Source organism: Flavobacterium selenitireducens, assembly GCF_014748335.1.
Lineage (GTDB): Bacteria > Bacteroidota > Bacteroidia > Flavobacteriales > Flavobacteriaceae > Flavobacterium > Flavobacterium selenitireducens.
Window position 1 is genome coordinate 1 of the sequence record NZ_JAAVIY010000015.1, and the last position, 41,332, is coordinate 41,332.

At 42.9% G+C, this 41,332-nt stretch carries 45 protein-coding genes; 36 read left to right on the top strand and 9 right to left on the bottom strand.

Annotated elements, in window-relative coordinates:
- Positions 1–282 precede the first annotated feature (282 nt).
- The 5 genes from HC229_RS15425 to HC229_RS15445 all read left to right on the top strand — a co-directional run bounded on the left by HC229_RS15425 (position 283) and on the right by HC229_RS15445 (position 3,910).
- Positions 283–654, top strand: coding sequence for a hypothetical protein (locus HC229_RS15425; protein ID WP_191021404.1), 372 nt, complete (start codon positions 283–285; stop codon positions 652–654).
- Positions 655–916: 262 nt separating this feature from the next.
- Positions 917–1,933, top strand: coding sequence for an IS30 family transposase (locus HC229_RS15430; RefSeq protein WP_191021405.1), 1,017 nt, complete (start codon positions 917–919; stop codon positions 1,931–1,933).
- 70 nt (positions 1,934–2,003) lie between these two features.
- A complete protein-coding gene (locus HC229_RS15435) occupies positions 2,004–2,396 on the top strand; it encodes a hypothetical protein (RefSeq protein WP_191021406.1) in 393 nt (130 codons plus the stop codon).
- Positions 2,397–3,263: 867 nt separating this feature from the next.
- Positions 3,264–3,503 carry a DUF6364 family protein gene (locus tag HC229_RS15440; RefSeq protein ID WP_191021407.1) on the top strand — a complete coding sequence of 80 codons (240 nt, stop codon included), beginning with the start codon at positions 3,264–3,266 and terminating at the stop codon, positions 3,501–3,503.
- Positions 3,503–3,910: a type II toxin-antitoxin system VapC family toxin gene (locus HC229_RS15445; protein ID WP_191021408.1), complete on the top strand. Its 408-nt coding sequence runs from the start codon at positions 3,503–3,505 to the stop codon at positions 3,908–3,910. The genes HC229_RS15440 and HC229_RS15445 overlap by 1 nt, the downstream gene beginning before the upstream one ends.
- Positions 3,911–4,055: 145 nt before the next feature.
- On the opposite strand, the gene HC229_RS15450 is transcribed toward HC229_RS15445, so the two are convergent.
- Together HC229_RS15450 and HC229_RS15455 are read right to left on the bottom strand one after the other, a co-directional pair.
- Positions 4,056–4,505, bottom strand: a complete 450-nt coding sequence (locus HC229_RS15450; protein WP_191021409.1) for a hypothetical protein — start codon at positions 4,503–4,505, stop codon at positions 4,056–4,058.
- A gap of 61 nt (positions 4,506–4,566) precedes the next feature.
- The gene (locus tag HC229_RS15455; RefSeq protein WP_191021410.1) at positions 4,567–5,874 is read right to left on the bottom strand and encodes an AAA family ATPase; all 1,308 of its coding nucleotides are present in this window, start codon (positions 5,872–5,874) and stop codon (positions 4,567–4,569) included.
- A gap of 250 nt (positions 5,875–6,124) precedes the next feature.
- On the opposite strand from HC229_RS15455, the gene HC229_RS15460 reads away from it, so the two are divergent.
- The 19 genes from HC229_RS15460 (at position 6,125) to HC229_RS15550 (ending at position 22,021) form a co-directional block, all read left to right on the top strand.
- The gene (locus HC229_RS15460; protein ID WP_191021411.1) at positions 6,125–6,562 is read left to right on the top strand and encodes a helix-turn-helix domain-containing protein; all 438 of its coding nucleotides are present in this window, start codon (positions 6,125–6,127) and stop codon (positions 6,560–6,562) included.
- Positions 6,532–7,347, top strand: coding sequence for an IS3 family transposase (locus tag HC229_RS15465; protein WP_332871664.1), 816 nt, complete (start codon positions 6,532–6,534; stop codon positions 7,345–7,347). Before HC229_RS15460 ends, HC229_RS15465 begins: the two co-directional genes overlap by 31 nt.
- Before the next feature lie 76 nt (positions 7,348–7,423).
- On the top strand, positions 7,424–7,837 hold the full coding sequence (locus HC229_RS15470) for a hypothetical protein (RefSeq protein ID WP_191021413.1): 414 nt from the start codon (positions 7,424–7,426) through the stop codon (positions 7,835–7,837).
- A 223-nt stretch (positions 7,838–8,060) separates the two neighbouring features.
- A complete protein-coding gene (locus HC229_RS15475) occupies positions 8,061–8,294 on the top strand; it encodes a hypothetical protein (protein WP_191021414.1) in 234 nt (77 codons plus the stop codon).
- Positions 8,282–8,608, top strand: coding sequence for a type II toxin-antitoxin system RelE/ParE family toxin (locus HC229_RS15480; RefSeq protein ID WP_191021415.1), 327 nt, complete (start codon positions 8,282–8,284; stop codon positions 8,606–8,608). Before HC229_RS15475 ends, HC229_RS15480 begins: the two co-directional genes overlap by 13 nt.
- 226 nt (positions 8,609–8,834) lie before the next feature.
- On the top strand, positions 8,835–9,275 hold the full coding sequence (locus HC229_RS15485; RefSeq protein ID WP_191021416.1) for an ankyrin repeat domain-containing protein: 441 nt from the start codon (positions 8,835–8,837) through the stop codon (positions 9,273–9,275).
- A 345-nt stretch (positions 9,276–9,620) separates the two neighbouring features.
- A complete protein-coding gene (locus HC229_RS15490) occupies positions 9,621–12,173 on the top strand; it encodes an N-6 DNA methylase (RefSeq protein ID WP_191021417.1) in 2,553 nt (850 codons plus the stop codon).
- A 3-nt stretch (positions 12,174–12,176) separates the two neighbouring features.
- On the top strand, positions 12,177–13,328 hold the full coding sequence (locus HC229_RS15495; RefSeq protein WP_191021418.1) for a hypothetical protein: 1,152 nt from the start codon (positions 12,177–12,179) through the stop codon (positions 13,326–13,328).
- Positions 13,329–13,642: 314 nt separating this feature from the next.
- Positions 13,643–15,214: a choice-of-anchor Q domain-containing protein gene (locus HC229_RS15500; RefSeq protein WP_191021419.1), complete on the top strand. Its 1,572-nt coding sequence runs from the start codon at positions 13,643–13,645 to the stop codon at positions 15,212–15,214.
- A gap of 225 nt (positions 15,215–15,439) precedes the next feature.
- Entirely contained in the window at positions 15,440–15,682 is a 243-nt protein-coding gene (locus tag HC229_RS15505) for a DUF6364 family protein (RefSeq protein WP_191021420.1), read from the top strand.
- A complete protein-coding gene (locus HC229_RS15510; RefSeq protein ID WP_191021421.1) occupies positions 15,679–16,092 on the top strand; it encodes a type II toxin-antitoxin system VapC family toxin in 414 nt (137 codons plus the stop codon). Before HC229_RS15505 ends, HC229_RS15510 begins: the two co-directional genes overlap by 4 nt.
- Positions 16,093–16,352: 260 nt before the next feature.
- The gene (locus HC229_RS15515) at positions 16,353–16,634 is read left to right on the top strand and encodes a helix-turn-helix domain-containing protein (protein ID WP_191021422.1); all 282 of its coding nucleotides are present in this window, start codon (positions 16,353–16,355) and stop codon (positions 16,632–16,634) included.
- Between the two features lie 124 nt (positions 16,635–16,758).
- Positions 16,759–17,577 carry an IS3 family transposase gene (locus HC229_RS15520; protein ID WP_332871665.1) on the top strand — a complete coding sequence of 273 codons (819 nt, stop codon included), beginning with the start codon at positions 16,759–16,761 and terminating at the stop codon, positions 17,575–17,577.
- Between the two features lie 326 nt (positions 17,578–17,903).
- Complete coding sequence (locus tag HC229_RS15525) at positions 17,904–18,509, top strand: hypothetical protein (protein ID WP_191021423.1); 606 nt, start codon at positions 17,904–17,906, stop codon at positions 18,507–18,509.
- A 72-nt stretch (positions 18,510–18,581) separates the two neighbouring features.
- Positions 18,582–19,523: a tetratricopeptide repeat protein gene (locus HC229_RS15530; RefSeq protein ID WP_191021424.1), complete on the top strand. Its 942-nt coding sequence runs from the start codon at positions 18,582–18,584 to the stop codon at positions 19,521–19,523.
- A gap of 133 nt (positions 19,524–19,656) precedes the next feature.
- Complete coding sequence (locus tag HC229_RS15535) at positions 19,657–20,202, top strand: DUF4256 domain-containing protein (protein WP_191021425.1); 546 nt, start codon at positions 19,657–19,659, stop codon at positions 20,200–20,202.
- Positions 20,203–20,227: 25 nt separating this feature from the next.
- Positions 20,228–20,605 carry a hypothetical protein gene (locus HC229_RS15540; protein ID WP_191021426.1) on the top strand — a complete coding sequence of 126 codons (378 nt, stop codon included), beginning with the start codon at positions 20,228–20,230 and terminating at the stop codon, positions 20,603–20,605.
- A gap of 84 nt (positions 20,606–20,689) precedes the next feature.
- Positions 20,690–21,622, top strand: a complete 933-nt coding sequence (locus HC229_RS15545; protein WP_191021427.1) for a peptidylprolyl isomerase — start codon at positions 20,690–20,692, stop codon at positions 21,620–21,622.
- Positions 21,623–21,703: 81 nt separating this feature from the next.
- Entirely contained in the window at positions 21,704–22,021 is a 318-nt protein-coding gene (locus HC229_RS15550; RefSeq protein WP_191021428.1) for a cytochrome c, read from the top strand.
- Positions 22,022–22,053: 32 nt separating this feature from the next.
- Here the strand turns inward: HC229_RS15550 and HC229_RS15555 are convergent, their stop codons facing one another.
- Positions 22,054–23,331 carry a glucose-1-phosphate adenylyltransferase gene (locus tag HC229_RS15555; RefSeq protein ID WP_191021429.1) on the bottom strand — a complete coding sequence of 426 codons (1,278 nt, stop codon included), beginning with the start codon at positions 23,329–23,331 and terminating at the stop codon, positions 22,054–22,056.
- Between the two features lie 4 nt (positions 23,332–23,335).
- Complete coding sequence (locus tag HC229_RS15560; protein ID WP_191021430.1) at positions 23,336–24,751, bottom strand: glycogen synthase; 1,416 nt, start codon at positions 24,749–24,751, stop codon at positions 23,336–23,338.
- Between the two features lie 175 nt (positions 24,752–24,926).
- Here HC229_RS15560 and HC229_RS15565 point away from each other — a divergent pair, with 175 nt between their 5' ends.
- Entirely contained in the window at positions 24,927–25,271 is a 345-nt protein-coding gene (locus HC229_RS15565; protein WP_223845642.1) for a tRNA-binding protein, read from the top strand.
- Positions 25,272–25,336: 65 nt separating this feature from the next.
- Here the strand turns inward: HC229_RS15565 and HC229_RS15570 are convergent, their stop codons facing one another.
- Both HC229_RS15570 and HC229_RS15575 read right to left on the bottom strand, forming a co-directional pair.
- The gene (locus HC229_RS15570; RefSeq protein ID WP_191021431.1) at positions 25,337–25,711 is read right to left on the bottom strand and encodes a PUR family DNA/RNA-binding protein; all 375 of its coding nucleotides are present in this window, start codon (positions 25,709–25,711) and stop codon (positions 25,337–25,339) included.
- Between the two features lie 68 nt (positions 25,712–25,779).
- Positions 25,780–27,546, bottom strand: coding sequence for an ABC transporter ATP-binding protein (locus tag HC229_RS15575; RefSeq protein WP_191021432.1), 1,767 nt, complete (start codon positions 27,544–27,546; stop codon positions 25,780–25,782).
- 196 nt (positions 27,547–27,742) lie between these two features.
- Between HC229_RS15575 and HC229_RS15580 the strand changes: the two genes are divergently transcribed.
- From HC229_RS15580 to yajC, 4 genes are all read left to right on the top strand, one after another.
- A complete protein-coding gene (locus HC229_RS15580; RefSeq protein ID WP_191021433.1) occupies positions 27,743–28,846 on the top strand; it encodes a Glu/Leu/Phe/Val dehydrogenase in 1,104 nt (367 codons plus the stop codon).
- Positions 28,847–28,962: 116 nt separating this feature from the next.
- A complete protein-coding gene (gene nusB, locus HC229_RS15585; RefSeq protein ID WP_191021446.1) occupies positions 28,963–29,868 on the top strand; it encodes a transcription antitermination factor NusB in 906 nt (301 codons plus the stop codon).
- Between the two features lie 11 nt (positions 29,869–29,879).
- Entirely contained in the window at positions 29,880–30,395 is a 516-nt protein-coding gene (locus HC229_RS15590; protein ID WP_191021434.1) for a DUF1573 domain-containing protein, read from the top strand.
- A 1-nt stretch (position 30,396) separates the two neighbouring features.
- Positions 30,397–30,681, top strand: a complete 285-nt coding sequence (yajC, locus tag HC229_RS15595) for a preprotein translocase subunit YajC (RefSeq protein WP_191021435.1) — start codon at positions 30,397–30,399, stop codon at positions 30,679–30,681.
- A gap of 46 nt (positions 30,682–30,727) precedes the next feature.
- On the opposite strand, the gene HC229_RS15600 is transcribed toward yajC, so the two are convergent.
- The 3 genes from HC229_RS15600 to HC229_RS15610 form a co-directional block, all read right to left on the bottom strand.
- On the bottom strand, positions 30,728–31,318 hold the full coding sequence (locus HC229_RS15600) for a YdeI/OmpD-associated family protein (RefSeq protein ID WP_223845643.1): 591 nt from the start codon (positions 31,316–31,318) through the stop codon (positions 30,728–30,730).
- An 85-nt stretch (positions 31,319–31,403) separates the two neighbouring features.
- On the bottom strand, positions 31,404–32,735 hold the full coding sequence (pepT, locus tag HC229_RS15605; protein WP_191021436.1) for a peptidase T: 1,332 nt from the start codon (positions 32,733–32,735) through the stop codon (positions 31,404–31,406).
- Between the two features lie 118 nt (positions 32,736–32,853).
- Positions 32,854–33,576, bottom strand: coding sequence for a hypothetical protein (locus tag HC229_RS15610; protein WP_223845644.1), 723 nt, complete (start codon positions 33,574–33,576; stop codon positions 32,854–32,856).
- A gap of 71 nt (positions 33,577–33,647) precedes the next feature.
- On the opposite strand from HC229_RS15610, the gene HC229_RS15615 reads away from it, so the two are divergent.
- From HC229_RS15615 to HC229_RS15645, 7 genes are all read left to right on the top strand, one after another.
- Positions 33,648–35,174, top strand: coding sequence for a glycosyltransferase family 39 protein (locus HC229_RS15615; protein ID WP_191021437.1), 1,527 nt, complete (start codon positions 33,648–33,650; stop codon positions 35,172–35,174).
- Between the two features lie 61 nt (positions 35,175–35,235).
- Positions 35,236–37,698 (top strand): beta-glucosidase, encoded by a 2,463-nt coding sequence (locus HC229_RS15620; RefSeq protein WP_191021438.1) that lies wholly within the window; start codon positions 35,236–35,238, stop codon positions 37,696–37,698.
- 283 nt (positions 37,699–37,981) lie between these two features.
- Positions 37,982–38,665: a tRNA (guanosine(37)-N1)-methyltransferase TrmD gene (gene trmD, locus HC229_RS15625; protein WP_191021439.1), complete on the top strand. Its 684-nt coding sequence runs from the start codon at positions 37,982–37,984 to the stop codon at positions 38,663–38,665.
- A 5-nt stretch (positions 38,666–38,670) separates the two neighbouring features.
- Positions 38,671–39,042, top strand: coding sequence for a hypothetical protein (locus tag HC229_RS15630; RefSeq protein ID WP_191021440.1), 372 nt, complete (start codon positions 38,671–38,673; stop codon positions 39,040–39,042).
- A 66-nt stretch (positions 39,043–39,108) separates the two neighbouring features.
- Complete coding sequence (locus HC229_RS15635; protein WP_191021441.1) at positions 39,109–39,966, top strand: HAEPLYID family protein; 858 nt, start codon at positions 39,109–39,111, stop codon at positions 39,964–39,966.
- Positions 39,967–40,206: 240 nt separating this feature from the next.
- A complete protein-coding gene (gene rplS, locus HC229_RS15640; RefSeq protein WP_191021442.1) occupies positions 40,207–40,566 on the top strand; it encodes a 50S ribosomal protein L19 in 360 nt (119 codons plus the stop codon).
- Between the two features lie 275 nt (positions 40,567–40,841).
- A complete protein-coding gene (locus tag HC229_RS15645) occupies positions 40,842–41,219 on the top strand; it encodes a DUF1508 domain-containing protein (RefSeq protein WP_191021443.1) in 378 nt (125 codons plus the stop codon).
- Positions 41,220–41,332 lie beyond the last annotated feature (113 nt).

Sequence of the window (41,332 nt, forward strand, 5' to 3'; positions counted from 1 at the left end):
TTTTCAAAAACGACCGTTTTTCAAATCGGGCGCCGTGGCAATTTTAGAACCAACCTCGTAACAGAGAGTACAAGGTAAATTGCCACGCCAATCTTTGTGTTTTCGGCCTGCAAGTAACCGCCGCTAACCGCCATCGCTGCTTTACCGTTAATTGAACCAACTTTTTCCATAACTTCGCTTCGTTCGGCAGAGAATATTCTCTCCGGAAGGCCGCGACGGCGTTTAGCGGCCTCACGTTAGCTGCCATTACCGAAAACCGGACTAAATCAAAATGTGATTATCATGAAAAACATAACTTTGCTCGTAATTACATTTACAATATTCGGCTGCAAAAGTGAGCAAAACTGTGCGTATATAAAGACCGGAACTTTCAAATATACAAATCCTATATTCTCAGATTGGAAAGTGATCAGAAATGACACTTTACAAATTGAAAAAAGTCTTTCAAAAAAATTTGAAGTACAAGCGAAAATTAATTGGCTTTCGGAATGTGAATATGAAATGACCTATGTAAATACAAATACCGATTTATTAAAAAAGATGATCGGAAAAAAAGTATATGTCAAAATAAATAAAGTCGCCAATGACACTATATTTTATTACAAAAAAAGGGACACAGTCGAAATAAGCTCAAAAATGTTTAAAATAAAGTAACGGCAGCTAACCGCCGCTAATCGCCATTGCCGCAACACGTTAGCATGAACGTCCAGTTTCCAAAAGCCACAAAACTTAGATTTTTTCCACTTTGCAAGTTAGAAAAAATCGTAAGTTTTGTTACCTTTCCGTTCGGCAGAGAGAACTCTCTCCGGAAGGCGGCAACGCGCGGTTAGCGGCCTAACGTTACCTGCAATTGTTTTAAAAATTGGTAAATTCAAGAACTTAACGCAACAAAATCTTATCAATAGATTTGTTGTAAATGAAGAGAACATTCAACCATTTAAGTCATAAGGAAAGGATCGTAATCGAGACGTTGCTCGCCGAAAAAAAATCCGTTTCATATATCGCAAGACAACTGGGCAGGAACCGGTCCACGATAGGTCGTGAGGTCAAACAATGGGTCGTAAACCCCAAAGATGTCTATAAGGCCGACCTGGCCCATTTCTGCGCCGAACAGGTCCATATAACCAAACGGGGAAAGGACAAGATAAATTCCCATTCAAGGCTCAAGGCCGCCGTCTATCGTGGACTGCTCAGGGATCTGTCACCGGAACAGATTTCGGGCGAACTCCGGGATCGGTATCCGGCTGATCCGGTAATGTCCATCTCCTACGAGGCGATTTACCAACACATTTACAGGCACAGGCAATCCAGGCTTGGCAAAAAACTCATTGCGCTACTGCCCTATAAGCACAGCCGCAGAAGGAACCGAACCAGAAAGGGCTTTACCAAACACAGTCGCATACCCGAGGCGGTAAGCATGGATGAAAGACCGGCTGAAGTCCTCTTAAGACAAGAAATCGGGCATACCGAAGGAGATCTGATCATCGGCCTGGGTCAGAAAAGCGCCATAGGAACGATCGTGGAAAGAAAATCCAGATTTACGATAATGGTCAAGCTGGAAAACAGAAAATCCGAAACCGTCACCAAGGCCTTTGCACGCGAGCTCAATAAATATGATAAAATATTCAGAAAATCAATGACCTACGACAACGGAATGGAAATGGCAAATCATAAATGGCTTACCCGCCAAACAGGAATGAAAATCTATTTTGCACACCCCTACTCATCATGGGAACGTGGGACAAACGAGAATACAAATGGCCTCATAAGGCGCTATTTCCCAAAAGGAACAGACTTCAATGAAGTGACAGAGGAACAACTAAAGATCGTCCAGGACAAGCTAAACAACAGGCCAAGGAAATGCCTAAATTATAAAACACCGAAATATATTTTGGAAAGAGAGATTGCCGCCTCAAAACATCGATTAAATTAGCAATAATATTAAACATCAAAAGACCTGTTGCAATTAGGTCTTGAATCCACCCGGAATAAACATCCACAATATGATTAGAGTAATTATAAGTCTTCTTATTTGTCTAATTAGTACGGTATGTGTTGCACAAAATTGCTCATTGCTCAAAGACGGCAAGTATGAAATGTTTTATGATTCTGCGGAAGAAAATGTCTCAGCTTTCGAAATAAAAGACAATAAATATTTTTCAGTAGAAGATAATAATGAAGAAGGTTACATAATTAATGAACTTGATAAATGTTGTTTTCAAATACTAAAACCAGAATTAAAAAATGATTCCAACCTAACCGAATTTCAAAAAATAATAAATAGACAAAAAAGATATTTTGAAATTACTGGAGTCGAAGGAAACGTTTTTTATTTTATTTGTAGAGTCAATTTACATGTTAATTGCGGAACAGGAAAATTTGTAAAAAAGAGCTGATTTTGAAGTTCAACCCTCACATAACCGCCGCTAACCGCCATCGCGGGCTGACGGTTAATTGAACCCACAGTTTCAAAAGTCGCAAAAACAAGATTTTTTCTGCTTGACAAGCTTGAAAAAATCGTTGATTTTGCTACCTTTCGTCTCAGCAGAGAATATTCTCTCCGGAAGCCGCGACGATCGGTTAGCGGCCTCACGTTACTGGAAATGGCGGCGAGCGCGAAACCTGAAAAAACGTCACTCCAAAAAAAATCCGAACTGCTCTCAATTCTTTTATACCATTCAAGGAAGGAAAAATATTGGTCGGCTGATCGCGATTAAAAACGAGGGACATCATTATATTTAGATCTAAGCGAGCAGCAAAGATTAGTTTTTGATCAGCATGGCGTTTTTAGCAAGCAGTCATTGGTCGGCTTTAGGCATTTTCGATAATTATCAATCAAACTTCAAAAGTTTTGGTTGGTACAAGGTTCCAAAACAAACTATTTTCGTCGATGGATATTGAACCGTTCGTTGATTCAACTTGGCTGGCCTGCTAAAAGAAAAAAATAACGAAGAAAACAACGTCGTCACTTGACTTGCCAATAGGACGTGCCGCCACTTCCAGTAACCGCCGCTAACCGCCATCGCTGATTTACGTTAAATTGAGCCACTTTTTTCCAAAAGTCGCGAAAGCAAGATTTTTTCTGCTTTGTCAAGCTAGAAAAAATCGTTGACTTCGCTACCTTTATTCCAAAGCAGAGAAAATTCTCTCCGAAAGGCCGCGACGGCGTTTAGCGGCCTCACGTTACTTGAAATCGCAAAAAAATTCGGTTACTGATTAACTTACGTAATAATTTATTATTTTTACACGTAAATTAATTCATTATGAATACGAAGCTCACTTTAAATCTTGACAAGGAAATAATTGACGAGGCAAAAACTTATGCAAAAAGTCACAGGGTAAGCCTTTCCAAGCTCATCGAGAATTATCTCAATTCGATAACTCGCGAATCAAAGAAAAAATCGTCCGTAAGTCCTTTGGTTGAAAGTCTGACCGGTATTATCCCAAATGATTACGACGAGAAAAAAGATTACAGAAACTATATAGATAGAAAATATTCGTAATGGAAAAAGTTTTTGTAGACACGAACATTGTCATTGATCTCCTGGCCAAACGAGAACCTTTTTATAAAGAAGCCCAAGACTTGTTTACCTTAAGCGATAGAAAGGAAATTCAGCTTTGCATCTCGTCATTATCATTCGCAAATGCCTACTACTCTATCGCAAAACATCATAAGGACGTTGACGCAAGGAAGTATCTGTCAAAGTTCAAAGTGTTAGTCACAGTTTTCTCACTTGAAGACAAAGCGATTGAGTTGGCACTTGCTTCTGACTTTGATGATTTTAAAGATGGCTTGCAATATTTTGTCGCGATGGACAATGATGCTGACGTAATCATTACGCGAAATAAAAAAGATTTTAAAAGTTCAAAAATACCTGTATTGACAGCAGGGGAATATTTGAATAAATAAGCGACTTCAAGTAACCGCCGCTAACCGCCATCGCTGGTTCGCGGTAAATAGAACCAAATTTTTCCATAACTTCGCTCTCATTCGGCAGAGAATATTCTCTCCGAAAGGCCGCGACGGCGTTTAGCGGCCTCACGTTAGCAGCAATTTAGAAAAAAAGAGCGTGTAAACCTTCGGGATCAATCGCTTTGAAATCGTTATTAAGTTTTGGATTAATCCTAAACAAAAATCGTTCAGCTTGATTTAAAATCTCCTTTTTAAAAACGATGTAATATTTCGATGAAATTTTTTCGCTAGTCCCTAAAGCTATTGTGCTTGAATTCACTTTATCTCTGAAACTAAACTTGTCGAGATGAAAAAAATTTTTTGTCCGTAATTTTAGCTCAACAAATTGAAATTCCTTGACATTACCATCTACGCTTTCTACGCCAAAAATCAGATCGACCGATTTACTTTTTTGAAAGACAGTTTTTCCAGCGGCTAAAGTAGATTCTGCTTCCAATTGATCTCCATTTATTACTATATAGTCAGATAAGCTAAATGGTGATGCAATCAAAGCACATCCTTCGCCTTGAAAAAGATCCAATGCTTTTGACAAAACGTTGGGATACAACTGACACTTCTCATGGCTTTTTGTTAGATTTTCACAGTACTTCATATTATTCGCCGCCGTAAAGATGCATTCTATCAAAAGCAATATTGAACGATGCAAAAATTGGATCAATCTCTTTACCTAAGTTCTTAAAGGTGTAATGATGCTTTGAAGATTTTTCTGCTAGATAAAAATTCGTCTCATTCAAAACTTCTTCTTTTTCCGCAATAATTTTTATCGCACTAACCATATCAGGATTGTGGCTTGCAATGAAAAATTTGACTCCAATGAACTTATTCAAAAGAATAATTAATCTAGCATATTCTATAATCCATTGCGGGTGCAAATGTGATTCAGGTTCATCAATTATAAATAAGGTTTTATCATTTAAAGAACCGTTTTTTAATAACAGTTGAATAATGCTAAATGATTTTACACCAGTTGCGCAGTCCAATAGATTAAAAATAGAACCATCAGATCTTTTATAAACAAATTCGTTAATCGATAAAAATCCATCATCAAAAGTTGCTTCGCCGTCAATAATTTCGTTACTAATAATTTTCGAAAACTCAGAAAATGAATTTAAACTTTTTCTTTTTAAAAGAAGATTTAAATCTTCCCAATGATTTTCATCATAAGTTTCTATACCAAGCATCATTGGAGTGTCAATATAAATGACATTCTGAATGGTATAAGGAATTGATAAATAATTTTTATTCAAACTAATGATTTGCTGCCCAAATTCGTAAACTTCAAATCTTTTAGGAAGATAGCTGTCATGAAAGACGTTGATTAGCTCATTCCGAAATATATTAGTGGATCTGGAATCCAGTATTCCAAAAGATTCCTTAAACAAAGATTCGATGTGCAGTTTCACTAAAGTAAAAGGATTTTCTGACTGCTCTTTTTGGTTCATGCGACGAATAACGTCCTTTGCAATGTAATGCAATCGCTGTCGAGCCTCTGCGTTCATCAAGCCTTCTAATGAAATAGAAATTTCGATTTTTTCAACAAAGTTCAACCACTCAACCATGATTTGCTCATTCGGCGAATATGCCAATAAATTGTTTCTCAGAGCATTAAACTCTTTTTGAAATTCTTGTCGTCTTGGCCTATCGTATTTTTTGTTAAAAAGTTCCGTTTGCGCTATTTCGAGAAATCGTGCCACATTACCAAGATCCTCATTAAGTTTCTCAGAAACTAATTGGTCATAGTTAGCAATAGTTTTGTATAAATAATATAGTAGTTTTGAAAGCGTGCTTTTCCCCGCACCATTTTCGCCGGCAACGAGCGTTATTCCCTCAATCGTGATATCGGCAAGTTTAATTGATCTAAAATCCTCAGTAAGAAACCTCAAATGAGTAGGATTTTCCATATAAAATTCTAATTTTACTGTAAAGGTAGTATTTTTGAAACAATTTTAAACTGCTGCTAACAGCGGCTCACGGCCATGGCTGGTTATCGGTGAAAGTACGAATTATTTCCATAACTTCCTTAACGTTCGGCAGAGAAAATAATCTCCGAATGTCCGCCACGATCCGTGAGCCGCGAAGCGTTACTGGCAATTTTACCCAATCTCTCGTCCTAAAATAGGTTGACTAAAAATTAAACACTTTTAGCAATCTATGAACTTACCGAAGAAAGGACCCTGTCCAAAAAAAGAGTACCAGAAGATCTCCTACGATCTTAAACTGTCCATCATTGACAAAATCTCCAATGGTCAGATTTCCGCCAATCATGCCGCCAAGACGTATAACGTTTCGAGAAGCTCGATCGACTATTGGATGAAAAAAATGCTTTCCTTTGAACAAAGAAGCAAAGCCATGTCGAGCAAAGACGAGATAAAAAAATTGAAACAGCGTATCGAGGAACTGGAATTTATAAAGAATTTCCAGCAGGAGATCATCGCGGAAGTCGAACTGGAAAGCGGCATCGACATCGCAAAAAAGTCATTACCCGGGGCATTGGCAAAGGAAGTGGAGAAAAAGAAGCAAGACCTTATAAAACAAGGCTTCTCTACGAATGCCTCGGGATATCAAAACAAGCCTTCTACCAAAAAATAGCAGCCTATCGGCAAAAGGATGAACAGGCCGAGATCATTAAAGATCTGATACAAAACATCCGCAAAAGGCAAAGCCGGGCCGGGACCAGGAAGATCTACCTCGACATCGTTGATGAACTCCGGGCACATGGGATCAAGATGGGAAGGGACCCCCTGTTCGATTTTATGAGAAAGCATCGGCTATTGGTCCGCAAAACCAAACGATATCACATCACCACCGATTCAAAACATGGATTCTACAAATCCCCGAATCGGATAAAAGACCTCACTCCTACCCGTGCCGAGCAGGCATTGGTGGCCGATATAACCTATATTAAAATACAAAACGACCATGCCTATCTGGCTCTGGTAACCGACCTCTATTCGAAGAAAATCATGGGATACAAACTCGATACCAACATGCGCGCCACACTGGTCATAGACGCCCTTAAAATGGCGCTGGATGCACGATCGTACCAAAATCAGCAGATCATCCATCACAGCGATCGTGGAATACAATACTGTTGCCCGCAATTTGCGGAGTTTGCCGCCGCCAACAATATTCTGCTGACCACACAACAATACGATCCCTACGAAAACGCAGTGGCCGAAAGGGTAAACGGAATCCTGAAATATGAGTTCGGACTCATCAAAACTTTACCTAATTTAGTAACGGCGCAGAAAATGGTAAAACAAGCCATCAAGATCTATAACTCCGAGAGACGGCATTACAGCCTGGACATGCAGACACCGGATTTTGCCCATCGGAACCAACAACATATTTATAAAAAATATAGCCTGAATTAATAACCAAAATGGTCAACGTATTTCAGGACAAGACAAAACGTCGTAAATTTAAGAGGTTATTAAAATTATTCATTGCATGAAAAACAAAATTTACGCAATTTTAATAAGCGCTTTCGTGGTATGGCTTTCATCCTTAATTTTCAAAACTTACAAACGTAAATTTGAAATTGAAGATAGCGGCGAAACAATAATAGGAAAATATGTCCTTTGTAAAAGTTATCCGAAAACTGGACGACACTACTTCATAATAAATATAAATTACAAGTATTATAAGCTCTATTCTAGCAAAAACCTGCCAGCCGATTTTAAGAATAATATTGGCAAATTCTATAGAATTAAATATCTAAGAAAATATCCCGATATTATCTTCCCGATTTTTGAAAGTGCTGTAATCGACACTTCTGTAATATTAAACTCAGGATTTACAGATAAAATGTTAGATAAGAATTTTAGATGGAAAAAGGTAAGGACTTCTGCTAACCGCCGCTAACCGCCATCGCGGGTTTACGGTGAATTGAACCATCAGTTTTTCAAAAGTCGCAAAAACAAGATTTTTTCTGCTTTGGCAAGCTTGAAAAAATCGTTGATTTTGCTACCTTTCGTCCCGGCAGAGAATAATCTCTCTGGAAGCCGCGACGATCGGTTAGCGGCCTCACGTTATGAGCCATTTGGAAATCCGTTTCCAAATCACGACCTTTACAAAAAGAGAAATCATGAATGCCTTAGACCACATTAAAAATAGCCTGATTGATCGCATTTTAGTAACACAAAATGAAAAGTTACTTGAGGCAATAAGCAATATTTTCGAATCAACTCAGACAGAGGATGTTGTAAATTTAACATCCGAACAAATTGAAATGTTGGAGATGAGCGAACAGGATATTGCTCAGGGAAAATATATATCAGAGGATGATCTTTACAAATCTGATAATGAATGGCTGGGTTGAAATTATTTTGGACTGAAACGGCTATTCGTCAAAGAAATTTAATTTTTGAATATTGGATCGAAAGGAACCAGAGTTTCGACTATTCAAGAAAATTAAATTCAAAAATCAAAGAGCGAACTGATACTCTAAAACAAAATCCAGAGTTAGGAAAGAAAACGGAATTCAAAAACACCAGAGTTGTATCACTTGGACATTATAGTATATTTTATCAATTTGACAGTAACACAATAATTGTTACTGGATTTTGGGATAATCGGCAGGAACCGGGCAAACTCTTGAAATTTTTCAAACTTCTAAAATCAAACGGCTCATAACCGCCGCTATCCGCCATCGCTGGTTTAGAGTGATTAGAACCAGAAATTTCCAAAAGTCGCGAAAACAAGATTTTTTCTGCTTTGGCAAGCTTGAAAAAATCGTTGGTTTCGCTACCTTTATTTCAAAGCAGAGAAAGTTCTCTCCGGAAGGCCGCGACGGCGTTTAGCGGCCTCACGTTAGTGGTCATTGCCGAGCGACTATCAGAATCGACCAAATATATAGAATGTGAGTTTATTTAATTTGTTCAAAAAACACAACCATCCCTCGTTGAATGAAGTGGATGAGCTAAATTTATTTGAAAATGATTTACAGAACGATATCTTTCTTGCAGAGGTGGAAAAGCTGAATGACATAAATAAAAAGTTTCAAAAAGGATTTAATCTTCTCCATTTTGCCTGCGAGTATGACTGCAAAAAATTGGCGAACAAATTAATCGAGCGAAATATTAACATCGAAGAAAGAAATATTTTTGGGAATACTCCCTTATGGATAGCTGTATTCAATTCAAAGGGAAATTATGATTTGGTTGATTTACTCCTTTTTCACAATGCAGATCCGAATTCTATCAATAAAGCCGGTAACTCGCCATTGAAATTTGCTGAAACAATTGGTGATGAAATTTTAATACAGAAACTAAAAAATGCAACGACCACTAACCGCCGCTAACCGCCATCGCGGGTTTACGGTGAATTGAACCAACGGTTTCCAAAAGCCGCAAAAACAAGATTTTTTCTGCTTTGTCAAGCTAGAAAAAATCGTTGATTTCGCTACCTTTCGTCCAAAGCAGACACAATTCTCTCCGAAAGGCCGCGACGGCGTTTAGCGGCCTCACGTTACAGGCAAGCGTTCGCCGGTACAAGAATCAGAATGAAGGTAAACAATAAATGAACAATTGCCAACGCTTTGCCAAATTCAAAGCCCACCCACCACCCTACAAGTGAATTTAAGTTGACAGCATACAAGACATCCAAATTTTAAAAACTTAATTTCATTAAATTTGACAAAAAATAAATGAACAATACTTCACAAATTTCACAGAATATTGAAAATGGAGACAAAAGTGGAATAATTTCATTCAACGAAGATAAAAGCCGTATTACTTACCATTGTAATAGAGATTATCAAACAAGTTTCAAAAATCCAGAAGAGAAAGTTAGAGCATCTTATTTTGTAGAACTAGTTCAAACTTATCAATATCCTGCAAAACGTATTGACATTGAAATTACGGTTCCCAGAAGAACACCAGAAGACAGAGCAGACATTGTTGTTTATTCAGACGATGAATGTAAAGAACCATTTTTAGTTGTAGAGTGCAAGAAAGAAGGTATCACAGATGCTGAATTTAAACAGGCAATAGAACAAGCATTTGGAAATGCAAATAGTATTCGTTCACAATATGCTTCAGTAGTTGCAGGAAATACCAAGACAGCTTTTGATGTTTCAGGATTTAAGCCAAACGAAAGAGAAAGAAATGTAATTGCTGATATTCCTGTAAAATATGGCAAGGCACCTAAGTATAAGTTTATCAAAGGCGACAAAGCTAAAGATTTAAAAGTTGTAACGAGAGAAGATTTAATAAGTGCGTTAGAAAAATGCCACGACACAGTTTGGCAAGGTGGTAAACTTGCACCTACAACAGCATTTGATGAAGTTTCAAAATTATTGTTCTGTAAAATGAAAGACGAAAAAGACGGAACTAAAAACAAAGACTTTTATCGTTTTCAAATAGGAACTCATGAGACTGCAGAAGAAGTTGCAGTACGAATTGACGAAATCTATCAAGAAGCTAAAAAGCAAGACGAAGAAGTTTTTAAAGAAGATATACGACTTGAATCAAAGGTAATTTATAGCGTTGTAGAACACTTGCAGGGTCTGGCTTTAAACAAAACAGACCTTGACACCAAGGGCGTTGCCTTTGAAAAATTTATGGTGGATTACTTCAAGGGTAAAATGGGACAATTTTTTACACCTCGCCCTATTATTGAATTTGCAGTCAAATTATTACAACCCAAACATACCGATTTAGTAATTGACCCAAGTTGCGGTAGTGGTGGTTTCTTGCTTTCTGTTTTAGACTCAGTAAGAAAAGATAGTGAAAGTGACTATGAAGAAAAAGAAGCAGACAAAATTTGGCACAAATTTGCAGAAAAAAATTTGTATGGTATTGAGATAAACGACCAAATTGCCCGTATATGCAAAATGAATATGATTATTCACGATGACGGGCACACCAACGTAATTAGCACAGATAGCTTAACATTTCTAAAAAATATAAAAAAGCTACATAAAGGTTTCCAAGAAAATCATTTTGATTTATTATTGGCAAATCCACCATTTGGAGCAACCGTTAGAAAAGTAGAAAAAGAAGAAAAATATCTTGACCAATATAAATTAGGGGAAGGCAGACAGAATCAAAAAACAGAAATTTTATTTATAGAAAGATGTATTGATTTTTTAAAAGAAGGAACAGGGAGAATGGGTTTAGTTTTACCTGACGGTATTCTTACAAACTCTACTTTAAGCTATGTAAGAGATTTATTGTTGGAACGATGCCAAATCACAGCAATAGTATCTTTACCACAATTTGCCTTTAGCCATTTTGGTGCAGGTGTAAAAAGTAGTTTGATCTTTGCTCGTAAAAAAGCACCTAGTGAAGTTTTGGAAGATTATACAATTTTTATGGCAATAGCCGAACAAATTGGCTATGACACAACAGGAAGAGATACTAAAGACAAAAATGACTTATTCTCTAGAGAAAGAATAATTAATGAAGAAGGGAGAGAAAGAGAAATAATTCAAGACAATTCCAGAATTCTTGGTTTATTTAGAGATTTTGAAAATAATAATTTGAATGAAATTCCGGAAGATTGGCAATCAAATGTAATTATAACAAGATTAAGTGAGCTTGAAAATAAGTTAGATGTTGAAAGCAACATAAAACGAAAAAAAAATAAAAAATTAGTTTCAAAATTCCCTATTAAAACATTAGGAGAAATTGCTAATTTAAAAAGAGGGCCATTTGGTGGTAGTATAAAAAAAGAAATATTTGTAGAAGATATACCTCAAAACTATCAAGTTTATGAACAATATAATGCCATTAATAACGACCCGTACAGAAGTAGATATTTCATTAGGCCTGATGATTTTAAAAGGTTAGAAATGTTTTCTGTTCAAGAAAACGACATACTAATGAGTTGTTCAGGAACTATAGGCAAACTTACTATAATACCAAACGACTTTAGAAAAGGCGTAATTAATCAAGCATTGTTAAGAATTCGTCTAACTGATACGGATGTAGATTTTAGATATTTTAAATTGATATTTTCAAAAGTAATTGAAGAACTTATTAGTGGTAATGAATTATCGTATGGAGGAGTTATTAAAAACATAGCTTCAGTTCAAGAATTAAAGGAAATTAAAATCCCAATTCCGCCTATTGACGTTCAACTACAAATTGCCGAAAATTACGAAAATGCGATAATTGAACGAGAAAGAAAAATTGCAGAAGCAAATAAAGAATTAGAGGAAATTAAAAGAAATATTGAAAACCTAATTATTGAGTAAACGATGAAGATCAGTTTTCAAATAGTTCATAATTATCAAGCTGAACCTCTTAAAGTAATTGGCAATGCTTTGCATTTAACATTACAAGATGACTTGTATATTGAAATTGATTTAAGAACTACATTATATTTTCTCAAAATTAATCTTAATAGAATTCTTACTTCAAATGAAAGGCTATTATACTTTGATATTGAAATTGACACTTCTGCATATGATTTAACAAAATACGATGAATTTATAGAAGGATTTATTTCAAGATTAAAAAGTGAAGTTGGCTTTATTAGAGCTGTAAAGTTTATTGATGAGATTCGCTCATTAGATTATCTTTCTTATTACAAAGAAATTGCAGAAATTGAAATGAAAATTAGAGAGATTTTTTCTTTTATTTTCTATAATAAATATAAAGCTATTGAAGTTGACAGCTTAGAAGAATACGAGGTAAAGTATCCAGCTGAAAAGCCAACTAATAAAGAGTTTGAAGATAGAAATGAAAATCCGTTTTTTTATTTCACTTTTACAGGTTATTACCAATTTGACAAACCGAAAGAAGTCCCAATAAAAGACATTATTCCTTTAATTCAAACAAACGAACAATATGAAGAATTGAGAAACTATCTTAATTTAAGAGGCATTTTAGAAGAAAGACATATCGATTTTTTGAAGAAGATTAGAGAAAAATTAAGTTCAATTGAAAGTGTGAGAAATTGTATTGCACACAATAGAGCAATCCCGAATAGAGCTGTTGCAAATTATGACAAAACCAAACCTGAAATTTTAAACTTTATTGAAGATTTTTGGATTGAAGAAACAAGAATAGAACAAGAACTAATAGAAATAGAAAATGAAATCAATTTTGCAGAACAATATTCATACGACAAAATAAATGATTTATTATCAGTCGCTGAATGGAATGAATATAATAATGAAGTTGTACTACACGACTTTTGGCAGGCAGATACACCTTCTGCCGCTTTTAATACCTTAACAGACTTAAAAACTCATTTGCTTGACATTTCAGATGATACGGCAGCGGCAAACTTTCCGAGTAATGAAGAAGATAGAGGAACATACGAACAACTTTACAACGGAAAACGATTAGTTGACAAAGCTTTGAACGAATATAAAAAGGAGTTGATTATTTTAGGGTGGATTTAAACTGACAATAGTAAATACGCCAGCCTGTAACCGCCGCTAACCGCCATCGCTGGTTCAGAGTAATTAGAACCTAAAATTTCCAAAAGTCGCGAAAACAAGATTTTTTCCGCTTTGGCAAGCTAGAAAAAATCGTTGATTTCGCTACCTTTATTCCAAAGCAGAGAAAATCCTCTCCGGAAGGCCGCGACGGCGTTTAGCGGCCTCACGTTGGCAGAAATCGCCGAGCTACACCAAACTAACCAAGCTCTCCATAACTTAAGAGAAACAGACGAAAAATTAATTATAAAGTCATAAATTTCGATAATAAAATAATTATGAAAAAATTACTATTCCTTGCCATTTTTTTTTCTACTACATATTACAGTCACGCGACCCGATTCTATGTAAACTCTGCCGCCACCGGTAGCAATAATGGGCTGAGTTGGACAAATGCTTATACAAATCTTCAATCAGCTTTTAGCAATGTAATCTTTGGAGATGAGATTTGGGTCGCCGCAGGAACATATTTTCCCACTGCCACTACAACGAAGACTATTTCATTTGTACTCAAAGATGGAGTAAATGTTTATGGCGGCTTTAATGGGACAGAAACTTTACTTTCTCAACGTGATATTTTGGCAGCTCCGACTACTCTTTCAGGTGACATTGGAGCACTCGGAGAGTACTTAGATAATAGTTATAATGTTGTTAGGGCGAACAATCTTACATCCACAATTTACTTAGATGGGTTCCGAATTTTGAATGGATATGCAAATGGAACAATACGCGGCGGCGGCCTTTTAATTAGTCAATCAACTGCAGGAAACCTAATTGTAAAAAATTGCCTGTTTTTTTCAAATCGAGCGTTAAATTACGGAGGTGCAATAGGAATGTTCAATGCCCGTTTAACAATAGAAAATTGTGATTTTCGAAATAATTACGGCCCGGGATCAGGTGGCGCGATTTATAGCGAAACAAGCGGCGCTGAGAACGACCTTTATATATCTAATTCCCGTTTTATCGGCAACTCTGGAGATCAAGGCGCTTGCATCGGAGTCGGCGGTAATTTTGATGAAATAATTATTGACAGGTGTGTATTTACAAATAACACCGGAGGGAATTATATTATTGAGGTTGACGGATTTAACTTTGGACGAATCTTTAATTCATTGTTTGTAGGTAATAATTTGGACGAAGGCAGCGGAAATGTTGTTTACATCAATGAAGCTCAAAATATTACTACAGAAGACTTTGAAATGATTAATACAACAATTGCAAACAACATCAATACTTATCAATTTGGAATTAGTGGAGAAATGGTTTTCTTAGACAAACCATATTATAAAATTTATAATTCCATTATTTTTGGGAATACACCTTATCAAGGTAGACAAGTAAATCCTGATCGAATAATAAAGAACTCAATTATTCAAGGGGGCTATTCAAGTGGCATAAATATTCTTGACTTAGACCCGTTATTTGTAAATCCAAATAACAATTATTCAGAGGCGTTCGATGCCGCGCTTTTTGATTATCACTTACAGTCAAGTTCACCAGCCCAAAATGCAGGTAATAATATGTATGTTAACGCGTCATACAACTTTGACTTAGATGGAAATTCGCGAATTGATCAAAGCATTGTAGACCTTGGTGCGTACGAGTCTAGCTTTCTGAAGATTGATTCAATCATCAACGCCACATCTGCTTTTCAATATATCAATTCTGAGAATAAAATTTATATTACAGATTCTGAATTTAGTTTTAACCAAAAACTATCAATATTTTCCGCAACTGGTTCACTTATAAAAACCATTATTATTGATTCGGAACAAATTCAATTAACTTTGCAGCCGGGAATTTATTTTCTTAAAATTCGTGAAAACGTGGGAAAAATTTTAGTTCAGTAATAATTATTGTGAATAACTGTACGTGGCGAGACTTCTGCCAACCGCCGTTAACCGCCATCGCTGGTTTACGGTTAATTGAACCAATTTTTTCCCATAACTTCGTTTTCGTTCGGCAGAGAATGCTCTCTCCGGAAGGCCGCGACGGCGTTTAGCGGCCTCACGTTACCAGAAAGCCATTTGGAAATCTCAACACAAATACGTACATTTGAAAATAAAATACGTATCATGACAACTAAACTCACATTGACCGTCGAAAAAACGATAATCGAAAGAGCCAAATCTTACGCAAAAAATACTGGTAGAAGTTTATCTGAATTGATAGAAAATTATTTAGAATCGATTACTCGAGACAACGGAGAAAATGAACTTTCGCCAAAACTCAAAAAAATTGTCGGAGCCGTAAATCTTCCAGCAGATTTTGATGAAGATACAGAATTACGATCGGCAATGGAAAAGAAACACTTATGAAAAAAGTATTTCTCGACACAAACATCATTGTTGACCTAATCGCTGATAGAAAACCTTTTAGTAAATATGCTATCGAAATATTCCAACTAGCAGAGGAGAATAAATTAGAAATTTTCACCTCGTCGCATTCAATTGCGACAACGCATTATTTATTGAAAAAATACTTAGATGAAAAATCGTTGCGAGATGTTTTATATAATCTTTTGGACTTTCTAACAGTGATTCCTGTTGACGTAGATATCATCAAAAAAGGATTGCGATCAAGTCACAAAGATTTTGAAGATTCCATTCAAATTTTATGTGCTTCTTCAATTGAGAAAATCAATTACATTATAACTCGTGACGGAAAAGATTTTAAAGGAAGCGAAATTCCAGTTTTAAGTCCGGATGAATTTTTCCTAATTAAATAGTTGGCCTTCTGGTAACCGCCGCTAACCGCCATTGCTGGGCTTGAGGTAAAATGAAGTGCTTTTTCCTAAGCCGTAAAACTAAGAATTTTTCAGCTTTTTCAAGCTAGAAAATTCATTAGTTTTACTTCGCCCGCGTTCGGCAGAGAGTATAATCTCCGAAAGCCAGCAACGCTCGGTTAGCGGCCTAACGTTACAAGCTATTCTAAATCATCTCTCGTCCTAAAATAGGTTGACTAAAAATTAAACACTTTTAGCAATCTATGAACTTACCGAAGAAAGGACCCTGTCCAAAAAAAGAGTATCAGAAGATCTCCTACGATCTTAAACTGTCCATCATTGACAAAATCTCCAATGGTCAGATTTCCGCCAATCACGCCGCCAAGACGTATAACGTTTCGAGAAGCTCGATTGATTATTGGATGAAAAAAATGCTTTCCTTTGAACAAAGAAGCAAAGCCATGTCGAGCAAAGACGAGATAAAAAAATTGAAACAGCGTATCGAGGAACTGGAATTTATAAAGAATTTCCAGCAGAAATCATAGCGGAAGTCGAACTGGAAAGCGGCATCGATATCGCAAAAAAGTCATTACCCGGGGCATTGGCAAAAGAAGTGGAGAAAAAGAAGCAAGACCTTATAAAACAAGGCTTCTCTACGAATGCCTCGGGATATCAAAACAAGCCTTCTACCAAAAAATAGCAGCCTATCGGCAAAAGGATGACCAGGCCGAGATCATTAAAAACCTGATACAAAACATCCGCAAAAGGCAAAGCCGGGCCGGAACCAGGAAGATCTACCTCGACATCGTTGATGAACTCCGGGCACATGGGATCAAGATGGGAAGGGACGCCCTGTTCGATTTTATGAGAAAGCATCGGCTATTGGTCCGCAAAACCAAACGATATCACATCACAACCGATTCAAAACATGGATTCTACAAATCCCCGAATCGGATAAAAGACCTCACTCCTACCCGTTCCGAGCAGGCATTGGTGGCCGACATAACCTATATTAAAATACAAAACGACCACGCCTATCTGGCTCTGGTAACCGACCTCTATTCGAAGAAAATCATGGGATACAAACTCGATACCAACATGCGCGCCACACTCGTCGTAGACGCCCTTAAAATGGCGCTGGATGCACGATCGTACCAAAATCAGCAGATCATCCATCACAGCGATCGTGGCATACAATACTGTTGCCCCCAATTTGCGGAGTTTGCCGCCGCCAACAATATTCTGCTCAGCACCACACAACAATACGATCCCTACGAAAACGCAGTGGCCGAAAGGGTAAACGGAATCCTGAAATATGAGTTCGGACTCATCAAAACTTTACCTAATTTAGTAACGGCGCAGAAAATGGTAAAACAAGCCATCAAGATCTATAACTCCGAGAGACGGCATTACAGCCTGGACATGCAGACACCGGATTTTGCCCATCGGAACCAACAACATATTTATAAAAAATACAGCCTGAATTAATAACCAAAATGGTCAACGTATTTCAGGACAAGAAACTTCGCGCGAGCGCCCGATTTGACACTATTTTTTCCAAAAACGACCGTTTTTCAAATCGGGCGCCGTGGCAATTTTAGAACCAACCTCGTAACAGAGAGTACCAGGTAAATTGCCACGCCAATCTTTATGTTTTCGGCCTGCAAGTAACCACCGCTAACTTCCATTAATATTTCTTCAACGAGAACCACTTTTTAGTAACTTCGCTCTTAATTCTGCAGAGAATATTCTCTCCGCACGCCGCGACGGCTTATAGACCTAACGTTGAGCAACATCGACAGATACGAATCATTATGAAACTGCTTTCCGCAATCGCCTTGACATACATTTTAAATGCAGGTTGCTCTCCTGCGAATTATAGTTACGAAAATCCTTCGAATGCTACTGGGATTGACTTCACCAAGGGCACATTTCTTATAAACAAAATAGACGTTCCATTTGATGTCCGCGACAGAATCGAAGATCTCGTCAACGCAGACTTTAAAAACAAATTAGGAAACAGGGCAATTTATTATCCGCTATCATCAAAAATTCTTCTGTCCCAAAACTTAAATGCGAGGCTGGATCCGAAAGATTTACAAGACATCAAAACGGGAACAGGCTACGATTTCTTTGTAAGGTTGAGAGGAGGAATCAACAAAAGTGACTTATCTACTGCCAGTTTCTCTTCATCGAATAACCTGATCAAGTCATATCCCGAAAATTCCAGCTATTTCGAAATTGAGATATACGATCTAGAAACCAAAAAACCTATTTATTACCAAAAAGTAACAGCGGTAACAAGTAGGGAACTTTCAAAAGAAAATAAGGGCCTTAGCTTTTCGAAATCTGCCGATCAATTAATTGTTGCCGCGTACCAAAAATTATTTCAGAAGTTAGAGCGAAATTCGATATTCTGATTTGAACCTACTTTGCGAAACCTCCTCAAATTGGCTATCGTAACTAAAGAAGTCCACTAAACCATAAACTAAATGAACTTACGCACTATTTTTATTTTAGCATTTGTAATAGTGTTTTCCGCTTGTAATTTAAAGGGCCAACAGCCAGACAACACCAAACCCATGTATGGCGAAACTCCTAAAAGTGCTGAACTTCAGGACATAGACAATGATTTCAGAACGGAGTGTCTTAAGCGATATAAATCAATCGATAGCGCCGTGAACGTCCATATTGATTTGGCGTGGCGTCATTTTTACCACAACGAATTGGAAACAGCGATGAAAAGATTCAACCAAGCGTGGCTTTTAAACCCTGAATTTCCAGATTCCTATTTCGGGTTCGCCTCGCTTTTGGACTTGCAAAAAAACACTGCCGAAGCCAAAAAGTTTTATAAAATGGGCAAAGCTAAGGATGCAACGGGCGAACGTGCAAAAATATGCTACCAACGCATCGCCGATTGCAAGGAACAGTTACAAGATTTTAGGGGAACTGTCGACGCGTATAGGCAACTGTCGCAGCTAAATCCGAAAGATGCTTTCGCTTTCAAAAAACTAGGTTACTTCCAAATGGAATTGGGCGATTTTAAAAATGCACAAATTCATTACTCAAACGCCATAGCACTCGACCCGTCCGATCCAGTCACGTATAACAACAGGGGAAATTTGTTTCAGCGACAGCAGAATCACGATGCTGCCATAGCTGACTTCACAAAAGCTATTGCCCTTGACTCAAAGTATATCGGTGCCTATGTAAACAGAGGTACAACTGAAATGGAAACGGGTAACTTTATTGAAGCAAAAAGAGATTTTGAAAACAGCGTTGAACTTGATTCCGGTTCAGGAGAACTCAGGAGATTACTGGCTGTCGCAAAATTGAGTTTGCATGATAAGACAGGCGCCTGCAATGACTTGGTTTTTGCAAAGCGACTTGGCGATGCAAAGGCCGACGAAATCTTTAGCCGAACCTGCCAATGAGACGATTGTCGCTACTTCCAACCCTTGAAATATAGCCTCAGGATTAATCACGGCCGATTGCAGCTGAAGATATCCGATGACAAACGCCATATTTTTTGTAATTTTCCGATACGGACCATAAAACACTATCCCGATGACACCATCTCAGGCAACAGGGCTGCTCGAGGTTCTTAAAAAAAGATTCGATGCCAATATGAACCGGCACAAAACCGTAACGTGGCCAAGTGTACACGCAAAACTCGAGGCGGATCCCTCAAAACTTCGGGCGATCGCCGAAATGGAACGTACGGGAGGAGAACCGGATGTGATCGCATACGACGAATCAACGGACGAATATTTGTTTTGCGACTGTTCCACTGAAAGTCCCGCAGAACGCAGGAGCTGTTGCTTCGACCGGGAGGGGCTTGAATCAAGGAAAGAGCATCAGCCGAAATCCAACGCTATCGACATGGCATCCGAAATGGGCATTGAAATGCTCGACGCGATCCAGTACCGCGAGTTGCAAAAACTCGGGACGTTCGACCAAAAAACCTCAAGTTGGATAAAAACACCGGCCGAAATACGCAAACTCGGTGGTGCCTTATTTTGCGATTACCGTTACGGAAAGGTGTTCGTTTACCACAATGGCGCCCAGTCCTATTACGCCTCCAGAGGATTCAGGGGTTTGCTCAAAGTCTAACAAAGCTCAGATTTAAACTTACCAAATGAAAAAAATACTGCTCTCAGCACTGGCATTTTCCACAATTTTAGCGTGTAGCGGATCGGAGACGTATCGCGGAGCCTGGAAAGCTACGGACGCCAACGGAGACAAATTTGACATTACTTTCGACGCGGAGCATTTTGTTATTCGCGACCAGTCCGGAAAAAAAGCCAATTTTGAGTACAGCCAGAATTCCGTCAACATTTCGAACTCGATCGAAACTTACGGCATCCAGCTTGGCGACGGACGTGCTTATAAAATCAATTTTCCTGTTGCCGATGACGAAACGATTGGCGTCATCACCGACGGCAACGGACAACCTTTGTACACGATAGACCGGGACGAGTACAAGCGGTATGAAGAAATTTATAGGTTGCAATAGCCCTAAACGGTTGCCCTTCCGCAAAAAAACCTTGTCCAAAGTCACACAATGACTACCTTTGCATTTCACTTTAAACGCAAAGCAATGGAAAACGGAATATACGCCAAATTCAATACGCCAAAAGGCGCGATTTTGGTTAAACTTACGCACGATCTTACTCCCGGAACCGTGGGCAACTTTGTGGCTTTGGCCGAAGGAAACCTCGAAAACAAAGCGCTTCCTCAAGGAAAACCCTATTACGACGGCCTCAAATTTCACCGCGTCATCAGCGATTTCATGATACAAGGTGGAGACCCTAAGGGTACCGGCAGTGGTGGCCCGGGTTACGAATTCGACGACGAGTTCCATCCGGAACTAAGACACGATTCACCAGGAGTGCTCTCAATGGCGAACTCCGGAGTCGGTTCGAATGGTTCGCAGTTTTTCATCACACACGTAGCCACACCATGGCTTGACGATAAACACTCTGTTTTTGGTAAGGTGGTTGAAGGCCAGGACGTGGTCGATGCCATCAAAGAAGGCGACACCATGGACAAGGTGGAAATCATACGCGTGGGCCAAGAGGCACAAAAATGGAACGCGGTTGAAGCATTCCGCACATTCGAAGGTTCCAGGGCAAAACGCGAACAGGCTGAAAAAGCGGGCATCGAGCAACAATTAGAAAAACTCTCAACCGGTTTCGACATGACTGACAGCGGTTTGCGCTATAAATTCATCCAAAAAGGAAACGGAAAACAAGCTGAAAAAGGCAAAACGGTTTCCGTTCATTACACAGGAACGCTCGAGAACGGCAAGACATTCGACTCGTCCTATCCTCGCAAGAAACCGATAGAATTTCCATTAGGGAAAGGCCACGTCATCGAAGGCTGGGACGAAGGCATCGCATTGCTCCAGGTCGGAGACAAGGCGCGTTTCGTAATCCCGCCGGACTTAGGATATGGCGCGCGTGGAGCCGGTGGCGTGATTCCTCCGAATGCCGTGTTGATTTTCGACGTCGAATTGATGGACGTAAAATAAGCGACAAAACTTCAATAAAAAAGGGAACCGCCAATGGTTCCCTTTTTGTTTTCTGTGTATTTTCGCGACAAACCAAATAACATGAAAAACAGGATTACAGCCTTGGCTTTCGGAACGCTTTTGATGGCGTGCTCGCCGAAGACCGTCGTTCAGCCGACCAGTCCGAAAACGCCGGAAACACCAGCCGTAGAAGTGGCTTCAACCGCTTCCGAAAGTGTCCGAAAAGGAAAAATTCTTTACGAGAACAATTGTGGAAAATGCCACCGCCTTTTTTCGCCTACAGAAGAAACCGCCGAGAACTGGGAACCGATTCTAAAGCGCATGCAGAAAAAAGCGAGGCTCGAGGATGCCGACATGGCGCTGATCCACGACTATATTTTTGCCAACCTTCCCAAATAAAAAAGGCGTCCGTTTTAGGATGCCTTTTTGTTTTACTCGACGGTGAACCCGTCAGGGATCGTTGCATTTTTCTTGACGACGATGATCCCGTCCTTAACCGTGTACAATTCGTGGTCGGAATCTTCGAGATGTTTTCCGCCATCGAGCCTTACATCATTCCCGATGCGGCAATTCTTGTCGATGATCGTATAATTGAGATAGCACCGTTCCCCTATTCCGATATTGATCATGTTGTGTTCCATGTTGGTATAGATCTCTTTGAGGTTTTGGTAATAATCGCTCCCCATGAGATACGAATTCCTGATTTCCGAATCGCGTCCGACACGCGTCCTGATGCCGATCACCGAATGTTCGATCGTGCAATGGTTGAGGATGCAGCCTTCCGCAATAACCGATTTGCTTATGCTCGAAGTTCCCGTAATCTTCGATGGCGGCAAAATGCGCGCGCGCGTAAAGATGCGGTTGTCGTTGTCGAAGAGGTTGAATTTCGGAATCTCATCGGTAAGTTCGAGATTCGCTTCGAAAAAGGAATCGATGTTTCCGATATCCGTCCAATAGCCTTCGTATTGAAAACTCCGTATTTTGTGTTTCCCGACAGATTGCGGCATGATTTCCTTCCCGAAATCGGTAGTGGTATGATCGGACATGAGCTTGACAAGCAGATCGCGATTGAATACATAAATTCCCATCGACGCCAGGTAGTGCTTGCCCTGCTGCTGCATTTCTTCGCTCACGGGCGATGTCCATTCGGGTAAAACATCCGCTTTCGGCTTTTCGGTAAAAGCAGTGATCCAATCGTCAGTGTCGGTTTTCAGGATTCCGAAACCGGGCGCATCTTTGGCGTTTACCGGAAGCGTCGCGATCGAGATTTCCGCACCGCTTTCCTCGTGCTTCGTGATCATTTCGTTGAAATCCATCTGATACAATTGATCGCCCGAAAGAATCAACGCATATTTGAAATCGTGGTTGAGGAAATATTGCATGCATTGGCGAACCGCATCGGCCGTGCCCTGAAACCAGGTGGCGTTATCAGGCGTCTGCTCGGCGGCGAGGATGTCGACGAACGATGTCGAAAACGTACTGAAATGATAGGTATTCTTGATGTGTTTGTTCAGCGAAGCCGAATTGAACTGCGTCAGTACGAAGATTCTCTTGATGTCCGAGTTGATGCAATTCGAGATCGGAATGTCTACGAGTCGGTATTTGCCCGCAATCGGAACCGCAGGCTTGGAACGGCTTTGGGTAAGCGGTGCGAGCCTCGAACCCTGTCCGCCGCCCAAAATTATGGCAAGTGTCTTACTGTTGTGCATAATGCTATTTCTTTAAATTGAGATACTCTTCCAGATATTGGGCCGCAACCGAGTTCCACGAATGGTCGATCTGCATCCCTCCCCGGCGGATGGCGTCGAACGAAGCGTCGTCTGCGAACAGTTGCAAGGCCCGGTTGACAGACCACAGGACATCCTCTACGCTCGTCTGGTCGTGGCAAATCCCGAATCCGCCATCGCCCATATCGACAACCGTATCGCGAAGTCCGCCCGTCCTTCTCACGATGGGAACGGTCCCGTAACGCAGCGCGTACATTTGGTTGAGTCCACACGGTTCGACGCGCGAAGGCATCAGCAGGAAATCCGACCCGGCGTAAACCAGATGAGCGAGTTGTTCGTTATAACCGATGTAAACGTTGTAATATTCCCTGTGGAAATGCGAAAGCGCACGCAAGTGTTCCTCGACGGCGGAATCTCCCGATCCCAGGATGAAAAGGTTGGCCTTTCCCTTGAATTCGGTTAGTACGCGCCTGGCCACTTCGGGAAGCAACTCCGCTCCTTTTTCGTAAACCAGCCGGCCGATGAACGAAAAAACAGGCAGATTTTCGTCCAAACCAAACTCTTTGCAAAGCGCTTTTTTGTTGCTCGCCTTTCCGGACCTGACACGTTCGGCGTCATAATGCGAAGTCAGCATAGTATCCGTCGCGGGATTCCAAAGCTCCGTATCGATGCCATTAAGGATTCCGACAGATTTGCCGCGTTCAAACCGAAGCAAATTCTCGAGCCCGTTCGCATGATGCGTCATTTCCTCGAGATACGAAGGCGAAACCGTCGAAAGTTTAGCAACACATTTTATGGCGGCCGCCAATGGATTGATGGCCCCGTTCCATTCGAGATAACCCGAGTTTACGGTGTCGAATTCCGGCAGATAGTGAACTTTTTCAAACGAGAATCCGCCTTGGTATTGAGCGTTGTGGATCGTAAGCATTGTGGGCGTCATCTTCAGATGCCCGAAGCCAAAACAGTGCTGCATCATAAAGGGGATCAAACCGGTGTGGTGATCGTGGCAATGCACGACGTCGGGATGAGCGCCGGTTTCGGTCAACCAATCGAGAAACGCGATCTGGAATGCGGTAAAACGCTCGGTATCGTCGTCATATCCGTAAATTTCGGGTCGGTCGAAAAGTTGTGGCATCCGTATCTGATAAAGCGCAAACCCAAGCGAATCGCCCGACTCTTTTACGACATCGTAGCGAAAACGGAGGTCGCCAAGCTTGATTTCGCCTGAAAATACTTCCTCAAACTCCCGTTCGCGCGTGAATTTCGTGTCGTATCCCGGAATCACGACCCTTGCCGAATGACCGAGCCTATTTAGGTATTTGGGCAAAGCACCGACGACATCGGCCAAACCGCCCACTTTTGCGGCCGGAAAGCATTCCGCACTAATGTGATAAATTTCCATTCAGAGAGGTTGAGCTGTTGAAATGATTTACTCTAAAGTTACACAAAAAGCGTCAAGAATATCGGTGTTTCAATTAAAGCATTTGTAAATTCCCAACCCATTTGCCAATAAGTATCGTTCGCTGTCGCCCGATTGGGATGATTTTGCGATCTTGCACCGAATTTATCGGGAAATTATGAGCGATATCAATTTGACATGGAGCGAATTTGAGCGCGTGGAAATGCGTGTAGGCACGATTTTACAGGCTGTCGAATTCCCCGAGGCGAGAAAGCCGGCTTATCAGCTGACGATAGACTTCGGCCATGAAATGGGGATTAGAAAGACGTCTGCCCAAATCACAAAACGCTACGGAACCCAGGACTTGGTCGGTCGCCAAATCGTCGCCGTGGTCAATTTTCCGCGCAAACAGATCGGAAAGTTCATGAGCGAATGCCTGGTATTGGGATCGGTTGGCGCCGATAACGACATCGTTTTGCTAAGTCCGGATTTTAAAGTGGAAAACGGTTTGCGAATCGGGTAAACGTGTTTAAGCCGAATAAAAAAATCCGAACGCCAGGTCCGGATTCACTATTTTATTTTCGTCTATTAAATGTCGTCAAAATCGACATCGGTAAAGCTGGCTGCTTTCGCCGTTTCCTCCAGTCGATCGACGCTATATTCGCGTTTGAAATCTTTTTGATGGCGTTCCGAAATGACTTCTTCCCCTTTTTGCGACAAGACATAATTCGTCATGTCGTTGAGAATCTCGTTGAAGGCGGCAAAATCTTCTTTGTAAAGGTAAATCTTGTGTTTTTTGAAGTGGAATGACCCGTCGTCCTCCGTAAATTTCTTGCTCTCGGTAATCGTGATATAGTAATCTTCGGCCCGTGTGGCTCTAACATCAAAGAAATACGTTCTTCTGCCGGCGCGGAGCACTTTCGAAAAGATTTCCTCCTTCTCCATCAAATCATGTTCTCTCATAACGTCTCGATTGGTTGTTAAGTTTTTTACCTCTCAAAAATGTAAAAAAAACGTTATTTTACCAAATATTAGGTCAATTCTTTTTCCGAAAGTTGCTTCAGGTAGAGTTCCCGGTAATAACCGTCGGCATTTAGCAATTGATTGTGAGTGCCTTGCTGGATGATTTTTCCTTTGTCGAGAATCAGGATGCGATCGGCGTTTTTCGCGGACGACACGCGGTGGCTCACGATAATCGTGGTCTTATCTTTACAGAATTCGAGCAGGTTGTTGAGTATTGTTTCCTCGGTTTCGGTATCGACAGCCGAAAGGCAATCGTCGAGCAATAGGATTTCGGGATCTTTGATCGCCGCCCTGGCAATCGAGACGCGTTGTTTTTGTCCGCCGGAAAGCGTGATGCCTCTTTCACCCAAAACGGTTTCGTACTGGAGGTTGAAAGCGGCGATGTTGTCGTGTACCGACGCCAGTTTTGCCGATGCGATCACTTGTTCCTCGGTAGCATCTTCGTTTCCGAAACGAATGTTGTTTTTGATGGAATCCGAAAACAGGAAAGCATCCTGTGGCACATTCCCGATACTGGTGCGCAAATTCTCGAGATTCAGGTTGCGGATGGGTGTGCCGTCGATTCGTATTTCGCCGGATGTGGCGTCGTAAAGCCGGCTGATCAGCGAAAGAACCGTCGATTTGCCCGATCCCGTTTTGCCTAAAATGGCAAGCGTCTGGCCTTTTTCGACTTGGAACGACACACCGTCGAGCGCGACTATTCCCGTGTCTTCATAAGTGAATCGAACATCGCGGAACTCGATGCTTCCGCCGATTTCGGTAACCGTTTCATTTTCATTGCGGACTTCCGGTTCGATCTTGAGAAACTCGTTGATGCGTTTTTGAGACGCTTCGGCCTCCTGGACCATAGAGGAAACCCATCCTAGCGATGCCACCGGCCAGGTCAACCGGTTGACGTACAAAATAAATTGTGCGATCACACCTAAACTGGCGATGTGCGCGTCCCCATTGATATACATCATGCCACCGACATAAATGACGACGAGGTTACTGACGCCAATAAGGGCGATCATCAACGGACCGAAAAGCGACTGCACTTTGGCAAGCTTCATGCTTTTGGCCTTGCTTTCATTGGCCAGCAAACGCATTTCTTCCTCTTGTTTGGCTTCGAGCGAATAAGCCTTCACGACCCGTATGCCGGAAAACACCTCCTGCGAAAAACTGGACACTTTCGATAGATACTGCTGAAACGCGGTGCTGCGCCTATTGATCTGGACGCTGAGTTTGTAGATGACCCAGGAAAGCAGCGGCAACGGAAGTATCGTATAAAATGTCAGCAAAGGCGAAATGCTTATCATATAAGCAATAACGACTACGAATGTGATGATCGTCGTAAGCGAATACATCACCGCCGGACCGACGTACATTCGCGTTTTCCCAACGTCTTCGCTGATGCGGTTCATGAGATCGCCCGTGCGGTTGGCCTTGTAGAAACTTTGCGACAACCGGGCGTACTGAGCGAAAACTTCGTTCTTAAGATCGAACTCGACATGACGCGACATTACGATGAGCGTCTGTCTTGTGATAAAGGTGAGAAACCCGGAAAATATCGTGGTAAGCACGATCCAGGCCATGTTCCAAAGGAGTTCCCGTTTCAGGATCGATGGATCGGTTTGTTTCCCATTTACATAATCCTCAACTACTTGAAACGAATCCCGCACGAGCTCAGGTGTGTACAATGACAAAATCTGGGCGCCGATCGTGATCAGGATGCCCAACAAAAAGTGGTATTTGTACTTTACGAAATATTTATTTAAATATTGTAATTCTTTCATTTGCGGAAGTCATATTCGGACGGTTTAACATATTTATCTGTTAAAACACAAAGAATCGTCAAATTTTTTAAAATGATCTGTTTGGAAAGTTTTACTAACAATTCCATAATTTAAATCGAATTCAGTGCCGTTTCTTAATTTAATCCTTAGTTTTGCGTAAGCTTTTTAAGAAAGCCACAAAATTAAATCTTGAAATATGATAACTGAATTCACTACCGCAAAAGACCTGCACAAGATTGATCCGGTATTCGGTCAAGCTTCATTCGACAACCACGAGCAGATTGTTTTTTGCCACGACAAAGATACCGGTTTGAAAGCAATTATCGGTGTCCATAACACAGTTTTAGGACCTGCTTTGGGTGGAACGCGTATGTGGAAATACGAAAACGAATGGGAAGCCCTGAACGACGTTTTGCGCCTTTCCCGCGGCATGACCTACAAGTCTGCGATTTCAGGATTGAATCTCGGAGGCGGTAAAGCGGTTATCATCGGAGACGCCAAGACAGACAAGACGCCGGAATTGATCCAATCTTTCGGGCGTTACATCCACTCGTTGAGCGGTAAATACATCACAGCCGAAGACGTGGGCACGACCACTCCGGATATGGACCTAATCCGTGAAATAACGCCCTACGTCACCGGAATTTCAGAATCCAAAGGTGGCTCAGGAAATCCTTCACCCGTTACCGCTTATGGCGTCTACATGGGAATGAAAGCGGCTGCAAAATACAAGTTCGGAAGCGACGACCTTGCCAGAAAGCGCGTTTTGGTTCAAGGAACCGGCCACGTTGGCGAAACGTTGGTGAAGCATCTTTCGGAAGAAGGCGCCATCATCACGATTTCGGACATCAGCCAAAGCAGAATGGAAGAGGTCGCAAAGAAATACGGAGCGACGATTTACGAAGGAGACGACCTTTACACCGCTGACGTCGACATCTACGCACCTTGCGCGCTTGGAGCGACGATCAATGACGATACGATTTACAGAATCCAGGCGAAAGTCATTGCCGGAGCTGCTAATAATCAGTTGGCCAACGAGCAGATCCATGGCGGAATCCTTCGTGATAGAGGAATTGCGTATGCGCCTGACTTCCTGATCAACGCCGGCGGAATCATCAATGTATATGGTGAAATCGTGAATTACGGCAAAGAAGAGGCGTTGAAGAGAACAGAGAACATCTACAACACCACGCTCGAGATTTTCGACCTCGCCGATTCAAAAAACCTTACGACGACGCAAGCTGCGATGGCCATTGCCGAAAAGCGCATTGACGATCGCAAAAAAGAGAATCAGAAATAAGATTCTCTCCTGAAATAGTATTATTTTTGCGGAGCGGAAACGGCAATGTTTCCGCTCCTTTTAATTTGTAAAGTTCTTATCAGGTGTTAAACAGAAGACATATCCGGATAAAGGTGATGCAGGCGATCTACGCGATGCACCAGAATGGTTCCGACAATTTGGAAAAACAGGAGAAATTCCTCATCCACAGCATCGACAGCATGTTCGATCTCTATTTGATCATGCTTTCGGCTCTGATCGAAATCCGAAAAAGTGAAGAGAATTATCTCGAGAAATCGAGCAAAAAACACCTGAGCACGCAGGAAGAACGCAATCCGAACCTCAAGTTTGTCAAAAATGCCATTCTTATGGCGCTTGACGAAAGCAACTCGCTCAGCATCGCCCTTGAAACGCGCAAAATAAACAACTGGTCGCTCAACGACGACTATATCCTGCTGTTGCTGAAGGACGTCAAGGCCAGTGAAATCTACACCAATTACATGTCGAACCGGGAAAATAACTTTGCCGAAGACAGACAATTCGTGCTTGATATTTTTACCGAAGTCATCGTCCCGAACGAAAAACTCTACGACTACCTCGAAGATTATAAACTGACTTGGGTAGACGACATTCCGCTGGTAAATACGCAGCTCCAAAAAGAATTGCGGGCGATTGAGAAAGGCCAGGAATTCCGCGTATCAAAATTGTATAAAGATGAAGAGGACAAAGAGTTCGTCACGCATCTTTTCAGGCGGACGATTCTTAACGAGGCCGATCTTGCCAAGGAATTTGTAGACAAGACGCCAAATTGGGATTCCGAGCGAATAGCCGAGATCGATACGATCATCCTGAAAATGGCGATTTGTGAGTTCCTTAAGTTCCCGTCGATCCCAATCAAGGTGACAATCAACGAATACCTCGAAATCGCCAAAGAATATTCGACACCAAAAAGCAGTATTTTCCTAAACGGCATCCTGGACAATCTCGTCAAGGAATTCCAGGCCGCCGATAAACTAAAAAAAGCGGGCCGCGGCTTGCTTTAAACCCAAACAACATGAAAAAAATCGCATTTGCATTTGCGCTTTGCTCCGCAATGGCCGTCGTCTCATGCAAGGACGACGCAGCTTCGAAAATCGACCCGAACGCTCAGGATGTCCCTGTTTCGACAGCCACGCCAAATCCCGAAGCCAATATCGGCGGACCGGATTTGTCGAAAACAAAACGTGTCCCACCTGCAGACGGGAAATATCCGGCACTAACTTTTGAGGAATTGGAACACGATTTCGGAAAAATAGTAACGGGCGACAAAGTGACCCACGTCTTCAAATTCAAAAACACGGGTGAAGCGGACCTCATCATTTCCAAGGCATACGGAACTTGCGGATGCACCGTTCCCGAATACCCGAAGGAACCGCTGAAACCGGGAGCGTCGGGCGAAATCAAGGTTTCGTTCAACTCGTCCGGAAAACATGGCAACCAAAGCAAGTCCGTAATTCTTGAAACCAATACCGAAAAAGGCGAGGAAAAACTCAAGATACACGCTTCCATCGTAGAAAATAAAACCAGCTAATATGTCCTATCAACAGTTAATTCCTTTTGCGTTGATGTTCGTGGTAATCTATCTGTTTATGATATTACCTCAACAAAGACGAATGAAAAAAGAAAAAGAGTTTGAAAGCTCGCTCAAAGTCGGCGACAAAGTCATCACCAAAAGCGGCATTCACGGGCGCGTAAGTGAATTGTCCGAAAAGACGGTCATCATCGAGACGTTGGCCGGCAAGATCAAATTCGAGCGATCGGCAATTTCAATGGAGATGAGTGCCGCCCAAAACAAAATTGTAGAGGAAAAGAAATGATCCTTTGCACAAGTTGAACGAACCGCGAAACATTATCGCGGTTTTTTTATGGCCGATATTTATCATTCAATCCTTTCGCATCTTTTATCATCGGGATGATTTTTTCCATGCGCGACAGTTTGGTTCTGTCTTGTTTGGCGCTGTCAATATACTCCAAATATTCGCGCTGCCTGAACGGCGTAAACGCTTCGAATGCGGATTTTAGCTCGCTGTCCTGTTCAAGAAAAGACGCAAAGAATGGCGAAATTACCGTTTGTTTTTTCTCAGGTTTTATCGAAAGTCCGGCTTTTTCGTTTGCGATCGCCTCTTCTATATAAGACAAGATTAGCGCTTGATTCGAGTCGATCTCCTGTTTGGAAGCGAAACGCCACTGTCGCAATCCTTTCGTGACACCTTCGTTGGCGTTGACGAGTTTTGCCGCTTCGTCTTTCAAAAACACGCCATTCCAAAACCAAAGGGCCACGTAAGATTTGAATCCGCCGACGCCGATGACGCTTTTCTTTCCGATCGTGTAAACCGGGCCGCCCCATTTGGTCATTTCCTGTAATTCCGTCTTGGCGATGATGGCTTTCAACGCCTCCAATTCTTCAGGCCATTGACCGGATTTGTCCCAAGGACTTTTTTCTTTCATTCCCATATCGAGCGGTTTAACAGGGCAAAATACTAAACAAAAAAGCACCGGACGACTCCGATGCTTGATTTTTTTTACGCCGTTGCCAAAATCATTTTTTCTTCTTTTTCTTGGCCTGCTTGTCTTGCTTGACGAGCTTTTGTTTTTTCGCTTTCCTTTCGGACACTTCGTCGTGACGGGAAAAATCGGTGGTGGCGGTCAATTCCGCGATTCTGACGATTACCTCGACGGCCTTCTGCATACTTTCCACCGGGACATATTCGTATTTGCCGTGAAAGTTATGTCCGCCTGCAAAAATATTCGGACACGGCAAGCCCATATACGACAGGCGGCTTCCGTCGGTTCCACCACGAATGGGCTTGATCAGCGGCTTGATGCCCAAATCCTTCATCGCGCGCTCGGCAAGGTCCACGATGTGCATGACCGGCTCGACCTTTTCGCGCATGTTGTAGTACTGATCGGTAATTTCTGCCGTGGCGATATCTTCACCGAATTGTCTCGCGAATTTTTTATTGATCCCCTTGACGATCTTTGCGACATGCTTCTTGCGTTTCTCGAATTTTGCCATGTCGTGATCGCGAATGATGAGTTCCACGACACTTTCCTCAATGCTCCCGGAAAGTCCGACAACGTGGTAAAACCCGTCATAACCCTTGGTTTCCTGAGGAATTTCCTTTTGCGGCAATCCGTTTATGAACTCGTTGGCAATCAGCATCGAATTGATCATTTTTCCTTTCGCGTAACCCGGATGCACACTTTTTCCCTTAAAAGTAATTTTCGCCCCGGCAGCGTTGAAGTTCTCAAATTCGAGTTCGCCGATTTGACTTCCGTCCATCGTATACGCCCATTGCGCGCCGAATTTCTTTACGTCGAAATGATCGGCCCCTCTGCCTATTTCCTCATCAGGCGTAAAACACACGCGAATTTTCCCGTGTTTGATGTCCGGATTTTGGATCAGGTATTCGATTGCCGTCACGATTTCGGTCAGGCCGGCTTTGTCGTCGGCGCCCAAAAGTGTGGTTCCGTCGGTCGTGATCAACGTTTGCCCTTTGTATTGCAGCAAGTCCTTGAAATACGATGGTGACAGCACGATATTGCGTTCGGCATTCAGGATGATATCGCCTCCGTCGTAATTTTCGACGATTTGAGGTTTTACGTTCGCCCCGGTAAAGTCCGGCGAGGTGTCGTAATGCGATACGAAACCGATCGTCGGCACTTGGTGATCTACGTTCGACTCCAGCGTTCCCATGACGTAACCCTTGTGGTCTTTCGTAACTTCCGTCATACCGATCGCCTTGAGCTCTTCGGTAAGCAGATTGGCCAAAACCAACTGTTTTGAAGTACTTGGAGTTGTCGCCGATTTGGCGTCGCTTTCCGTATCGATGGTCACGTAGCTCGTGAAACGGTCAATAATGTGCTGCATAAATTGAAAATTTCCCCAAAGGTAGGGATTAGCGCCATTTTCACAATGTTAAGTTTCATTGGAAAATTCTTTGGTTTCGCCTGTCAGCTTAATCCGATCGACCCATCAGGAATTCCCCTCACAGCCGTTTGTTGTCGTTTGTAAGCGTTTGATGTCGGATAGGATCAAGGTTGACCTGATAAACGAATTCGAGCATACAGTAGGCCGCTACCGCTCCGAACGTATGCCATAAAAAATGAGTTCCGGTTGACAGCCATCCGTATTTGTCGACAACGCGAAACGTCAGTGCAAACACGAATGCGACCCATGCCCAAGCAACCCATTTGCCATATCGGAACCGTTTTTTATACAGGAATGCCAACACCGGGAACAACACGAGCAACCCTAGTATCGCATAATTGAAATTGATGTAAAACTGAATGTCATCGTCTCCCGTCCGGATTTGCTGACGGATAAAAAACTGAAAAACCGTATACGCCACGACGATCAGCGCCGCCACGTACCAACGCGTCAATTTAGCCACGAAATAAACTCCGGTAAAGACACACAACAACATGATCGGAAGCCAATCCATCATGATAAAAAACGACCATTGCCTCAAGCCGTGATACACGCTCCCGCCAATCGCCCCAATGGTCAGCAATACTACCGAAAACGTGAGGTAAAGGTGATTGCTGTATTCGTTTCGCAACCGGACAAGCCAATAGATTGCGATAACGAGAAAAAACAAGGAAGTAATGGCGTTAAGTGGTTCGGGAAACATACGCGAAAGGTCCGTTTCGGTATAGAGCATGCCGCCGTCGGCCGGGAGTTGGATGTTTTGCATGGTGTCGTTTTCCATAAAATTAGCGCTTTCCGCCAAATCACAATGTTATGTTTTCCTAACTTTAACCGTTGAGAATTCCATCAAACATGAAACGAGCGTTAGTGCTGCTGCTTTTCGTAATCGTAAAATTCGGTCTTACCTATGCGTTGGTCGACGGTCATTACGAACTCCATCGGGACGAATTTCTACACCTTGACCAGGGAGCACACCCTGCTTTCGGATATTTGTCCGTGCCTCCGTTCACTTCGTGGATTTCAATGGTGATACACGCCTTGGGTGACGCCGCTTTTTGGGTGAGATTCTTCCCTTGCCTTTTCGGAGCCTTGACCATTGCAGTGGTTTGGAAAGCGATCGAAGCGTTGGGCGGCGGTTGGTTTGCCCTGATTCTCGGTGCCTGTTCCGTGCTTTTTTCGGCATTGTTGCGGCTTAACATGCTGTTCCAACCCAATTCGTTCGAGGTATTGGCATGGACGTTCACCTGTTTCGCCCTCATAAGATATGTGCAGATGTCAAAACCGATCTGGTTATACGCCGCTTTTTTGGCATTGGGCTTCGGATTTTTGAATAAATACAACATTGCCATCCTCTCGCTAGGTCTCTGTACCGCCTTGGTATTTTCGCCATTCAGGACGATATTTTCCCGAAAGCACTTCCGGACAGGCTTAATCGTTGCACTTGTCGTCATCGCCCCAAACCTGATCTGGCAAGTCGCACACGGTTTCCCGGTCGTCCGCCATATGAGGTTGCTCAGGGATACGCAGCTCGTCAACGTCTCCACCTCAGATTTTTTTAAAGAACAACTGCTGTTTTTCTTCGGCAGCATCCACGTCGTGATAGCCGCGCTGGCAGGATTGTGCTTTTACAAACCCTTGAAAGCGTATCGGTTCTTTGCGTGGAGTTTCGCCATCACACTGGTGCTGTTCGCCCTGCTCAGCGCCAAAGGTTATTATGCCATCGCGCTCTACCCGATTTACATAGCATTCGGGTCACTCACTCTCGAAAAACGGCTCGTCGGTAAAGCCGGATTGGTGCTCAGGGGAATCTGCATTGCGATCCCGATTGGCGGATTCCTTGCGACATATCCGATAGCGTTTCCCGTTTCCTCGCCCGAAGTCATGAAACAACGTGTGGAAGAAAGGCCTGAACTCCATTTGGCGCGTTGGGAAGACGGGCGCGATCACGATCTGCCACAGGATTTCGCCGATATGTTAGGTTGGAAGGAACTCGCCCAGAAGGTAGATTCGGCAATCGAAAAACTCCCCGCTTCACAACGTACGATCGTACTTTGCGACAATTATGGGCAAGCCGGTGCGATCAACTATTATTCAAGACACAAGCTAAAGGCAGTGACGATGAATGCCGACTATCTCTATTGGTTCGAATTGGACAAACCCGTCGCGAACCTGATATTGGTCCAGGAAGCATCCGATGACGATCCCGAACGCAAGCGCGAACGCAGTTTCTTCGAATCCGTCGAGAAAACAGGAACGGTTATCAACCCTTACGCACGCGAAAAAGGCACGAGCATTTATCTGTTAAGGAGCGCCAAGGTGGATATCAACAGTATCCTGGAATCTGAAATCCAAAAGGAAAAATCGTTTTGGGAAGATTGATTTCCGAACCGAAATAACCGGTAACAAACTAATTTTTAATACATAAACAATACCTTCTCACATGCGACTTCTACTAGCAGTTTTATTGGCCACTTTTCCGCTTTACGCCCAGAAATACAAGGATCCCAAGGCTTCCGCCGAAGACAGGGCGCGCGATCTGCTTTCGAGGATGACGCTCGAGGAAAAGATCGACTACATGGGCGGCCACAACGATTTTTACATCAGGGGAATCGAGCGCTTCGGCCTTCCCGAAATCAAAATGACCGATGGCCCGGTAGGCACTCGCAATTACGGAAAGACTACGGCGTATCCTGCTTCCATCCTGACCGCGGCAACCTGGGACGTCAACCTGGCACGCGACCTCGGAGTCGCACTTGGGAAAGACGCCCGCGAAAGAGGCGTCCACATTTTGCTGGCGCCGGGCGTGAACATTTACCGTGCACCGATGAACGGCCGAAATTTCGAATACATGGGTGAAGATCCTTGCCTGGCCGGAAAAATGGCCGTCGGATATATCAAGGGCGTGCAGTCCCAAGGCGTCGTGGCGACGGTAAAACACTTTGCAGCGAACAACCAGGAATGGGATCGCAACAATGTGAGTTCCGATATGGACGAACGCACGCTTAGGGAAATATACCTTCCGGCGTTCAAAATGGCCGTCGAGGAAGGCAAAGTCGGAGCGGTCATGAACAGTTACAATCTGATAAATGGCGAGCACGCGACCCAAAACGCCCATCTAAACAGCGACATCCTCAAAGGAGAATGGCAATTCGACGGCATCCTGATGTCCGATTGGGTAGCGACTTATGACGGCATCGCCGCGGCCAAAGGCGGTCTCGACCTTGAAATGCCGTCCGCAAAATTCATGAATAGGGAAACGCTTTTGCCTGCCGTCAGGAATGGATCGCTGTCTGAAAAAGTAATAGACGATCATGTACTTCGCATTCTTCGCATAATTTTCCGCTTCGGATTTTACGATCATGTTTACGCGATGGCGTCCGAGCGCAACGAAAATCCACAAAATTCCAACGTTGCCCTGGAACTTGCGCGCGGTGGAATGGTGCTGTTAAAAAATGACGGCATCCTTCCGCTGAAAAAATCCATACGGAACATCGCGGTAATTGGTCCAAATGCCGATTCGTTCGTAAGTGGCGGCGGCAGTTCGATTACCAATCCGTTTCGCTATGAAACATTGCTCGACGGCATCAAAAAAATCAGCGGAGCGAACGTCACGTTCGTGAAAAACGCCGTCCCGACAATGGAATCCTATGTGGCAACCTCCCCATTCTATGTGGCCAAAGGTTCGAAAACGCGCGGTCTCCGGGCCGACTATTTCAACAATCAAAAGCTCGAAGGAAAACCGGTGGCCACCGTAACCGATGCCGTCCCTAATCACGATTGGAACGAAAGTCCCGATGTTGCAGGCGTCGACCCAGACCACTTTTCGATGCGCTACACCGGCATCGTCCGACCGGATAAAAGCGGCCTTTACAAATTTGCCGTGCGTGGTGACGACGGCTTCCGGCTGTTTGTCAACGGAGAAAAAGTAATCGACGAATGGGGCGACCACGCCACTCTGACCCGGGTAAAGGAAATTCCGCTTGAGGCGCACAAAGAATATGAGGTGAAGCTCGAGTTTTATGAAAACGCCGGTGAGGCCAGCATAGGATTCGCCGTTTACCTCGAGCAAATTGACTTTACCGAAGCTCGGGAAGCCGCAAAAGCAGCAGATGTGGTGATTTTATCGCTAGGTTTCGATTCTTCGAGCGAAGGAGAAGGTTTCGATCGAAGCTTCGAACTTCCAGAGCACCAGTCGACGTTGATTGAGAAAGTTACGCAAGAAAATCACAACACTGTCCTGGTTTTGAACGCCGGCGGAAATGTGCGCATGCAAGACTGGCTTCCCAAAATCAAAGGCTTGCTGCATGCCTGGTTTCCCGGACAGGAGGGCGGGACCGCGGCTGCTGAGATTTTGTTCGGGAAGGTAAATCCCAGCGGAAAACTTCCTGCGAGTTTTGAAAAGGAATGGACCGACAATCCGGTTCACGGCTCCTATTATGATCCTGACGGTGACAAGCGGGTCACGTATACCGAAAAGCTGGATGTCGGATACCGATACTACAACAAGTCTGACGTGAAACCTCAATTTGCTTTCGGTTTTGGCTTGTCGTACACCACATTCAAATATTCCGACCTTAAAATTGGAAAGGCAAAAAATGGATTGGTAAATATTTCCTACACCATTGCCAATACCGGAAATTTCGATGGAGCGGAGATTTCCCAAGTGTATGTTTCACAGCCAAAGTCGCCGGTGCAAAGGCCGAAAAAAGAGCTCAAGGCATTTGCGAAAACCTTTCTCAGGAAAGGAGAAAAACAAACCGTGTCAGTGACGCTCGACCAGACCGCCTTCGAATATTATAAAGCGGCCGGGAAAAAATTCGGATACGATCCAGGTACATTCGAGATAAAGATAGGAGCTTCGAGCGCCGACATCCGCTTGGAGGGCAGCGTTGTTTTCCCTTAGCAAGTCGGTAACAGGATTACAAATTGCGCCACTACCCGGAAATGTAAGCGTCGCTTTTTCTTCCGACAACAAACGTTTACAAACGACAACAAACGTTTACAAACGACAGTAAATGATTAAAACCGCCTAGAAAAAATCTTGTTCCATAAGTTTGCCATGTCCCGATCGAGCGGGCCGATGAAACGGATTTGAAAGGATTACGCACAAAGTTTAGGAATTCGCACGATTGCTGTTTAAATTTGTGCATTCAACCAAGTCCCTGATCAAAAAGGGCATTACAAGCATGCGAATAGACATCATTACGGTTCTGCCGGAATTATTGCGATCACCGTTCGAAGGTTCGATCATGAAGCGCGCCATTGAAAAAGGACTTGTGGAAGTGCACATCCACAACTTGCGGGAATATACCACGCAAAAGCAAAAAAGCGTGGACGATTACCAATTCGGAGGCGGGGCCGGAATGGTCATGATGATCCAGCCCATAGATGATTGCATCGCCCACCTGAAAGCGCAACGGGAGTACGACGAGGTCATTTACATGACGCCTGACGGAGAGACGTTGAATCAGCCGATGGCCAACCGCATGTCGTCTTACGAAAACATCATAATCCTTTGCGGACATTACAAAGGAGTCGACCAACGCGTGCGCGACCAATTCATAACCAAGGAAATCTCTATAGGGGATTACGTGCTCAGCGGAGGGGAATTGGGTGCCTTGGTATTGTCGGACGCGCTGATCCGACTGATTCCGGGTGTCCTGTCTGACGAAACCTCGGCCTTGACCGACAGTTTCCAGGACAACCTGCTCGCGCCTCCGGTTTATACGCGGCCAGCCGAATACAAAGGCTGGAAAGTGCCGGATGTTTTGTTGTCTGGCCACGCGGCCAAAATCGAGAAATGGAGAGAAGACAAGGCTTACGAACACACTAAAACCAGGCGTCCGGACCTGCTCCAGGACGACAAATAGAAAAAATGCAAGGAATTTTTCATCGCTTATGGTGCGGATTCATGGCGCTCTACCTGCTTAACTGCTGCGTGGACGCACCTGACGCGTCCGGCAGATGGAAATCTGAAAACCTGAGCTACAACGAACAGGAAAGCGTGATCGAACTCGTGGTCGAAAAGGCCTTGGGATATGGCGACGTCATTCCCGAGTACGACGATACCGACTCAGGGAATGAATCACCGGTAAAAAAGAATATTTCGATAGACTTTTTCCTGTTGCCGCAATGCGACCTCATACAAAATGAGAGGATTGCATCACGGGTTGCATTCAATCCGAACCACAACAACCTGAATCCCCGGGAAATTCCGGACTATATCAGCCCTCCGCCAGAAATTTGATGGTTTACTTACCAGGTCTTCGCCCACGCGAAGCGATCAATTATTCCATAAAGTAACGTAACCATCATGAATACACTTTCTTTCAGGATCATCCTGACCCTTTCCCTATGCCTGACGGCGAGGCTTACGGCCCAGACCACAGACGAGAATGCAACCAAGGACAGTTTATATGTCGCCGAAGTCCAGCGCGAGGCCCAACCGGCAAAAGTCCTGCACGCTGAACCATTGTATATCGACCTCATCCGCGATTTGGGTGCCCGAAAAGGCGAACGCGAATGGAACGTCGGCGTCGGGATTTCCGACCACGATGACCACGATGCCTACATTGCGCTCGTCGAATACGAATGGGCGCCAATCGACAGGCTCGGGCTTGAAGTCGAACTTCCGTTTTCATTTTACTATCCTACGACAGATGGCACGAACGCACCCGGAAGCAAACTCAACAGCGTCAAAATGGCGGCACAATATTCCTTTTTTGTTTCCGAAAAACTAAAAACCTCTATGGCCATTGGATATATTCAGGAATTTGAGCTCAACGAATTCAAACGGTACGACAAATCAAAGGTTTTTACCGGGAATGTTTACAACCCTTTTTTCGTAGCCGCGAAGCGATGGGGAAATAATTTTCACACGTTGGTCTACACCGGCCCGCAATTCGTTCATCACTTCGGGCACGACCACCTCGAAACGGTTTGGCAAATCAACTCCAACGTCCACTACATGATTCCAGGAACACGAAATTTCATAGGGATCGAGTTCAACAAAGAATTGCACAAATCAGATTTTGACATGACAATACGTCCCCAAATGCGCGTCGGTATTACCGATAAGACACTCATAGGGATCGTGACCGGAATCCCGATCGCGCGAGAAAATGAGCGGTTCAGTACTTTTTTGCGGCTTATTTACGAACCCGGGCATTAACCAATTAAAAAATTAATAATGAATAATGGCTCTCGTACTGATCCAGGAAGGTTGTCCAAAATAGCGGCCGGCACAACGGTATGGGCTTGTTTCGGATCGCCATATCGCCACCCGACTGATTTTTTCCACATTATTAATTGCTAATTACTAATTATTAATTACTTTTGCGCCCACATTGACCCAACCTCTGACGAAATCCGTGTATGTTGCGTTGATTTTCAACTTATTAAAAATTAAGTCATGGCAGATTTAATGAAATTCGTTCAGGACGAATTCGTAGCAAGAAAAGATTTCCCTGATTTCGGGGCCGGAGACACGATCACGGTGTATTACGAAATTAAGGAAGGTGAGAAAACGCGTACGCAGTTTTTCAAAGGAGTCGTTATCCAACGCAGAGGTTCAGGTAATACTGAGACGTTCACTATCCGTAAAATGTCCGGCGCTGTTGGCGTTGAGCGTATTTTCCCGGTAAACCTTCCTGCCTTGCAGAAAGTCGAAATCAACAAGAAAGGTCACGTTCGTCGTGCCCGTATCTTCTACTTCCGCGAACTTACCGGTAAGAAAGCGAAGATCAAAGAAGAAAAGAGACAAAGAGCTTAATTCTTGTTTTGCATATAGAAGCCTCGGATATTCCGGGGCTTTTTTTATTGGTAGTTTGGGATTGCGGTTTAGAATATTTAAGATTTTCTACATTTTCTATGTAGGTAAGTTATGCTGGATCCGGTTATTTTTACGGGTGGGTGGTGGCGGCTTTTTTATCGTTCAAGATTCCCGCGTAAACAACCCTCATCGGCTGTTACTTTTTGATAACTTTTAATTTTTTCCACAAATTCTACGCAGCGCTTTCGCTAGTTTTGGCACACCAAATCGATCAAATGGGCACTTTCGTCATCAGCAAACGCTTTAACGGCGACTTCAAATTCATATTTGCTACGCGCAGGGGAAAGACGATCTTTACCAGTATCGGCTGCAAGCACAAATCCGATTCGGAGCTCATGATCGCCGCCATCAAAGAAAATCTCGGCCAATTCACCTTCACGAAGATCCGAAACGCCGGCGGCAAATACATTTTCAGGATTTCCAAAGACGGCCTCGTTTTGGCCAATAGCCGAAAATATTCAACAGAACTCCGGCTGCAAAAGGGAATAGACGAGATTCACAAATACGTACACTTATCTGAAATCCTCGACTTCTCGGAGAACGACTTCGTATTCCCAGATGCCGAATCGGTGTTTTCAGAAGAGGAATTCTAATTATTTGGGCGTTGCGCCGGCCAGCGATTTCACGCGTAAAACAAATTATCGTTTGGCCGTCGCCGGGCTGTCCGTTGCAATCTTTAGGTTCGGGGCGGCGCTTCGCGCCGCCC

What these genes read in the sequence shown, in the direction of transcription:
- HC229_RS15425 (WP_191021404.1), top strand. Translation starts at nt 283, where the DNA reads ATGAAAAACATAACTTTGCTCGTAATTACATTTACAATATTCGGCTGC.
- HC229_RS15430 (WP_191021405.1), top strand. Translation starts at nt 917, where the DNA reads ATGAAGAGAACATTCAACCATTTAAGTCATAAGGAAAGGATCGTAATC.
- HC229_RS15435 (WP_191021406.1), top strand. Translation starts at nt 2,004, where the DNA reads ATGATTAGAGTAATTATAAGTCTTCTTATTTGTCTAATTAGTACGGTA.
- HC229_RS15440 (WP_191021407.1), top strand. Translation starts at nt 3,264, where the DNA reads ATGAATACGAAGCTCACTTTAAATCTTGACAAGGAAATAATTGACGAG.
- HC229_RS15445 (WP_191021408.1), top strand. Translation starts at nt 3,503, where the DNA reads ATGGAAAAAGTTTTTGTAGACACGAACATTGTCATTGATCTCCTGGCC.
- HC229_RS15455 (WP_191021410.1), bottom strand. Translation starts at nt 5,874, where the DNA reads ATGGAAAATCCTACTCATTTGAGGTTTCTTACTGAGGATTTTAGATCA.
- HC229_RS15460 (WP_191021411.1), top strand. Translation starts at nt 6,125, where the DNA reads ATGAACTTACCGAAGAAAGGACCCTGTCCAAAAAAAGAGTACCAGAAG.
- HC229_RS15470 (WP_191021413.1), top strand. Translation starts at nt 7,424, where the DNA reads ATGAAAAACAAAATTTACGCAATTTTAATAAGCGCTTTCGTGGTATGG.
- HC229_RS15475 (WP_191021414.1), top strand. Translation starts at nt 8,061, where the DNA reads ATGAATGCCTTAGACCACATTAAAAATAGCCTGATTGATCGCATTTTA.
- HC229_RS15480 (WP_191021415.1), top strand. Translation starts at nt 8,282, where the DNA reads ATGGCTGGGTTGAAATTATTTTGGACTGAAACGGCTATTCGTCAAAGA.
- HC229_RS15490 (WP_191021417.1), top strand. Translation starts at nt 9,621, where the DNA reads ATGAACAATACTTCACAAATTTCACAGAATATTGAAAATGGAGACAAA.
- HC229_RS15495 (WP_191021418.1), top strand. Translation starts at nt 12,177, where the DNA reads ATGAAGATCAGTTTTCAAATAGTTCATAATTATCAAGCTGAACCTCTT.
- HC229_RS15500 (WP_191021419.1), top strand. Translation starts at nt 13,643, where the DNA reads ATGAAAAAATTACTATTCCTTGCCATTTTTTTTTCTACTACATATTAC.
- HC229_RS15505 (WP_191021420.1), top strand. Translation starts at nt 15,440, where the DNA reads ATGACAACTAAACTCACATTGACCGTCGAAAAAACGATAATCGAAAGA.
- HC229_RS15510 (WP_191021421.1), top strand. Translation starts at nt 15,679, where the DNA reads ATGAAAAAAGTATTTCTCGACACAAACATCATTGTTGACCTAATCGCT.
- HC229_RS15515 (WP_191021422.1), top strand. Translation starts at nt 16,353, where the DNA reads ATGAACTTACCGAAGAAAGGACCCTGTCCAAAAAAAGAGTATCAGAAG.
- HC229_RS15525 (WP_191021423.1), top strand. Translation starts at nt 17,904, where the DNA reads ATGAAACTGCTTTCCGCAATCGCCTTGACATACATTTTAAATGCAGGT.
- HC229_RS15530 (WP_191021424.1), top strand. Translation starts at nt 18,582, where the DNA reads ATGAACTTACGCACTATTTTTATTTTAGCATTTGTAATAGTGTTTTCC.
- HC229_RS15535 (WP_191021425.1), top strand. Translation starts at nt 19,657, where the DNA reads ATGACACCATCTCAGGCAACAGGGCTGCTCGAGGTTCTTAAAAAAAGA.
- HC229_RS15540 (WP_191021426.1), top strand. Translation starts at nt 20,228, where the DNA reads ATGAAAAAAATACTGCTCTCAGCACTGGCATTTTCCACAATTTTAGCG.
- HC229_RS15545 (WP_191021427.1), top strand. Translation starts at nt 20,690, where the DNA reads ATGGAAAACGGAATATACGCCAAATTCAATACGCCAAAAGGCGCGATT.
- HC229_RS15550 (WP_191021428.1), top strand. Translation starts at nt 21,704, where the DNA reads ATGAAAAACAGGATTACAGCCTTGGCTTTCGGAACGCTTTTGATGGCG.
- HC229_RS15555 (WP_191021429.1), bottom strand. Translation starts at nt 23,331, where the DNA reads ATGCACAACAGTAAGACACTTGCCATAATTTTGGGCGGCGGACAGGGT.
- HC229_RS15560 (WP_191021430.1), bottom strand. Translation starts at nt 24,751, where the DNA reads ATGGAAATTTATCACATTAGTGCGGAATGCTTTCCGGCCGCAAAAGTG.
- HC229_RS15565 (WP_223845642.1), top strand. Translation starts at nt 24,927, where the DNA reads ATGAGCGATATCAATTTGACATGGAGCGAATTTGAGCGCGTGGAAATG.
- HC229_RS15570 (WP_191021431.1), bottom strand. Translation starts at nt 25,711, where the DNA reads ATGAGAGAACATGATTTGATGGAGAAGGAGGAAATCTTTTCGAAAGTG.
- HC229_RS15575 (WP_191021432.1), bottom strand. Translation starts at nt 27,546, where the DNA reads ATGAAAGAATTACAATATTTAAATAAATATTTCGTAAAGTACAAATAC.
- HC229_RS15580 (WP_191021433.1), top strand. Translation starts at nt 27,743, where the DNA reads ATGATAACTGAATTCACTACCGCAAAAGACCTGCACAAGATTGATCCG.
- nusB (WP_191021446.1), top strand. Translation starts at nt 28,963, where the DNA reads ATGCAGGCGATCTACGCGATGCACCAGAATGGTTCCGACAATTTGGAA.
- HC229_RS15590 (WP_191021434.1), top strand. Translation starts at nt 29,880, where the DNA reads ATGAAAAAAATCGCATTTGCATTTGCGCTTTGCTCCGCAATGGCCGTC.
- yajC (WP_191021435.1), top strand. Translation starts at nt 30,397, where the DNA reads ATGTCCTATCAACAGTTAATTCCTTTTGCGTTGATGTTCGTGGTAATC.
- HC229_RS15600 (WP_223845643.1), bottom strand. Translation starts at nt 31,318, where the DNA reads ATGGGAATGAAAGAAAAAAGTCCTTGGGACAAATCCGGTCAATGGCCT.
- pepT (WP_191021436.1), bottom strand. Translation starts at nt 32,735, where the DNA reads ATGCAGCACATTATTGACCGTTTCACGAGCTACGTGACCATCGATACG.
- HC229_RS15610 (WP_223845644.1), bottom strand. Translation starts at nt 33,576, where the DNA reads ATGGAAAACGACACCATGCAAAACATCCAACTCCCGGCCGACGGCGGC.
- HC229_RS15615 (WP_191021437.1), top strand. Translation starts at nt 33,648, where the DNA reads ATGAAACGAGCGTTAGTGCTGCTGCTTTTCGTAATCGTAAAATTCGGT.
- HC229_RS15620 (WP_191021438.1), top strand. Translation starts at nt 35,236, where the DNA reads ATGCGACTTCTACTAGCAGTTTTATTGGCCACTTTTCCGCTTTACGCC.
- trmD (WP_191021439.1), top strand. Translation starts at nt 37,982, where the DNA reads ATGCGAATAGACATCATTACGGTTCTGCCGGAATTATTGCGATCACCG.
- HC229_RS15630 (WP_191021440.1), top strand. Translation starts at nt 38,671, where the DNA reads ATGCAAGGAATTTTTCATCGCTTATGGTGCGGATTCATGGCGCTCTAC.
- HC229_RS15635 (WP_191021441.1), top strand. Translation starts at nt 39,109, where the DNA reads ATGAATACACTTTCTTTCAGGATCATCCTGACCCTTTCCCTATGCCTG.
- rplS (WP_191021442.1), top strand. Translation starts at nt 40,207, where the DNA reads ATGGCAGATTTAATGAAATTCGTTCAGGACGAATTCGTAGCAAGAAAA.
- HC229_RS15645 (WP_191021443.1), top strand. Translation starts at nt 40,842, where the DNA reads ATGGGCACTTTCGTCATCAGCAAACGCTTTAACGGCGACTTCAAATTC.